This is a genomic window from Arthrobacter glacialis (assembly GCF_002909445.1).
Classification (GTDB): domain Bacteria; phylum Actinomycetota; class Actinomycetes; order Actinomycetales; family Micrococcaceae; genus Specibacter; species Specibacter glacialis.
Genome location: NZ_PPXC01000006.1, coordinates 173015 through 230288 on the forward strand (window position 1 = coordinate 173015; position 57274 = coordinate 230288).

53 protein-coding genes and 1 pseudogene (2 of these 54 cut by a window edge) are annotated in these 57274 nt (G+C 61.7%); 39 read left to right on the forward strand and 15 right to left on the reverse strand.

Features of this window, described 5'->3' with window-relative positions; all coding sequences use genetic code 11:
- The 5 genes from CVS27_RS09735 to metE form a co-directional block, all read left to right on the forward strand.
- A protein-coding gene (locus tag CVS27_RS09735; RefSeq protein ID WP_103465535.1) for a VWA domain-containing protein crosses the window boundary here: on the forward strand, positions 1–491 show its final stretch. 493 nt of this gene lie to the left of the window's left edge; the window shows 491 of its 984 coding nt (coding positions 494–984); its start codon lies off the left edge, out of view; its stop codon occupies positions 489–491.
- Positions 488–1486 (forward strand): vWA domain-containing protein, encoded by a 999-nt coding sequence (locus tag CVS27_RS09740; protein WP_103465536.1) that lies wholly within the window; start codon positions 488–490, stop codon positions 1484–1486. The genes CVS27_RS09735 and CVS27_RS09740 overlap by 4 nt, the downstream gene beginning before the upstream one ends.
- Positions 1483–2265: a hypothetical protein gene (locus CVS27_RS09745; RefSeq protein WP_103465537.1), complete on the forward strand. Its 783-nt coding sequence runs from the start codon at positions 1483–1485 to the stop codon at positions 2263–2265. The genes CVS27_RS09740 and CVS27_RS09745 overlap by 4 nt, the downstream gene beginning before the upstream one ends.
- Positions 2266–2652: 387 nt before the next feature.
- The gene (locus CVS27_RS09750) at positions 2653–3639 is read left to right on the forward strand and encodes a methylenetetrahydrofolate reductase (RefSeq protein WP_103465538.1); all 987 of its coding nucleotides are present in this window, start codon (positions 2653–2655) and stop codon (positions 3637–3639) included.
- A 61-nt stretch (positions 3640–3700) separates the two neighbouring features.
- A complete protein-coding gene (gene metE / locus CVS27_RS09755) occupies positions 3701–6016 on the forward strand; it encodes a 5-methyltetrahydropteroyltriglutamate--homocysteine S-methyltransferase (protein ID WP_103465539.1) in 2316 nt (771 codons plus the stop codon).
- A gap of 264 nt (positions 6017–6280) precedes the next feature.
- Here metE and CVS27_RS09760 read toward each other — a convergent pair whose 3' ends face one another.
- Positions 6281–6529: a hypothetical protein gene (locus CVS27_RS09760; protein ID WP_103465540.1), complete on the reverse strand. Its 249-nt coding sequence runs from the start codon at positions 6527–6529 to the stop codon at positions 6281–6283.
- 413 nt (positions 6530–6942) lie between these two features.
- Here CVS27_RS09760 and CVS27_RS09765 point away from each other — a divergent pair, with 413 nt between their 5' ends.
- Positions 6943–8403, forward strand: a complete 1461-nt coding sequence (locus tag CVS27_RS09765) for an aldehyde dehydrogenase family protein (protein ID WP_103465541.1) — start codon at positions 6943–6945, stop codon at positions 8401–8403.
- 168 nt (positions 8404–8571) lie between these two features.
- Here CVS27_RS09765 and CVS27_RS09770 read toward each other — a convergent pair whose 3' ends face one another.
- Complete coding sequence (locus CVS27_RS09770; RefSeq protein ID WP_103465542.1) at positions 8572–9519, reverse strand: LysR family transcriptional regulator; 948 nt, start codon at positions 9517–9519, stop codon at positions 8572–8574.
- Positions 9520–9659: 140 nt separating this feature from the next.
- Between CVS27_RS09770 and CVS27_RS09775 the strand changes: the two genes are divergently transcribed.
- The 10 genes from CVS27_RS09775 to CVS27_RS09820 all read left to right on the forward strand — a co-directional run bounded on the left by CVS27_RS09775 (position 9660) and on the right by CVS27_RS09820 (position 18660).
- Complete coding sequence (locus CVS27_RS09775) at positions 9660–10244, forward strand: sugar O-acetyltransferase (protein WP_103465629.1); 585 nt, start codon at positions 9660–9662, stop codon at positions 10242–10244.
- Complete coding sequence (locus tag CVS27_RS09780; protein WP_243399800.1) at positions 10241–10831, forward strand: TetR/AcrR family transcriptional regulator; 591 nt, start codon at positions 10241–10243, stop codon at positions 10829–10831. The genes CVS27_RS09775 and CVS27_RS09780 overlap by 4 nt, the downstream gene beginning before the upstream one ends.
- A gap of 2 nt (positions 10832–10833) precedes the next feature.
- A complete protein-coding gene (locus CVS27_RS09785; protein ID WP_103465543.1) occupies positions 10834–12069 on the forward strand; it encodes an MFS transporter in 1236 nt (411 codons plus the stop codon).
- Positions 12070–12366: 297 nt separating this feature from the next.
- Positions 12367–12612, forward strand: coding sequence for a glutaredoxin-like protein NrdH (nrdH, locus tag CVS27_RS09790; protein ID WP_103465544.1), 246 nt, complete (start codon positions 12367–12369; stop codon positions 12610–12612).
- Between the two features lie 112 nt (positions 12613–12724).
- Positions 12725–13201, forward strand: coding sequence for a class Ib ribonucleoside-diphosphate reductase assembly flavoprotein NrdI (gene nrdI / locus CVS27_RS09795; protein WP_103465545.1), 477 nt, complete (start codon positions 12725–12727; stop codon positions 13199–13201).
- A gap of 14 nt (positions 13202–13215) precedes the next feature.
- Complete coding sequence (nrdE, locus tag CVS27_RS09800; protein ID WP_103465631.1) at positions 13216–15336, forward strand: class 1b ribonucleoside-diphosphate reductase subunit alpha; 2121 nt, start codon at positions 13216–13218, stop codon at positions 15334–15336.
- 111 nt (positions 15337–15447) lie between these two features.
- The gene (nrdF, locus tag CVS27_RS09805; RefSeq protein WP_103465546.1) at positions 15448–16425 is read left to right on the forward strand and encodes a class 1b ribonucleoside-diphosphate reductase subunit beta; all 978 of its coding nucleotides are present in this window, start codon (positions 15448–15450) and stop codon (positions 16423–16425) included.
- A 232-nt stretch (positions 16426–16657) separates the two neighbouring features.
- Positions 16658–16858, forward strand: coding sequence for a helix-turn-helix transcriptional regulator (locus tag CVS27_RS09810; RefSeq protein ID WP_243400117.1), 201 nt, complete (start codon positions 16658–16660; stop codon positions 16856–16858).
- Entirely contained in the window at positions 16855–18051 is a 1197-nt protein-coding gene (locus CVS27_RS09815) for a type II toxin-antitoxin system HipA family toxin (RefSeq protein WP_103465547.1), read from the forward strand. Before CVS27_RS09810 ends, CVS27_RS09815 begins: the two co-directional genes overlap by 4 nt.
- A 51-nt stretch (positions 18052–18102) precedes the next feature.
- The gene (locus CVS27_RS09820; protein WP_103465548.1) at positions 18103–18660 is read left to right on the forward strand and encodes an NUDIX domain-containing protein; all 558 of its coding nucleotides are present in this window, start codon (positions 18103–18105) and stop codon (positions 18658–18660) included.
- A 117-nt stretch (positions 18661–18777) separates the two neighbouring features.
- On the opposite strand, the gene CVS27_RS09825 is transcribed toward CVS27_RS09820, so the two are convergent.
- Entirely contained in the window at positions 18778–20406 is a 1629-nt protein-coding gene (locus CVS27_RS09825) for an AMP-binding protein (RefSeq protein ID WP_103465549.1), read from the reverse strand.
- A gap of 65 nt (positions 20407–20471) precedes the next feature.
- Here CVS27_RS09825 and CVS27_RS09830 point away from each other — a divergent pair, with 65 nt between their 5' ends.
- The 4 genes from CVS27_RS09830 to CVS27_RS09845 all read left to right on the forward strand — a co-directional run bounded on the left by CVS27_RS09830 (position 20472) and on the right by CVS27_RS09845 (position 23360).
- The gene (locus CVS27_RS09830) at positions 20472–21143 is read left to right on the forward strand and encodes a DUF6226 family protein (protein WP_103465550.1); all 672 of its coding nucleotides are present in this window, start codon (positions 20472–20474) and stop codon (positions 21141–21143) included.
- 102 nt (positions 21144–21245) lie between these two features.
- The gene (locus CVS27_RS09835) at positions 21246–21788 is read left to right on the forward strand and encodes a DedA family protein (RefSeq protein WP_243400118.1); all 543 of its coding nucleotides are present in this window, start codon (positions 21246–21248) and stop codon (positions 21786–21788) included.
- Between the two features lie 46 nt (positions 21789–21834).
- Entirely contained in the window at positions 21835–22656 is an 822-nt protein-coding gene (locus CVS27_RS09840; protein ID WP_103465551.1) for a thioesterase family protein, read from the forward strand.
- On the forward strand, positions 22653–23360 hold the full coding sequence (locus tag CVS27_RS09845; protein ID WP_103465552.1) for a lipoate--protein ligase family protein: 708 nt from the start codon (positions 22653–22655) through the stop codon (positions 23358–23360). Before CVS27_RS09840 ends, CVS27_RS09845 begins: the two co-directional genes overlap by 4 nt.
- Positions 23361–23374: 14 nt before the next feature.
- Here CVS27_RS09845 and CVS27_RS09850 read toward each other — a convergent pair whose 3' ends face one another.
- The 4 genes from CVS27_RS09850 to CVS27_RS20530 form a co-directional block, all read right to left on the reverse strand.
- Entirely contained in the window at positions 23375–23995 is a 621-nt protein-coding gene (locus tag CVS27_RS09850; protein ID WP_103465553.1) for an MBL fold metallo-hydrolase, read from the reverse strand.
- Entirely contained in the window at positions 23992–25080 is a 1089-nt protein-coding gene (locus CVS27_RS09855; protein ID WP_103465554.1) for an S-(hydroxymethyl)mycothiol dehydrogenase, read from the reverse strand. The genes CVS27_RS09850 and CVS27_RS09855 overlap by 4 nt, the downstream gene beginning before the upstream one ends.
- A 92-nt stretch (positions 25081–25172) precedes the next feature.
- A complete protein-coding gene (locus CVS27_RS09860; protein WP_103465555.1) occupies positions 25173–25430 on the reverse strand; it encodes a mycoredoxin in 258 nt (85 codons plus the stop codon).
- 1 nt (position 25431) lies between these two features.
- A complete protein-coding gene (locus tag CVS27_RS20530; protein ID WP_133159084.1) occupies positions 25432–25623 on the reverse strand; it encodes a hypothetical protein in 192 nt (63 codons plus the stop codon).
- Positions 25624–25639: 16 nt separating this feature from the next.
- Here CVS27_RS20530 and CVS27_RS09865 point away from each other — a divergent pair, with 16 nt between their 5' ends.
- Entirely contained in the window at positions 25640–26374 is a 735-nt protein-coding gene (locus CVS27_RS09865; protein ID WP_243400119.1) for an SOS response-associated peptidase, read from the forward strand.
- On the opposite strand, the gene CVS27_RS09870 is transcribed toward CVS27_RS09865, so the two are convergent.
- Positions 26371–26793, reverse strand: coding sequence for a VOC family protein (locus tag CVS27_RS09870; protein ID WP_103465556.1), 423 nt, complete (start codon positions 26791–26793; stop codon positions 26371–26373). The genes CVS27_RS09865 and CVS27_RS09870 overlap by 4 nt on opposite strands.
- Before the next feature lie 9 nt (positions 26794–26802).
- Positions 26803–27309 (reverse strand): GNAT family N-acetyltransferase, encoded by a 507-nt coding sequence (locus CVS27_RS09875; protein ID WP_103465557.1) that lies wholly within the window; start codon positions 27307–27309, stop codon positions 26803–26805.
- A 274-nt stretch (positions 27310–27583) separates the two neighbouring features.
- On the opposite strand from CVS27_RS09875, the gene CVS27_RS09880 reads away from it, so the two are divergent.
- The 6 genes from CVS27_RS09880 (at position 27584) to pdxS (ending at position 35627) form a co-directional block, all read left to right on the forward strand.
- On the forward strand, positions 27584–27916 hold the full coding sequence (locus tag CVS27_RS09880; protein WP_103465558.1) for a DUF6504 family protein: 333 nt from the start codon (positions 27584–27586) through the stop codon (positions 27914–27916).
- Positions 27909–31352, forward strand: coding sequence for a DNA polymerase III subunit alpha (locus CVS27_RS09885; RefSeq protein WP_243400120.1), 3444 nt, complete (start codon positions 27909–27911; stop codon positions 31350–31352). The genes CVS27_RS09880 and CVS27_RS09885 overlap by 8 nt, the downstream gene beginning before the upstream one ends.
- A 42-nt stretch (positions 31353–31394) precedes the next feature.
- A complete protein-coding gene (thrS, locus tag CVS27_RS09890) occupies positions 31395–33401 on the forward strand; it encodes a threonine--tRNA ligase (protein ID WP_370739496.1) in 2007 nt (668 codons plus the stop codon).
- Positions 33398–34003, forward strand: a complete 606-nt coding sequence (locus CVS27_RS09895) for an HIT family protein (RefSeq protein ID WP_103465561.1) — start codon at positions 33398–33400, stop codon at positions 34001–34003. The genes thrS and CVS27_RS09895 overlap by 4 nt, the downstream gene beginning before the upstream one ends.
- Positions 33993–34619: a phosphatidylinositol phosphate synthase gene (gene pgsA / locus CVS27_RS09900; RefSeq protein ID WP_103465562.1), complete on the forward strand. Its 627-nt coding sequence runs from the start codon at positions 33993–33995 to the stop codon at positions 34617–34619. The genes CVS27_RS09895 and pgsA overlap by 11 nt, the downstream gene beginning before the upstream one ends.
- Before the next feature lie 105 nt (positions 34620–34724).
- The gene (pdxS, locus tag CVS27_RS09905) at positions 34725–35627 is read left to right on the forward strand and encodes a pyridoxal 5'-phosphate synthase lyase subunit PdxS (RefSeq protein ID WP_103465563.1); all 903 of its coding nucleotides are present in this window, start codon (positions 34725–34727) and stop codon (positions 35625–35627) included.
- A 133-nt stretch (positions 35628–35760) separates the two neighbouring features.
- On the opposite strand, the gene CVS27_RS09910 is transcribed toward pdxS, so the two are convergent.
- Both CVS27_RS09910 and asnB read right to left on the reverse strand, forming a co-directional pair.
- Positions 35761–36465, reverse strand: coding sequence for a GNAT family N-acetyltransferase (locus tag CVS27_RS09910; protein ID WP_103465564.1), 705 nt, complete (start codon positions 36463–36465; stop codon positions 35761–35763).
- 91 nt (positions 36466–36556) lie between these two features.
- Positions 36557–39241, reverse strand: a complete 2685-nt coding sequence (gene asnB / locus CVS27_RS09915; RefSeq protein ID WP_103465565.1) for an asparagine synthase (glutamine-hydrolyzing) — start codon at positions 39239–39241, stop codon at positions 36557–36559.
- A gap of 130 nt (positions 39242–39371) precedes the next feature.
- On the opposite strand from asnB, the gene pdxT reads away from it, so the two are divergent.
- The 9 genes from pdxT to CVS27_RS09960 all read left to right on the forward strand — a co-directional run bounded on the left by pdxT (position 39372) and on the right by CVS27_RS09960 (position 49342).
- Positions 39372–40070 carry a pyridoxal 5'-phosphate synthase glutaminase subunit PdxT gene (gene pdxT / locus CVS27_RS09920; protein WP_279325065.1) on the forward strand — a complete coding sequence of 233 codons (699 nt, stop codon included), beginning with the start codon at positions 39372–39374 and terminating at the stop codon, positions 40068–40070.
- Between the two features lie 2 nt (positions 40071–40072).
- Positions 40073–40828, forward strand: coding sequence for a YebC/PmpR family DNA-binding transcriptional regulator (locus tag CVS27_RS09925; RefSeq protein ID WP_103465566.1), 756 nt, complete (start codon positions 40073–40075; stop codon positions 40826–40828).
- A gap of 3 nt (positions 40829–40831) precedes the next feature.
- Positions 40832–41419, forward strand: a complete 588-nt coding sequence (ruvC, locus tag CVS27_RS09930) for a crossover junction endodeoxyribonuclease RuvC (RefSeq protein ID WP_103465567.1) — start codon at positions 40832–40834, stop codon at positions 41417–41419.
- 89 nt (positions 41420–41508) lie between these two features.
- Entirely contained in the window at positions 41509–42141 is a 633-nt protein-coding gene (gene ruvA / locus CVS27_RS09935; RefSeq protein ID WP_103465568.1) for a Holliday junction branch migration protein RuvA, read from the forward strand.
- A gap of 3 nt (positions 42142–42144) precedes the next feature.
- Positions 42145–43272, forward strand: a complete 1128-nt coding sequence (gene ruvB / locus CVS27_RS09940) for a Holliday junction branch migration DNA helicase RuvB (RefSeq protein ID WP_243400122.1) — start codon at positions 42145–42147, stop codon at positions 43270–43272.
- A gap of 261 nt (positions 43273–43533) precedes the next feature.
- On the forward strand, positions 43534–43971 hold the full coding sequence (gene yajC / locus CVS27_RS09945; protein ID WP_243399793.1) for a preprotein translocase subunit YajC: 438 nt from the start codon (positions 43534–43536) through the stop codon (positions 43969–43971).
- Positions 43972–44064: 93 nt separating this feature from the next.
- Positions 44065–45834 (forward strand): protein translocase subunit SecD, encoded by a 1770-nt coding sequence (gene secD, locus CVS27_RS09950; protein ID WP_103465569.1) that lies wholly within the window; start codon positions 44065–44067, stop codon positions 45832–45834.
- On the forward strand, positions 45834–46844 hold the full coding sequence (gene secF / locus CVS27_RS09955; RefSeq protein WP_103465570.1) for a protein translocase subunit SecF: 1011 nt from the start codon (positions 45834–45836) through the stop codon (positions 46842–46844). The genes secD and secF overlap by 1 nt, the downstream gene beginning before the upstream one ends.
- A 101-nt stretch (positions 46845–46945) precedes the next feature.
- The gene (locus CVS27_RS09960; protein ID WP_103465571.1) at positions 46946–49342 is read left to right on the forward strand and encodes a RelA/SpoT family protein; all 2397 of its coding nucleotides are present in this window, start codon (positions 46946–46948) and stop codon (positions 49340–49342) included.
- Here CVS27_RS09960 and CVS27_RS09965 read toward each other — a convergent pair.
- From CVS27_RS09965 to CVS27_RS09975, 3 genes are all read right to left on the reverse strand, one after another.
- The gene (locus CVS27_RS09965; protein WP_103465572.1) at positions 49339–49929 is read right to left on the reverse strand and encodes a hypothetical protein; all 591 of its coding nucleotides are present in this window, start codon (positions 49927–49929) and stop codon (positions 49339–49341) included. The genes CVS27_RS09960 and CVS27_RS09965 overlap by 4 nt on opposite strands.
- A gap of 98 nt (positions 49930–50027) precedes the next feature.
- Entirely contained in the window at positions 50028–51500 is a 1473-nt protein-coding gene (locus CVS27_RS09970) for a DUF349 domain-containing protein (protein ID WP_103465573.1), read from the reverse strand.
- A gap of 123 nt (positions 51501–51623) precedes the next feature.
- Entirely contained in the window at positions 51624–52424 is an 801-nt protein-coding gene (locus CVS27_RS09975) for a peptidylprolyl isomerase (RefSeq protein ID WP_103465574.1), read from the reverse strand.
- Positions 52425–52672: 248 nt separating this feature from the next.
- On the opposite strand from CVS27_RS09975, the gene hisS reads away from it, so the two are divergent.
- The 3 genes and pseudogenes from hisS (at position 52673) to CVS27_RS21730 (ending at position 56988) form a co-directional block, all read left to right on the forward strand.
- Positions 52673–54019: a histidine--tRNA ligase gene (gene hisS, locus CVS27_RS09980; RefSeq protein WP_103465575.1), complete on the forward strand. Its 1347-nt coding sequence runs from the start codon at positions 52673–52675 to the stop codon at positions 54017–54019.
- A gap of 212 nt (positions 54020–54231) precedes the next feature.
- Positions 54232–56007 carry an aspartate--tRNA ligase gene (gene aspS, locus CVS27_RS09985; RefSeq protein ID WP_103465576.1) on the forward strand — a complete coding sequence of 592 codons (1776 nt, stop codon included), beginning with the start codon at positions 54232–54234 and terminating at the stop codon, positions 56005–56007.
- A 180-nt stretch (positions 56008–56187) separates the two neighbouring features.
- A pseudogene (locus CVS27_RS21730) lies at positions 56188–56988 on the forward strand (GNAT family N-acetyltransferase).
- 49 nt (positions 56989–57037) lie between these two features.
- Here CVS27_RS21730 and CVS27_RS09995 read toward each other — a convergent pair.
- A protein-coding gene (locus CVS27_RS09995) for a GNAT family N-acetyltransferase (protein WP_103465577.1) crosses the window boundary here: on the reverse strand, positions 57038–57274 show its end. 252 nt of this gene lie beyond the right edge of the window; only the last 237 of its 489 coding nucleotides appear in the window; its start codon lies off the right edge, out of view; it ends in the stop codon at positions 57038–57040.

Here is a 57274-nt window from a genome sequence, read left to right on the forward strand (position 1 = left end):
CCACCACCTTCGAGTACCTTGCCGGCACTTATGAAGCGGCAGGTTCATCCCTGATCGGGGACGGCCTGGCCAGCTGCGTCAACGGCTTCCCTGCAACAACTGACACAAAAAGGTCCCGGTCCATTATTTTTGCCACCGACAACATGCTCTCCGGCAAGCCCCTCTTCACCCTGGCCCAATCAGCCACCCTGGCTAAAACCGCCAACACCCGCGTTTACGCATTGAACCCCAATGACTACGGCTCAATTCCGTCCTTTGTCTCCGCCGCACAAGGATTGCAGGACACGGCAAGAGCCACAGACGGCGCCTACTACCCGTTGGAATCCGAGGCAGCCGTTGCCTCCATTGTGAACAAGGTGCAAGCCACCGAGGCTGCACTGCTCAAGGGCGCCCCACGCCTGACAATCGTGGACCACCCAGAGTTTGCCCTGGGTGCTGCCCTGCTGGCCTTGCTGGTCTTCGGTGCTGCCAGCTGGAGGTTGCGCCGATGACCTTCTTGCCCATTGTCACGCCCTGGGTCTTTTGGCCCCTCGCGGTGCTGCTTCTGGCAGCCGCGGCTTACCTGCTGTTCAAGGGCCGCAGCGCCGCGCGGTGGCGCTACGCCCTGCTGGTGGTGTTGGTGCTCGTGGCCGGCGCCCGGCCGGGCCTGGTCGGCGCCTCAGCCCCTGTGGCCACCACCGATCTCAATGTGTTCTTCGTGGTGGACACGACCCCCAGCTCCTCCGCCGAGGATTACAACGGCAAGGATCCGCGACTGGAGGGCATCAAGGCCGACATCAACGCGCTGGCAACCGAACTGGCAGGAGCCCGATTTTCACTCATCACCTTTGACAGCAACGCCAAGGTGGTACTGCCGCTGACCACTGACGCGACCGCCTTGCAAACGCTGACCCAGGTGCTCACGCCGAAATCCTCCTACGCGTCCCAAGGCAGCAGCATCAGTGTGGCCGCGCCCTTGCTGGCTGACCGCCTGGCAGCGTCCCAAAAAGCGCACCCCACCCGGCCGCGGCTGGTGTTTTATTTGGGCGACGGCGAACAAACAGCCAGTAAGGCCCCCGAACCGTTTGCCAAGGGTACAGACTTGATCGACGGCGGAGCTGTGCTGGGTTATGGCACCACAGACGGCGGAAAAATGCGCGACTACACCTTCAGTGCGGACACACCCGGGTCCTACATACTGGACAAATCCGCCGATTACGCGCCGGCCACGTCACGGATTGATGAAAAAGCCCTCAACACCATCGCCCAGCAACTAAAGCTGCCCTACGTCCACCGGGGTGCCCCGGAAAACATTGGGGCGGCACTGAGTGATTCGGCACCCAAGACTGCGGCGCAGTCAGCGGAGCCCGGAGAGCAGGCCGGTGCTGGCCGTTGGGAAGTCTATTGGCTTTTTGCACTGGCGGCCTTCGGGATTGTGGTGTGGGAGGCGGTGCTCCTGAGTGTGGCCTACCGCCAGCTGCAGCGTCCCCGAAAGGAAAAGCCATGAGCATCGACAATGACCGGGCAGCGTCCCTGCCGGAGACTCTGCTGGAGACCTTGCCGGAAACCCTGAGCCCCCGGCTGCGCAGGCGGCGCAAACTGTTGCTGGCATCCGCCCCGGTAGCGTTGGCGGCTCTGGTGGTGGCCGTCAAGCTGCTGTCGCTGCCCATCTCCGCCGGCCAGGCAGAAAATGCCTACGCCGCAGGACAGGGCGAGGGCACGCTCAAAGCCGGCCAGGCCATGGGTGTGCTCAACATGGTGGAACGCTACAAGGCGCACTTTGCCCAAGGTGACGGCCATGTTTTGCGTGGAGACTTTGTTGCGGCCCAGGAACAGTTTGCCGCCGCGCTTGACCTGGCGCCGGTCAATGAGTCCTGCAAGGTGCGCGTCAATCTTGTGCTGACCCTGGAAAAGTTGGGTGAGGCGAAGGAAAAAGCCGGGGACCCGGCGTCGGCCCAGGCCTTGTTTGCGCAGGGCAGTGACGTGGTTGCCCAGGCACCGCGCGACTGTTTCACGCCCAATAGCGAGAACAACAAGGACGGCGAAGGAGACGCCCTCAAGGACGCCCAAAAACGGTTGGCAGAGAAGCAAGCGGCCGTCCAGGGTGATGGGCAGGAACCGCCGAAAAGCGGCGGTGAGGCCCCGGCTCAGGAGCCGGCGCCAGCGGGAAAGCTGGAGCAGCTACAAAAGAATGGCCAGCAAGCCCAGAAGGAACGCAGCAAGAGCGACAAGCTCAGCGACGAGCTTTCCAACAATGAACCGGAGCAGTTCGCCAAGCCCTGGTAGTGGGAGCTGGACGTCCGAAACGACCCGACTGCGCCATTAATTCGACCAAAGGGCCAGTTTGTGGGTGCTGACCGAACAAATTTAACGAAATATTCCGTAAAGTTGCGTCGTAATTCGATGCCAGCTTGGTATCGCAAAAAAATAGTGCCTAATATTGGAGAAACGTTAGTTCCTCAACGTGTGTCAGCGACCCTTGGTTGAATCGAGGGTGTGGGTGCCCCCATGTGGGCCTGACATTTGCTGGCGGATCGAAGCGCCTTGGCAACTGCAGTGGCTGCAGTATGCAAGGTTGCGTCCGCCCCCCTTTAATGAAAACGCGACTATTCCGGCCAGCAGTGTTCTAGACACCAAGGCAGGGATGCTCGACCATCCTCAAGGACCAAGCAAATGTCTCCTCCGAGCCTTATACAGGCATCGGCGCCGTCGACACACAGTGCGCCGATTGCCCTTTCCTATGAACTCTTTCCGCCCCGCAACGAATCCGCCTCGGCGTCACTGTGGGACACCATTCGCGAGCTGGAATGCACCAACCCGGACTACGTCTCCGTCACGTACGGTGCCAATGGCAGCAACCGGGACACGGCCGTGGAACTGCTCAACCGCCTCCTAACGGAAACCTCGCTGCGCCCGCTGGCGCACCTGACCTGTGTGGGCAATACGGCCGACGAGCTGGCCGAGATCATCTCAGAACTCCTGGACCATGGGGTACGCGGAATTTTGGCACTGCGCGGTGACCTGCCCCAGGATGCCCCGTCGCAGCCACGGGCCGGATCGTTGTCCTATGCGCAGGACTTGATTGAACTGATCCGCCGTGTGGAGCAGCGCCGTTCAGCTCTGCTGTGTGCTGGCAAGGTGGCCATTGGGGTGGCAGCCTACCCGGCACAGCATCCCGAATCGCCCTCCATTGAGCATGACGTTGAGGTGCTCTTGGCTAAGCAGCGCTCGGGCGCCGACTTTGCCATCACCCAGGTGTTCTTCCACGCAGACCAGTACAAGGACCTTGTCAGCCGGGCCCGCCGGGCCGGTGTCAGCATCCCCATCATTCCCGGTGTGATGCCCTTGACCAGTTTGCGCCGCGTCCAGCGACTGGGCGATCTGACAGGTGTTGCGCCGTCGACCAAGCTCCTGGACGCGCTGGGCAGGGCTGATGACGCCGCCGAAAGCCGCCGCATTGGTGTTGGTGCAACCGTCGACCTGGCCCGTGCAGCCCTGGACGCCGGCGCCCCCGGCATCCACCTCTACACGTTCAACGAACACGCAGCCGCCTTGGAAGTTTTGGACAAGCTGCAACTGCTCCGCCCCGCCCGCCCGCAACCGGGACTCCGCGGCGCCTCCAGCACCATTGGCACCACAGCACGCCTGGTCAGGGCCTGAACCCGCCCCTGGCTTCACCGTTTTGAATAATCTTCGCTTCAACATATCTAAGGAAATCTCCATGTCAAACACACCTGTTTTCCCCGCCGCGTCCCTGTTGGGCTACCCGCGCATTGGCCGCCGTCGTGAATTGAAGAAGGCCATCGAAGCATTCTGGGCCGGCAAGATCGACGCCGTTGAACTGGACGCCGCCGCCAAGGAAATCCAGCTGGGCACGGCCCGCCGCCTGGTTGAATTGGGCCTGACTGAGGCAGCTGCCGTCCCCGGCACGTTCTCCTACTATGACCAGGTGCTCGACGCCGCAACCCACATCGGTGCCGTACCGGCCCGTTTCGGCGATCTGCGCAACGCCGACGGCCAGCTCGACATCAACGCCTACTTCACCCTGGCCCGCGGCACGGTTGAGCAGCAGCCCCTGGAAATGACCAAGTGGTTCGACACCAACTACCACTACCTGGTGCCGGAAATTGGTCCGGAGACCACCTTCTCCCTGACCTCCAACCGCATTGTTGAGCAGTTCGAATACGCGTTGGCCAACGGTTTTGAAACCCGTCAGTACCTGGTGGGCCCGGTGACCTTCCTGCTCCTGAGCAAGGCCAGCGACGACGCACCGGCTGGCTTCTCACCCCTGTCACGCTTGGAAGATGTTCTGCCCATCTACGCTGAGCTGCTGACCCGCCTGGGCGCTGCAGGAGCCAGCTGGGTTCAGCTGGATGAGCCGGCACTGGTTGCCGACCAGGACGTATCGCTCGCCGAGATTCAGGCTGCCGTTGCCCGCAGCTACGAGGTTCTTGGTGCTGCTGCCGGGCGCCCCTCCATCCTGGTTTCCACCCCGTTCGGAGCCCTCGCCGAATTGCTGCCCACCCTGGCTGCTGCCCCGATCGAGGCACTGCACATTGACGCGTTCAAGGGTGCTGTTCCCTCCGCCGAGGAATTGGCACTGCTGGCCGGCAAGACCATAGTTGCCGGTGTGGTTGATGGCCACAACATCTGGCGCAACGACCTGGCCAAGTCCGCTGCCCGGCTCGATGTTCTCAAGGCTGCCGGCCTGAACATCACAGTCTCCACCTCCACCTCCACCCAGCACGTCCCGCACGACGTCACCGAAGAAACCCAGCTCTCCGCCGAACTGCGCAGCTGGTTGGCGTTTGCCGACCAGAAGGTCACCGAAGTGGTGACGCTGGCCGCCCACCTGGTGGACCCGGCGTCGTCCGCTGCCGCCATCGCAGAGGCTTCAGCAATCATCGCCTCCCGCGCAGCTGCCCCCGGTGTCAAGCGCCCGGAGGTTCGTGACCGCCTGGCCGCCTTGACCGCTGCCGACTTCAACCGCTCCGCATACTCGGTCCGCGAAGCCGCCCAGGAAGAATCATTGGCTCTGCCGCCGCTGCCCACCACCACCATTGGCTCCTTCCCGCAGACCAGCGAGATCCGCTCAGCGCGTGCCCGCGCCAACAAGGGCGCCATCACCGGGGACGAGTACACCACGCTGATGAAGGAAGAGATCAAGCGCGTTGTGGACCTGCAGGAGGAACTCGACTTTGACGTGCTGGTGCACGGCGAGCCCGAGCGCAACGACATGGTCCAGTACTTTGCCGAGAATCTGGAAGGCTTTGACGTCACCGTCCATGGCTGGGTCCAGTCCTACGGCAGCCGCTGCACCCGCCCGTCCATCCTCTGGGGCGATGTGACCCGCGAGAAAGCCATCACCGTTGAGTGGGCCGAATACGCACAGTCACTGACCGCCAAGCCCATGAAGGGCATGCTCACGGGCCCCGTCACCATCCTGGCGTGGAGCTTTGTGCGTGACGACCAGCCCCTGGGCGACACCGCCAACCAGGTGGGTCTGGCGCTGCGCGACGAGATCGCTGATCTCGAAGCTGCCGGCATCAAGATCATCCAGGTGGACGAGCCCGCCCTGCGCGAGCTGCTGCCGCTGCGCAAGGCTGACCAGGCAGCGTACCTGGACTGGTCCGTAAACTCCTTCCGCCTCTCCACCGCAGGTGCTGTTGACGGCACCCAGATCCACACCCACCTGTGCTACTCCGAATTTGGTGTCATCATCGACGCCATCGACGGCCTGGACGCCGATGTGACCTCCATCGAGGCTGCCCGCTCCCGCATGGATGTTGTCAACGACCTCGAAGCCCACGGCTTTGGCCGCGGCGTCGGCCCGGGCGTATATGACATCCACAGCCCCCGTGTCCCCGGCCAGGCCGAGGTTACCGAACTGTTGGGCACCGCCGTCAAGCACGTACCGGCCCGCCAGCTCTGGGTCAACCCGGACTGTGGACTGAAGACCCGCGGCTACGCCGAGACTGAGGAGTCCCTGCGCAACCTGGTCAACGCCACGAAGGAAGTACGCGCACAGCTGGTCTAGTCCCCGCGCCCTCCCTAACCTCGTTCCTCGGTCAGGGTCCCTCGCAGCTGTGGGCCCATCCACGCCCTCCCGAGAGCCAGCCGCTGGCGCGTCTGACTCTGGGGCCCCTCGGGCGCGTGGGCCCACCACGCCCTCCCGAGGGCCAGCCGCTTTACGCCAGAAGGCGTTCCTTGTCTCCCTCATGGGGAGGCAAGGAACGCCTGCTGCGTTTAATGCGGGACTGTGGACAACAAGGCAGCGTGTGCGGAGGTGAAGTGCTCGGCGCTAGGGTTTCGTGCGGAGGCGCTGGAACAGTGCTGTGATGCCCACTCCCAGCATCGCCAGTGCACCCAGAGCGAAGGTCAGCAGTCCCACGTTGGTGCCCTCCACAATCCAGGTGGGAGCATAGCCCGGCTGAAGTCCCTGATCTTCGGCAATTCGGTACTGGACCCCCGAAATTACCTGAAAGGCAAGGGCGGTAAAGAAACCCACGGCTGCCGTGATCCCGGACCCTAGGGTCATGTACTTGATCACTGTCGCTTGTCTTCCTCTTCGCTTGGTCGCCCTGCACCCATGGTCGCAGATGCTGCATGTGCGTCGTAGAGCAGCAGCAGTATGTTGCGTTCCGACCATCGGCGTGAGTAGCCTTCTCGCGACGTATGGTTGGACACTAGTGCCGTGCTTGAGTGGGCCGCATTCCGCCACGTTCCACCAACTTCGAATATGTGTTCGAATTTGCTTGAATTGGAATATTGGGCACAAAACGCAGTCTCGCCGCCAACGTGCGTGAGAGGGGGCGGCCCACGGCTACCCCGGAAGGCATACCCTCTACGCGTGTGTGGCGGAGTGAGAGAACCGGTGATACTCGCCGTCGGACGGACTAAGATGCGAGGGAACGCCTGATCGCGGGTGACAAGCGAACCGCGCCGGGGGAGTAGATTGGGGCCATGAGCGCACAGAACCTAGACACCCTGGTACAAACCAACGGGACACCGAACACCATCGAAGCAACCGTTGAGGCGGCCCGCCAACTCTTCAACACAGGCGTGACCAAACCGCTCGACTGGCGGCTGGCACGCCTCACGGCCATGAACCAGATGCTGGTCGACCACAAGGATGACTTCACGGCAGCGCTCGCAGCCGATCTTGGCAAACATCCCACCGAAGCGTGGCTGTCGGAGATAGGGTTTCTCACCGCAGAGATAGCCCACACAGTCAAACACCTTCAAGACTGGTTGAAACCCCGCAAGGCGTCAGTGCCGCTCAAGTTTCAACCAGCCGCGGCAACCATCGTGCTGGAACCATTGGGCGTTGTCTTGGTTATTGCACCCTGGAACTATCCCATTCAACTTCTTCTGGCACCGATCATCGGTGCGCTCGCAGCCGGGAACACCGTGGTGGCGAAACCCAGCGAGATGGCACCGGCCAGTTCGGCAGTGCTTGCCCGCTGGGTTCCGGAGTACCTTGCTGGCGCCGTGACCATCGTGGAGGGCGGGGTGCCCGAAACCACCAGCCTGCTTGACCAACGCTTCGACCACATCTTCTTCACGGGCAACGGCCGGGTGGGGCGGATTGTCATGAGTGCAGCCGCCAAGCACCTCACGCCAGTGACGCTGGAGCTGGGCGGGAAGTCACCCGTCTACATTGACGACACCGTAGAGATGATTACAGCGGCGCGCAGGATCGTGTGGGGCAAATTCATGAACGCAGGCCAAACCTGTGTGGCCCCCGACTATGTTTTGGGCACGGACTCCGCCCTGGCCAAGCTTGCCAAGGAATTGCCCGAGGCCATCGAGGAACTCTACGGTGCTGAGCCTGCCCACAGCCTGGCCTTTGGCCGCATGATCAACGACGCAGCCTTCTCCCGCGTTGCGGGCCTGCTCGCCATGGACCTGCAGGAGGAGAGCGGTTCGGCGCTTGTGACTGGAGGGTCAACGGATGCTGCAACACGATACATTGCGCCCACGGTAGTTCATGTGGACGCCGAATCCGCACTGATGGACGATGAAATCTTTGGCCCGGTTCTGGCGCTGGTGACCGTGGAGTCGGCGCAGGCCGCCATTGAGTTCATCAACCACCGCGAAAAGCCACTAGCGCTCTATGTCTTCAGCGAAGACGCAGGGGTGCGGGAGGCATTCACCGTACAAACGTCGTCGGGGGCGTTGAACTTTGGTGTGCCTGCGGCGCATCTGGGCATACCCGGGCTGCCGTTCGGAGGAGTGGGCGAGAGTGGCATGGGCCGCTACCATGGACAGCATTCCATTGACACGTTCTCGCACCACAAGGCAGTTTTGGACAAGCCCCTGTCGCCTGACACGATGAGCTTGATCTACCCGCCGTTTGGGGCCATCAAGAAGCAGGTCATCAAGCGCTTCGTGGCACCGGCCAAGAAGTTCCGCAAGGGCTAACGGGGCTTATGCGCGTCGCTGGAAGCTAGTGAGGCGCATACACCCAATTCTGGGCTCGGCGACTTTGGTTATGCGCAACACCACGTAGTCAGCCAGGCGCAGCTCTTTCACTGGCGCCACGCTGAGTATTTGCAGAGCGCATGGCCAAAGTGGCCGCGCCAACCCAAGCTACTTTCGTGTTTGCGCTGTGGGTTCGCCCAGGTGGCTGGTGCGGTTCAGCTCTGTCATGATGCCCGCCAGCTTGTCCACGAACACTTCGATGCGGGCTGTCCGCTTGTCATTGATGAGCAGGGCAAAAATGTTCCGGGCCAGCCGAATTTCCGGCACGTCCAGGACCACCACGTTGTCCGGCTTGTTTTGCAGGGCAAGCTCCGGGACCAGGGCTGCGCCCAGGCCTACGCTGGCCAGTTGCAGGCTGGCGTTGAAGTCATCGCTGTAGGCCGCCACGCGCGGGTGCAGATTGCAGCTGGCAAAGAGCCTTTCAATCACGGCAGCGTCACTGGTTCCGGGGTGGTGCATGATCCATGGCATGTCGGAGAGGTGCGACGCCTCCATCACCGAGCCAGCCCGAATACCCCAGGCCTTGGGTAGAACCACCCTGAAGTTGTCATCGCCAATCCATTGCCGATTGATGGTGTGCGGCCACGCCAGGCCGGACTGGCCCACCTGATACACCAGCGCAACATCCAATTCGCCGCCACTGCGCAAGCCGCCAATGGTCTGTTGCGGCTCACCGACCGACACGTGAAGGTTGATGCCCAGCCCCGGCCATTCGGGACTACGCAACAGCCGGGGGAGCACGTACGTGGCCAGTGAGGGAAAGATGCCCAATCGCAGCTCCTGACTGGTGCCTTCCTCCGTGCGGGAGCTGGCCGCCAGCAAGGCATCAATGTCGGTGAGCACCTTCGCCGCATGCCGGGACATGACCAAGGCGGCGTCAGTGGGCAGCACGCTGCGTGCGGATCGCTTGAACAAGGCGACTCCGCTGTCCCGCTCCAGTGTGGACATTTGCTGCGAAACGGCCGACGCCGTGTACCCCAGTTGGGTGGCCGCGGCCGCAAAAGACCCGCGCCGGACCACCTCCAACAGGGTTTGCAAATGCACGGGGTTGATCACGTGGGCCCTCTTTCTCATGGCTAGGCTCGTTCTTAGCAAGCATAGGTGTCAGCGTCATGTAACGCGGTGGTGACACAGCTGCGGGAGTCGTTATGTACATTTGTACATAACGACTTTTTGATTGAAGGATGGAACCCGCCATGACGCACCCATATTTTGCCAACGACCCCCGCAGCATGCGCCAGCGCATGGAGGCCGGGGACCTGTACCTGGCAGAGGATGCCGAACTGGCTGTGGCATCACAGCGCGCCATCACCGCGTCCCACCGTTACGGACAGGTGTGGCCCGAAGACCGCGAGGCGGCCGAAGTGATCCTGGCGGAGCTGATCGGCTCACTCGGGGAGGATGTGGAAATTCGTCCGCCGCTGTTCGTGGACTACGGCAGGTACATCACCATTGGCCCCGGAACGTTCATCAACTACAACTTCACAGCCCTGGACGTTGCCCCCATCACCATCGGCGCCGACGTCATGATTGGCCCCAACGTCCAGCTCCTGACACCCACGCACCCGCTCGAGTCCTGGTTGCGCCGCGACAAACTCGAGGCAGCCAAGCCCATCACCATTGGTGACAATGTTTGGCTCGGCGGCGGCGTCATTGTGCTGCCCGGCGTGACGATTGGCGAGAACACTGTGGTGGGTGCGGGTTCCGTTGTCACCCGCGACCTGCCGCCCAATGTGGTGGCCGTGGGCAACCCGGCACGCATCAGCAAGCAGCTCGCGTGAGCAAGCAGCCAGTGAGGGCCCGGCCCGAGCCAGCAGAAGGCAAGCCGCGCCGCCGCTATGACCCGGACCGCCGCGCGAACATCAGCGCCGCCGCCCTGGACGTGGTGGCCAAGCATGGGGTGGCCGGGGCAACGTATCGCAAGATTGCCGAACGTGCAGGTGTTTCCTTGGGCTCCTTGACGTACCACTTCGAGTCACTGGATGAGCTGCTCGGCGAGGCGTTCACCACGCTGGCCAATCGCACGGCAAACGGATTTGACGCAGCCATGGCCGAAGTGGGCGATGAGGCAGCAGCCCGTGACGCCGTCGTCAGTCTGATCACAGGCGAACTCCTGAACGACTCCCGCACCATGGTGCTCTCCTACGAGCTATACGCCTTGGCCACCCGCCGTCCGGACATGCGCCGTGTGACGGATGCGTGGATGGCGCGTAGCCGTGTGGCGCTCGGCAAATTCTTTGACCCGGAGACCACGCTCATGCTGGACGCCCTGATTGAGGGCCTGTCCATGCACCGGGCCCTGTCCCTGGCCCCCATGCCCAGAACCACAGTCGAAGCAGCTGTTGAACGAATCGTGGGAAAACCTTGAGCTTGAAAACAGCAGAATCGCCGGCGCTTCCCCTTCACATTCGCCGCGCCAGGTGGGCCGTGGCGGCCCTGTTCTTCACCAACGGGGCACTCTTTGCCAACCTGCTTCCACGATTCCCCGCCATCAAGGAGGCGCTGGGCCTGAGCAATGCCGAGTTCGGCTTTGCTGTGGCTGCCTACCCGCTGGGTGCGCTCTCGGCCGGGCTTGCCGCCGGGCTGCTCATCAGGCGGTTCCATTCCGCCAAGGTTGCCGTGGCCGGAACGCTCGGAACGGCGTTGGGGCTGGTCATTGCCGGCGTCACACCCAGTGGGAGCCTGTTTGCTGCGGCCTTGCTGCTGGCCGGGGCCTTCGACGCCATCACGGATGTGGCACAGAATTCCCATGGTCTGCGCGTGCAGCGCCTGTACGGCCGCTCCATCCTGAACTCCTTCCACGCCGTGTGGAGCATTGGTGCGGTAACCGGAGGCCTCATGGGTTCCGCAGCGGCTGGCCTGCAGTTCCCGCTCTGGCTCCACCTGCTGATCTCAGGTGTGCTCTTCGCCGCGGTTTCGCTGGCCAGCCTGAGATTCCTGCTGCCGGGGCCTGACGCTGCGGACGCTGTTGAGGAGAAGCACGACGTCGTTCCTCGCCGAAGCGCTGCCGGGCTGGGCAAGTACTTGGTCATCATGGCGCTGGTGCTCATTGCCGCCGGCGGCACGCTGGTGGAGGATGCGGGCAGCACCTGGGCTGCCGTGTACTTGAGTGGTGACTTTGGTGCCGCCGCTTCGGTGGCCGGGCTGGGCTTTGTGGCCTTGGTGGGTGCCCAGTTCATTGGCCGGCTGGTAGGGGATTCCTTGGTGGACCGCTTTGGCCAGCGGCTGGTGGCGCAGGCCGGGGGAGTCATTGTCACTCTGGGCATGGGGCAAGCCTTGCTGTTCCCCACGGTGCCCGGCACCATTGCCGGTTTTGCCCTGGCTGGCTTCGGGGTGTCCACGCTGGTCCCGGCGGCGATGCACGCGGCGGACAACCTGCCCGGGTTGCGGGAGGGCACCGGTCTGACGGTTGTCAGCTGGCTCATGCGGGTGAGTTTCCTGCTCTCACCGCCCATTGTGGGTGCTGTTGCCGATGCCACCTCACTGCGCACGGGGCTGCTGGTGGTGCCCGTGGCGGGCCTTTTAGTGGTGCTGCTCTCACCGGCGCTGACCACTAGGGTCGACACGCCCAAGGAACAGACACGCCGCCCAGATTTTTGTGACTAAGTACTCCACAGCCTGTGGATAGTTCAGTTTAAACCTTGAGTTTTAGCGCTTTTAAATCTCCCAGCCTGTGGACTACCGGTGCATAAAATGACATACTTGTAATACATCATGTAGGGGTCAACGACGGGACCCTGCACTACATGTAGTATCTAATACAGAATTCAAGCGGTCCTTCGGGAAACCGCTTTGAACAGCTCGAATAGCTGGCGAGACCGTGGCGCGAACCGTGGTTCCCACCGACAGCGAGTGTGCCGCTAGCGGCAGCCATTAGAAGTTATAGACAAGGGGAACTCGATCATGACCGTCACGGTTTACACCAAACCTGCTTGCGTTCAGTGCAACGCCACCTACCGCGCCTTGGACAAAAAGGGCATCACCTACAAGAGCGTTGATATCTCCACTGATCCGGAAGCGCTGGAGCACGTGCTCAGCCTCGGCTACCAGCAGGCTCCGGTTGTCATTACCGACGCTGACCACTGGTCAGGATTCCGCCCGGACAAGATCGCCGAGATCAACCAGAATGCCGCCGTCAGCGTAGCCTGACATTCGGCGGGATATCCCGCCACCGCATTGCTGTGCACAGGTGCACAACGATGGGGCCGGCCATTGCTGGCCGGCCCCACGCCCGCAAGTAAGTAGTTGGAAAGCGATTGTCATGTCAGCCGTAGCAGCACAACCCGCTGTTGGTCAGATAGCCTCTCGAACCACCAGCAGCCGGTTGATTTACTTCTCGTCAACGTCTGAGAACACCCACCGCTTCGTTGAAAAACTTCGGATGAACGCGGCGCGGCTGCCGGTCTACACCTATGAAGACACACTCTTAGCTCAAGAACCCTATGTTTTAGTCCTTCCCACCTATGGGGGCGACGAAGGGCACGGGGCAGTACCAAAACAGGTCATCAAGTTCCTCAACGTGGCGGAAAATCGCGATCTGATTCGCGGCGTCATTGGCGCCGGGAACACAAATTTTGGCGAAACATATTGCCTAGCCGGAGACATTGTTGCTGCGAAGTGCAATGTAAAGCATTTATACCGTTTTGAACTGATGGGCACGTCGGAAGACGTGGACCGCGTTCACGAAGGATTGGAAGAATTTTGGACACGATTGCCACAGAGCCAGGCACAGCAGTGAAGGCTTCTAAGAGCATGCCCGCAGCATGGGAAGGCATGGGCTATCACGAGCTCAATGCCATGCTGAACCTCTACAACGCCGACGGCGAGATCCAGTTCGACGCCGACCGCGCCGCTGCCCGCCAGTACTTCCTGCAACACGTGAACAACAACACCGTGTTCTTCCACGACCTGGAAGAAAAGCTGGACTACTTGGTGAAGAACGAGTACTACGAGCGCGAGACGCTTGACCAGTACACGATGAACTTCATCCGTGACCTGTACAACCACGCGTACAAGAAGAAGTTCCGCTTTGAAACCTTCCTGGGCGCGTTCAAGTTCTACACGTCCTACACGCTGAAGACCTTCGACGGCAACCGCTACCTGGAGCGCTACGAAGACCGTGTCTGCATGGTTGCCCTGCACCTGGCCCGCGGCGATGAGGCCCTGGCCATGAAGATGGTTGATGAAATCATCGGCGGCCGCTTCCAGCCCGCAACCCCCACGTTCCTGAACGCCGGCAAGCGCCAGCGCGGCGAGCTGGTCTCGTGCTTCCTGCTGCGCATCGAAGACAACATGGAGTCCATTGGCCGCTCCATCAACTCCGCCTTGCAGCTCTCCAAGCGCGGCGGCGGTGTGGCGTTCGCGCTGACCAACATCCGCGAAGTGGGCGCCCCCATCAAGCAGATCGAGAACCAGTCCTCCGGCGTCATCCCCGTGATGAAGCTTCTCGAGGACAGCTTCTCCTACGCCAACCAGCTTGGTGCCCGCCAGGGTGCAGGTGCTGTGTACCTGCACGCCCACCACCCGGACATCAACCGTTTCCTGGACACCAAGCGTGAAAACGCTGATGAGAAGGTTCGCATCAAGACCCTTTCCCTGGGTGTTGTGGTTCCGGACATCACCTTTGAGCTGGCCAAGCGCGACGAGGACATGTACCTGTTCTCCCCGTACGACGTCGAAAAGGTTTACGGCATGCCATTCTCCGACATCTCGGTCACCGAGAAGTACTACGAGATGGTTGACGACGCCCGCATCAAGAAGACCAAGATCAAGGCGCGCGAGTTCTTCCAGACGCTCGCCGAGATCCAGTTCGAGTCCGGCTACCCGTACATCATGTTTGAAGACACGGTGAACCGAGCCAACCCGATCGACGGCAAGATCATCATGTCCAACCTGTGCTCCGAGATCCTTCAGGTTTCTGCGCCCACCACGTACAACGATGACCTGTCCTACGCCGAGACCGGCAAGGACATCTCCTGCAACCTTGGCTCGCTGAACATTGCCAAGGCCATGGACTCACCGGACTTCGCCAGCACCATTGAGACCTCCATCCGCACGCTGACGGCTGTCTCTGACATGTCCAACATCACCAGCGTGCCGTCCATTGCCAAGGGCAATGACCAGTCCCACGCCATTGGCCTGGGCCAGATGAACCTGCACGGTTACCTGGCCCGCGAGCGGGTCCACTACGGCTCCGAAGAGGGCCTGGATTTCACCAACATCTACTTCTACTCGGTGGTGTACCACTGCATCCGGGCCTCCAACCTGATCGCCATGGAGACCGGCACAACGTTTGCCGGCTTCGAAAAGTCCAAGTACGCCAGCGGTGAGTTCTTTGACAAGTACACGGATCAGGAATGGGTTCCGCAGACAGCCAAGGTTGCCGAAATGTTTGACGGCATCCACATCCCCACCCAGGAAGACTGGCGTGCGCTGAAGGCCTCCGTCATGGAGCACGGCATCTACAACCAGAACCTGCAGGCTGTCCCGCCCACGGGCTCCATCAGCTACATCAACAACTCCACGTCCTCGATCCACCCGGTGGCTTCGCGCATTGAGATCCGCAAGGAAGGCAAGCTGGGCCGTGTGTACTACCCGGCCCCTTACCTGACCAATGACAACCTTGAGTACTACAAGGATGCCTATGAGCTCGGTTTCGAAGCGACCATCGACACCTACGCTGCCGCCACGCAGCACGTGGACCAGGGCCTGTCCCTGACGTTGTTCTTCAAGGACACCGCCACCACGCGTGACATCAACAAGGCGCAGATTTATGCCTGGAAGAAGGGCATCAAGACCATTTACTACATCCGTCTCCGCCAGCTCGCGCTGGAAGGGACCGAAGTGGAAAATTGTGTCTCGTGCATGCTGTAGCACCACATTACTGAAGAGTACGACGGCGGGTGCGTCCCGCCGTCGTCCCTTTGGCTTAAGATTGATCTGGCCCATGCGGCCACCAGGATTTTTACAAGGAGAGAAGCAGCCATGACACCGGACAAGCTGAAGTTGGCGAGCCATGTAACGGCCATCAACTGGAATCGGATTGAGGACGAGAAGGACGTAGACGTCTGGAACCGCCTGGTCAACAACTTCTGGCTGCCGGAAAAAGTGCCGCTGTCCAACGACATCCAGTCCTGGGCCACGCTGACGCCGGACGAGCAGTTGCTCACCATGCGCGTGTTCACCGGCCTGACCTTGCTGGACACCCTGCAGGGTACGGTTGGCGCCGTTTCGCTGATCCCGGACGCCATCACCCCGCACGAGGAAGCCGTCTACACGAACATTGCGTTCATGGAATCGGTGCACGCCAAGAGCTACTCCTCGATCTTCTCCACCTTGTGCTCCACGAAGGAAATCGACGAGGCTTTCCGCTGGTCGGTGGAGAACGTGAACCTGCAGAAGAAGGCCCAGATCATTGAGTCCTACTACTACGGTGATGATCCCCTCAAGCGCAAGATTGCCTCCACCTTGTTGGAATCATTCTTGTTCTACTCGGGCTTCTACCTGCCCATGTACTGGTCATCACGGGCCAAGCTGACGAACACCGCTGACTTGATCCGTTTGATCATTCGCGATGAGGCCGTACACGGTTACTACATCGGCTACAAGTACCAAAAGGGCTTGGAAGGTGTCTCCGCAGAGCGCAAGGAAGAACTGAAGGCGTGGACCTTCGAGCTCATGTTTGAGCTGTACGAGAACGAGGTTCAGTACACGCACGATCTTTACGACTCCGTTGGCCTGGCCGAGGACGTCAAGAAGTTCCTGCACTACAACGCCAACAAGGCGCTCATGAACCTGGGCTACGAGGCCATGTTCCCGGCCGCCGTCACCGACGTGAACCCGGCCATCCTGTCCGCGCTCTCACCGAACGCCGACGAGAACCACGACTTCTTCTCCGGCTCAGGTTCCTCCTACGTCATCGGTAAGGCAGTCAACACCGAAGACGACGACTGGGACTTCTAACTCCAGCAACTTGATGCGCGCAGCCTGACCGACTCGGTCGGGCTGTGCGCATTGTGCGTTAAGGCCAATGCGGTTCCGAAACCGGCAATATTTTACCGGTGTGGCTTGATCCCGGCCCTTGGGCGCTGTGGCCAGCTATTTTCGGCAAAATATTGCCGAAATGACAATTGTGGTGCACGATGGCAAGTACAGATGCCGAAATCGGCATTATCTTGCCGTTCGGAGGAGTGTCGTGGAGAGTATTACCGCCGTAGCTAACAGCATTCGCCGTGCACGCAAGGATGCAGGGCTGACCCAGGAAGACCTGGCCAACCTCGCCGAGACCTCGGAGCGCACCATCCGGGCCATCGAAACGGGGACCGGCAATCCCTCGCTGCGGGCTGTGGCGGCGGCGGCCAACGTCCTGGGGCTGCGCCTGACGGTGACCAGATGACTCAGGATCTACAGCACCTCAAGCTCATTCGGGACGCTGACGTCTACAAAGGTGGAGCCTTGGCTGGCAGTCTCTCGCGCACAGAACAAGGGGGCGTTCGATTCGCCTACCGGGATGGCTACTTGGCTGGCGGAGAAACGCCCGTGGCATTCTCCCTGCCCCTGTCAGCAGTGGCGGTCGACACCCAGAACGGGGCGCTGCCGCCGTTCTTCACGGGACTTTTGCCCGAGGGCCACCGCCTGACCGTCTTGAAGAACGCTGCCAAGACAAGTTTTGACGACGAGCTCTCCCTTCTGCTGGCCGTCGGAGCTGACATGCCCGGCGATGTCCAGGTGGTTCCGGCCGGAGTTACTCCCACCGAACCCGAATCGTTGGCCAACACCTCGCATCCGGAGGAAATAGACTTCGCGGCTCTGGCGAATTCCGTCGACCTTCACGGACTGCCTGGTGTCCAGGACAAGGCCAGTGCGTCCATGCTGACCACCCCGCTGGCACTGCGTGGAATGCGCTACCTGCTGAAGTTGGATCCGGCAGAGAATCCGCACCTTGTGGTCAATGAGGCGGCACACCTCGCCGCAGCCAAGGGGCTGAAGGTTCCCGTGGCGAAGAGCAGGGTCATCAGCGACAGGAACGGTCTGGCCGGCCTGCTCGTGGAACGTTTCGACCGCGTCAAGGGTGACGGCGGGAGCTGGCTGAGATTGCCCCTGGAAGACGGGACCCAGGTGCTCGGGCTGCCGCCGGCCTCCAAGTACAGTGTTGCCTCCGAGGACGTAGTCGTGGCATTGGCCCGGCATTGCCACGCCCCAATTCTGGCCAAACGCAATATGTATCTGCAGTTTGTCTTCGCGTGGCTGACCGGCAACGGAGACCTCCATGCCAAGAACCTATCGATTCTGGGCAATTCCGAGTGCGCTTTCGCCATGGCCCCCATCTACGACGTGCCCTGCACACTCGTCTATGGTGACAACACCATGGCATTGTCCATTGCGGGCAAGTACAAGAACCTCAAGGCAAGGCATTGGGCTGAATTTGCCGCTTCCCTGGGGCTGCCTCCGAAGGCTGCGGCAGCCGCCAACATGCTCGCCTTGGACGCCGCCAATTCCATCCCGCTGGAGAGTCTGCCGTTTAGCGGTTCTCCGCTGCGTGGTGCAGAACGGGAACTCCGGTTCAGGCGGATGGAATTCATGGACTAGGCGGCACGGTTCGGCGGCGTCCGCCACTGCGTTGTTGATACCGTGGAAGCCATGGATGAGGAAGATTCCCACACGCACTCGAGTTCTGCGGCCGCGGCCGCCCGATTCGTTCGGGATGCCGCGGCTGCTGTGCGTCCGGGCAGGCTTGGCAGCAACCGTGACCCCGGCGACGCCTGGGTCGAGGGGGAGCAGGGCAAGTTCTGGGGGAAGTTTGGCTCCGCCGGGTTGCTGGTGTTCGACGCCGGCCGCGGAGTCCTGCTGCAGCACCGGGCCATCTGGTCCCACCATGGCGGCACGTGGGGCCTGCCCGGCGGTGCACTGCACCATGGTGAAAGCGCCGTTGACGGCGCGTCGCGTGAGGCTTGGGAAGAAGCCGGGGTTCCGCGGGCGAACGTGGAACTGCTATTCACCTCCGTCTACGACGTGGGCTACTGGAGCTACACCACAGTGGCCGTCGAGGCCGTGGTGCCGTTTGAGCCCGTCATCAGCGACCCCGAGAGCCTGGCCCTGGAATGGGTGCCGCTTGGTGCAGTCTCCGCATTGCCGCTGCACCCGGGGTTCGGAACAGCATGGCCGGGGCTGCGAAATCGTCTTGAGGGTGGCGGTTAAAGGCAACCATGCGTGACGGCGTGCCAAACGGGCCGCGGCGCATGAAATTTCATGGGCCCTCGCCAGTTTGGCAGACTGTCGGCGCGGAACGGCTAAGTTGGCACGCCGTCGTGCCTCCTAGAGCCCCAGCAGCTCCGTCGTGGCGGCGCGCATGTCCATTTTGCGCACCTTGCCCGTCACGGTCATGGGGAACTCGTTGACCACCAGAACGTAGCGCGGCACCTTGTGGCGGGACAGCTGGCCCTCGCAATAGGCGGCCACGGCGGCCTGATCCAGCGGCACTGCATCCGGCTTCATCATGATCCAGGCGCACAGCTCCTCACCGTACTTTTCATCCGGCACCCCAATGACCTGCACATCGGCAACATCCGGGTGCTGGTAGAGGAACTCCTCAATTTCGCGCGGGTACAGGTTTTCCCCGCCCCGAATCACCATGTCCTTGATCCGGCCCACGATGTTGACGTATCCGTCGCTGAACATGACCGCAAGATCACCCGTGTGCATCCACCGTTCAGCATCAATGGCGCCGGCCGTCTTCTCCGGATCATTCCAGTACCCCAGCATGACCGAGTACCCGCGCGTGCAAAATTCGCCGGTGGTGCCCCGCGTAACCGTAAGCCCGGTGGCCGGATCCACAATCTTGACCTCCAGATGCGGGTGCACCCGGCCCACGGTTTCGGTCCGATGCGCCACATCGTCGTCAGTCTGCGTCTGCATGGATACCGGTGACGTCTCAGTCATGCCGTACGCTATGGACACCTGCGCCATATGCATCTCCGCCATGCACCGCTTCATGACCTCCACGGGGCAGGGCGAGCCGGCCATGATCCCCGTGCGCAGGCTGGAGAGATCGTAGCTGGCAAAGTCGGGCAGGTTCAGTTCCGCAATGAACATGGTGGGCACGCCGTACAGGGCTGTGCAGTGCTCCTTCTGCACGGCCGCCAGCGTGGCTGCAGGATCGAAGGCCGCCGCCGGAATGATGATGGCGGCCCCGTGCGTGGTGGCACCCAAATTGCCCATGACCATGCCGAAGCAGTGGTAAAACGGCACTGGCAGGCAGAGCCTGTCCTGCTCGGTGAACTTGATGGTCTCCGTCACGAAGTAGCCGTTGTTCAGGATGTTGTGGTGGCTCAGTGTGGCACCCTTGGGGTAGCCGGTGGTGCCCGAGGTGTACTGGATGTTGATGGGATCGTTCGGGTTCAATCCCTCCATGGCATGTTCGACGGCGTCAGCGGCCACCGCCGACCCGCCCGCCACGAGTGCGTCCCAGGACTCAGTGCCGATGTAAACAACGTCCATCAGGTCTGCACATTCGGGCAGGACGGTCTCAATCATGGCGGCGTAGTCTGAGCTGCGGAACGCCGGCATTGCCACCAGCAGGCGCATGCCCGATTGCTGGGCGGCGTACTTGAGCTCGTGGGTCCGGTAGGCCGGGTTGACGTTGACCAGGATGGCTCCGATCTTGGCCGTGGCGTACTGGATGAGCACCCATTCGGGCACATTGGGCGCCCAGATGCCCACCCGATCACCCTTGCCCACCCCGGCGGCGAGCAAACCGCGGGCCAGGGCATCGACGTCGTGATTCAACTGCGCATAGCTCCAGCGGCGCCCCGACGGCACGTCCACCAGCGCCTCCCTGTCCGGGAAGCGGCCGGCTGTGCGAACAAAGTTGGCGCCAATCGTCTCATCCAAGAGGGAGGTGGAGGAGGGGCCGGACGTCTGGGACGGCTGAGCATCGTTGGTCATGCACTGATGCTAGCCCCGAACCGCTCAACTGTGCGCCATCTCACGCAGCTGGCTAGGGTGGTGACATGAGCGAAAGTTACCAGCGGCCCAGCATTGCCGCTACCGACTTCACGGCAGACGACGGCGCTGTCATTGAGTATGGGAATCGGTGGGGCATGGCCACCAAGCCGGACGAGGCGTACGGCCGGGTGAGTCATCCGGAGAGGTTCGCGGGCCTGCATGCGGTGGCTGATGCGCTCCTTGGGCATCTTCGTGCCAACTACGGCTGCGTGATTGAGGAAGGGCTGGCGCTCGTACCGCAACAAGGTGGCATGGGGAACCAAGAGGTCACCTCAGTTCGCGCCGTCAGGATCACCCCGTCAACCCCGGACGCGGCCCCGCTCATCTTTGAATACCTGGATTTTCCGTCCGTGCAGGTCCACGCCGGATTGTTGCATGCTGCCCCGGCGCCAACCTGTGGCTGTGATGCCTGTGATGAAACGCTGGACACCGCAGCCGATGAACTGGAACGGGTGGTCCTTGCCGTTGCCGCCGGAGAGTACAAGGAGTGGTTTACGGGCGGGTTCAGCCCGGCCCTGCACATGAGCATCACATTTCCCGGGGGTAGCAGCAGCTCGGCCGGGCCGCTACGGTTCAGCAGCCTGCCCAGAGAGCGTATCAAGGCAGCGCGGGCTGTGTTCAAAACGCTTCCCGGCGGCTGGCGGCCGTGGCCCGCGCGAGCAGTGTCACCCCACTGAAATTAACCCAACCGCGCTGCCCTTCGATAAGCTAAGGTAAGACTAATAGCTCAGGATTCTGTAGCTATATTATTTTGATGGCCCAGGAGGTAGCACGCGCTCATGATGGACAGCATCGTCTCCCTGCCTTTCATCTGGGCCTTTCTGATCCTCTTTGCCATTGTCATGCTGCGCTCCAACGCCACGTATTGGGCAGGCCGTGGCCTGGCCGCCGGCGGACGCAAGACAAAGCTGCAAAAGCACCTGGACTCCCCGGCAGTCTTGCGGGCAGAAAAAATCATTGCCCGCTGGGGCGCTCCGGCCGTGAGCGTGAGTTTTTTGACCATCGGCGTGCAAACAGCCATCAACACTGCTGCCGGTCTGGGCCGCATGCCCCTGCGCCGCTACATCCCGGCCACAGTGATTGGTTCCATAGCCTGGGCCACCATCTACGCGACCATTGGCCTTGCCGCCTTTGACGCGGCCCTGGCCGCAGCCGCCGGATCACCCCTGGCCCTCATTGGCCTGGTGCTGCTGGCCGGCGTGGCTGTCTTGAGCATTCACCTGTTCCGCGTATCCCGAACCCGCAAGTTGGACAAGAGCGCCCTGGAAGATTGCCCCGCAATCACACCAGAAGCTGTCAACCCCGCAACACAGCAGGCCTAACCACCCATTTGGGTTACCCGGCAAGGCTGCCGGTAGAGTCATAGCCATGCCGGAGAACACAACGCAGTGCGCCGCTGAGGTGACATCGTACTACCGCCATCTGGGTGAAAACCGCTACGAGTCAACCATTCACGCCCAAGGTGCCTGGAACACGCACGAACAGCACATGGCCCCCGTGACGGGCATCATGGTTCATGCCCTGGAACAGTTTGAGCCCCGCGCGGACATGCGCCTGGCCCGCTTGAGCTTCGACATCCTGGGGCTGATTCCGGCCGGTGCATTCACCATTGACACAACACTTTTGCGTCCCGGAAAAACCATTGAACTCCTGCAGGCGGAACTGGTTGCCGAGGGGCGCGTAGCGGTCCGTGTCACGGCCTGGCGGTTGCAAACCAATGACACCTCAGCCGTTGAAGCCTACGAAGATGAGCCCATGGACAGCTTGGAAAGCTCAGTGCCCTGGGACGGGTTGAGCAGCTGGCCCGGCGGCTTCATCAAGTCCGTGCAGGGCCGCTCCCATCCCGACCACCGGCCCGGTCGCGGACGTGCCTGGCTGCACAGCCCCTACACCATGCTCGACGGCGGTGAACACTCCTCGGCGCTGGTGCGCCTCCTGGGACTGGCCGACAGCGCCAATGGCGTGTCGGCGCGTATGGCTCCGGTTCCCGGGGGCTTCATGTTTCCCAACGTTGACCTCTCCATCCACATTTACCGTGAACCTGTGGGTGAGTGGCTGGGACTGGACACCCATGTGACCATTGCCGGGGACGGCATCGGGCTGACGTCTTCAGTGCTCAATGACATCAATGGCCCCTTTGCGCGAACGGAACAGATCTTGACCATCCGACCCATCCCGCACCGCCCATGAGCGCCATGATGGCCCCGTTGCTGGAAGTCCACCGCCAGCTGCATAATCTGGGCGCCGAAGCCGATCTCAATTACGCCCTGGAGCTGTTGGCCAGAGTGAAAACCGGCGACCAAGCTGACATGCTCCGGCTCTACCGCCCGGAGCCCACAGTGGCCTTTGGGCAGCGCGACACCAGGCTTGAGGGGTTCAGTCACGCCGAACAGGTCTCCCGGGAACACGGCTTCGTGCCTGCAGTGCGCAAGGCAGGCGGCCGGGCAGCCGCCTACCACCAGGGCACACTGGTGGTGGATCACCTGCAACGCGAGGATGACGCCATTGCCGGGGCCAAGGCGAGGTTTGGCTTCTTTGGGGACCTGTTTGCCCAAGCTCTGCGAAGTCTGGGCGTGGATGCCGCCGTGGGCGAAATTCCAGGGGAGTACTGCCCGGGCGAATTCAGTGTGTACGGCAGCGGCCCGGCCGGGCGGATCAAGCTCGTGGGCACGGCCCAACGCGTGGTCTCGGGTGCGTGGCTGTTCAGCTCGGTGATTGTTGTGGAGAATTCGGCACCCATACGCAGCGTCCTCACCGGCACCTATGCTGCCCTCGGCTTGGAATGGGATCCTGCCACTGCCGGCGCTGCGCAGGATCTGATTCCAGAGATCACAGTGGACGATGTGGAAGACGCTGTGTTGGCCGCTTACGCAGCCCACACAGCGCTTTCGTGATTCCCGCCAATAAGTTACTGCCCGGCAGTCAAGATCCCTGGAGTTTCGGCGGCAATGGTGGTTGAATCGCCGTGACCGGTGTTCACCACCGTCTCCGGTGGCAGGGTCAGCAACCGCTCCTTGATGGAGGCAACGATGGTGGGGAAGTCGCTGTAGGAGCGCCCTGTTGCCCCGGGCCCGCCGTTGAACAAGGTGTCGCCGGTGAAAACAGTGCCCAGCGACTCGGCATAGAAACATGTCGACCCGGGGGAGTGCCCGGGAGTGTGCAGGGCCGTCAGCACGGTGCCCGCCACCTCAAAGGCGTCGCCGTCGGCGATGGTGGCATCCGGGGCGGTGCCTGGGAAAATGTGCTCCCACAGCATTTGGTCCGCCGGGTTCATGAACACGGGAGCCCCCACCAGGTCGGCAAAGTCGCGGGCGAAGCGGATGTGGTCGTCATGGCCGTGCGTCAGCAAAACCGCCTTGACGGTGCGTTCCCCCACAGCCTCCTTGATGGCGCCGGGGTTGTGGGCGGGGTCGATCACATAGACCTGCGCGTCGTCACCCACCAACCACACGTTGTTGTCCACGTCCCAGGTGCCGCCGTCGAGCGAGAAAGTTCCTGAGGTCACCAGGCGCTCAATGCGGGCGCTCATGCGAACTCCACCACCGATCGCAGCACTGAGCCCTGGCCCATTTTGCTGAACGCTGCCTCAATGTCGTTGATGGTGATGCGTTCGCTCACAAAGGCGTCCAAATCCAGTTTGCCCTGCTTGTACAACTCAACCAGCATGGGGAAATCACGCGAAGGCAGGGCGTCGCCGTACCAGGACGACTTCAGGGACCCGCCGCGGCCAAACACATCCAGCAGTGGCAGTTCCAGCGTCATCTCCGGGGTGGGCACACCCACCAGCACCACGGTGCCGGCAAGGTCGCGGGCGTAGAACGCCTGCTTGTACGTTTCGGGACGTCCGACGGCGTCAATCACCACATCTGCCCCGAACCCGCCGGTGTGGTTCTGAATGGCGAGCACGGCGTCCTCCTGGGAGGAATCCACCGTGTGCGTGGCCCCGAGTGCAAGGGCGGCTTCCAGCTTCTTGGGATCGCGGTCAACGGCAACGATGGTGGTGGCGCCGGCAAGTGCTGCCCCGGCAATGGCCGCCGAGCCCACGCCGCCGCAGCCGATCACGGCCACGGAGTCGCCGCGCTTCACGCCGCCGGTGTTGATGGCCGCGCCGATGCCTGCCATGACGCCGCAGCCCAGCAGACCCACAGCTCCCGGGTCAACGTCCGGATCAACCTTGGTGCATTGCCCGGCCGCCACGAGGGTCTTCTCAATGAAGGCGCCAATGCCCAGTGCGGGGGAGAGGACGGTGCCGTCCTCGAGCGTCATCTTCTGCGTGGCGTTGGCCGTATTGAAGCAGTACTGGGCCTGGCCCTTGGCGCACGCCCGGCAGGTGCCGCAAACAGCGCGCCAGTTCAGGATGACCCTGTCGCCTGGAACCACGTTGGTGACCCCGGCACCCACGGCGCTGACTACACCTGTAGCCTCATGGCCCAGCAGGAACGGGAAGTCATCGCTGATCCCGCCCTGCTTGTAGTGCAAGTCAGTATGGCAAACACCGCTGGTCAAGATGTCCACGAGCGCTTCACCCGGTCCCGGATCCGGGACCAGGATGGTTTCGATTGTGACGGCCGCGTCCTTGCTCAGGACTACTGCGCCTTTGACCTTGTGCACCATGGAAGAGCTCCTAGAATCCGTTGATGTTCCGCCTTGCGGAACATCAAAATGAGGTTCCTGACAGGCTACACGGCTTCATGAGCCGGCTGTGACTAGGCGGCAAGCCTGGCTACAACATCCTTCAAGGAGGGGTTGGTTGCTGCTGAGCCGTCCGGGAACAACACGGTGGGGACTGTCTGGTTGCCGTCATTGAGGCTTTCAACGAGCTCGGCCGTACCCGGAACATCTTCGATGTTGATCTCGGTGTAGCCGATTCCTTCGGCGTCCAGCTGCTTCTTCAGGCGCTTGCAATAGCCGCACCACGTGGTGGAAAACATGGTGATGCTGCCAGCGTCGGGGGTGAAATCCACGTCAAATACTCCTTGAAAGAAAAGTCTTGTTGAATGCTACTGGTGACAACGCTACCGGGTGGAGGGGATATTCCTCATCTTGTGTCACATGCATGGCCTGCGCCGCCGGAACAGTCTGTGCCACTGGTCTTGCCGCGCTGCTTGTGGGCAGGTTCTGCGCCGAAGCGGCAGTTTGTGCCACCATGGATTCCATGTGTGGACGATACGTAATGGCCAGGGCAGTGGGCGATTTGGTGGCGGAGCTGGAAGCGGAGGCAGAGGCGTCCCTTGAGCTGAGGGCCTCCTACAACGTTGCCCCCACCACGGATGTGCCCATTGTGCTGGAGCGGCTCATTGACGGCGAGGTCCACCGGCAGATCCATGTTGCCAAATGGGGGTTGGTGCCGGGCTGGGCCAAGGACCCAAGCGTGGGTGTGCGGGCCTTCAACGCGCGCAGTGAAACCGTGGCGGAGAAGCCAACGTTCCGCTCAGCCTTGAAATCGAAGCGGTGCGGCGTGCCCGTGCAGGGCTACTACGAATGGAAAAAGTCGGCCGACGGGAAGAGCAAGCAGCCGTATTTTGTGCACAGTGCGGACGGCTCACTCATTACCTTTGCCGGGCTTTATGAATGGTGGAAGGACCCCAGCAAGGAAAACGGGGCGCCCGATCAGTGGCTGCTGTCCGCCAGCATCATCACCATGGCATCGCCACCTGAGGGTGAACTGGCCACATTGCACGACAGGCTGCCGGTGCCTCTGACGGCAAAAGGTCTGGCCGAATGGCTCAACCCGCAGGCAGAAACGCCGGCACAACTGCTGGAGATGGTCTTGGCGGATGCCTACGGGCAGGCTGCCAGCTGGGTGCTGGATCCGGTCGGCGCCGCTGTGGGCAATGTGCGCAATGACAACCCCGGACTCATCGAGCCCATCGAGCCCATCGCGCTCCAGGGGCCGGGTCCCGGCTAGACGGTGACGTTTCCGGCGTCGTCCACGGCCCAGGTGGGATTGAAGGCAACTTCCCAGCGGAAGCCGTCAGGATCGGCAAAATAACCGCTGTAGCCGCCCCAAGGCTGCTGCGCGGCAGGATGGTCCACGACGGCGCCCGCCGCAACCGCCTGCGCCAAGACGGCGTCGACCTCGGCAACACTGCCAACGTTGTGGCTCAGTGTGATGGGAGGGACGCCGTCGGAAGGCTCAACACCCAATTCGGCGGCCATGGCTTCACGGCTCCACAGCGACAAAATGAGCCCATGGTTCAGCTGCAGGAAGATGACCTGGCCTGGCACCTCCTGATGCGCCGTCCAGCCCAAGCCTGTGAGATAGAACTCACGGGAGCGTTCCACTGTGTGGACTCCCAAGGAAATAAACGTCAGCCGCTGCTCCATGGTGAAGCTTTAGTCCTCGGTGTCTTCGGGAGACCAGCGGTGGAAGTCCAGAGACAGGTACAGGGCAAGGGCTGCGGAATTGGTGGCTTCCACCCGTAGGGCCACATCTGCCTTGCCCTCGTTGAACAAGGTGTCCATGGTGGTAAGTACCAAGTCCTCGGCCAAGCCCCGGCGGCGGTGCTCACGGTCAGTGATCAGTTCAATGATGAAAGGTGCATCGGGAGTGTCGTCACCGATGGCGTGTTCCACCACCAGCACCGCTGCAACGATTTTGCCGTTTTCATCCAGTGCCACGTGGGAGGCATTGGGGAGGAAATGGCCGTATTTGCCGGCCCAGGATGCCTGGATGTCCGCCAAGGCAACTTCGATCGAATCGCCGGCGGCACCGGCGTCGTAGGCGGTGAAGTACAGCTCACCGAGGCGTTGGAGATCTGATTCCTGCACAGTACGGGAAGCCATCTTGAGCTCCCGTTCCAACGGATTGGTCTTAGCGATGAGGGTGACCATGTCAGTCATGGAACGCTCCTTCAAAAATCGTGGTGACGCCGTCAGGGAGACTAGGCCAATGGCCATAAGGCCATGCTAGACGCCAGTTGCGTTGTCAGCTATCTACATAACGCTTTAAGCGCAGAACAAATGTCCGCGCAGGCGTTTCTTCCCAATGGGCGGGTTACGTTCCGCGTGAAACTGAGCGTACACTTAAATCTATTCGGATATATGTACTAATAAGCCATTCGGATCAAGAATATGATGCTGAGTTGGTATTGCCGGGTGGAGGTGGAGTGCACGCATGGGCACGTTTAGCGAGTCAGTCAATGTGGTGCGCTCAGCCGAGGGGGCGCTGGTGCAGCTGTGGTGGCGCGGACGGCTCTATGACCTGGCCGCCGAACCATTGTGTTGGTATGAACGGCGGCCCTGGTGGGAAAGTGAGACCCGCATGCGGCCTGGCGAGGGAGTGGGGTACGTGGACACCCAAATGTGGCGGGTGCAAGTGCGTCAGGATGGCGCAACGGAGTTGTTGACCTTGGATCTGGTGAGGTACCGGCCCAGTGACCGTTGGCGCGTCATAAAAATCCATGACGCGCTGGATGAGAAATTTAAGGAGCTGCAGGAGGGTGCGTAACTTTGTCCATTTGCACTGCGCCTCAGCCTTCAGCGCCCACTATGGGGTTTCCTGGCCTGATGACTTGGCCCAGGCTGCGGCGGCAGACGGCGCCAACGCGCTTGCTATCACCGACAGGGATGGGCTCTATGGCGCCGTTAAACATGTCAAGGCCTGCAGGGCTGCCGGGATTGACCCCCTTGTAGGGGTTGACCTTGCCGTGTTGGAAGAGGGGCAAAACGGTCTGGAAGTGGCGGGGCGTGTGGTGATCCTGGCCCACGGCGGGGGATTCGTGGCTCCGGGCGCAGGTTACGGCGCCCTGTGCCGCCTCATTTCGGCCGCGCATGACCAGCCCCGGGGGCTGGTGGGCATCACCCTGGCCCAACTGGCTGCAGCCGTGCTGGATCCGGCTTCCGGCAGGGCAGTCTTAACAGTCTTGCTGGGTCCTGGTTCTCCCGTGGGCAGGGCGCTGAACGGGCGCAAGTATCTGCTGCCGCGCACCAAATTCCTTTCGTGGCGCAATGCCATGCCAGTGGGATCCCTTGTGGTGGAAATCCTGAGCCGCCTGAGCGCTCCCGGTGCGCCCATGAGCACATCCCATGCTGTGCGGATGCTGAAATTGGCGCAGGAGTTTGATGTGCCGGCCGTTTTGAGCAACGCCGTGCGCTACAGCTGTGAAGACGATGCGCCAACGGCGGATGTCTTGGATGCTGCCAGGAACATCTCGCCCCTGGAGAAGCTCAATGACTTGCAACCCACGGGGCAGGCCTGGCTTAAAAATGCTGCCCAGATGCAGTCCGTGGCGCAGGAGATTGTTCACCAGGGCGGCTATGGCAGTGCCGAGCTGAGGCAGTTGTGGTCCAACACGGAACAATTGGCGGACAAGTGCAGGCTTGACCCTGCAGCGGATCTTGGCTGGAAGCAGCCCAAAACCCCCGAGTCTCAAGTGTTGGGTTTGACGCAGCCAGCCGGCATGGAGCTGCGCCAACGCACGGAAGCGGGGCTGAACCAGCGCTTTGGGGGACTCCCGGGCAAAAAGCTGCTGGAGGTGCGCGGCAGGCTCGAGACGGAGCTGGCCACCATTAGTGGTCTGGGTTTCGATTCCTACTTTCTTACTGTGGCCGAGGTCTCGGAGATGATCAAGGACATGGGGGTGCGCCGGGCGGCGCGAGGGTCCGGGGCGTCGTCCCTGGTCAACTATCTGCTGGGCATCAGCGCGGTGGACCCCATAGCCAATGACCTGCTCTTTGAACGGTTCCTCTCCCTGGACAGGTCAACGCTGCCGGACATTGACCTTGATGTGGAAAGCGCGGAACGCCACAACGTATACAGACGCATCTTTGAGCGTTTCGGCTCAAAACGGGTCACCCTGATGAGCATGCAAAACAGCTACCGTGCCCGCGGCGCTGTCAGGGATGCCGGGCTGGCGCTGGGCATGGACAAGGCTGATATTGACCAAATCGCCAAACAGCTGTGGCGGTTTTCGGCAGGATCCTTCAGGGAGGCGCTGGAGGAGAAGCCTGAGCTGCGCGATTTTGCCGCACAGGTGGAAAACTCCCGCCATGCGCAAGGAGGCGCCCAGCTGGATCTGCTGGTTGACCTCACCGAACGCCTGGACAGTTTGCCCAGGCACATTTCCATGCACCCCTGCGGGGTGATCCTGGGGGATTCGTCCTTATTGAACAGGACACCTGTGCAGCCGAGCGGGCTGGGCCTGCCCATGAGTCAATTTGATAAGCACGACATGGATGCCATGGGCATGCTCAAACTCGATGTGCTGGGTGTGCGCATGCAAAGCGCCATGGCCTATGCCGTGCGGGAAATCATCCGGCTGCACCCTTCCAAGGAGGCCGTTGCCGCTGAGGGCGGGCACCACCCGGCGGCGCCGTTCATCAACGAGGGGGGTGGCATTGATCTTGATGCCGTCCCGTTCGACGACGAACCCACCTTTGAGTTGATCCGCAGCACCCACACGCTGGGGTGTTTCCAGATTGAGTCCCCGGGCCAGCGTGAACTGGTGGGCAAGATGGCGCCCACCGAGTTCAGCGATCTGGTCATTGACATTTCCTTGTTCAGGCCCGGCCCCATGAAATCAAATATGGTGAAACCGTTCTTGGAAAACAGGGCGGGCTTCACCCCCGCCCACTACGCGCACCCGGATCTGATACCGGCCCTTGCGGAGACACACGGGGTGACGGTTTTTCATGAACAGGTGCTGCGAACCTTCAGTGTCATGACCAAATGCACCCTGTCCCGCGCGGACGAGTTTCGGCGTGGGCTGGGAAAGCCCGGCGTGGAACCAGCCATCGAAAAGTACTTCAGGGAACACTCCACTGCGCACGGTTACAGCACGGCTGTCATTGATGAGGTGTGGGAGACGCTGAAGGCTTTTGGCAGTTTTGGCTTCTGCAAGGCCCATGGGGCTGCCTTTGCTGTTCCCACCTACCAGTCGGCCTGGCTGAAGGCGCACCATCCAGCCGAGTTTCTGACGGGGTTGTGGGAGCACGATCCCGGCATGTATCCGCGGCGCCTGCTGGTGGCTGAGGCCAGGCGCCTGGGCATCCCCATCCTGCCGCTGGACATCAACGCCAGTGGCGGCCAGTACAGTGCCGAGCGGACAGCCAGCAACGTGACAGGTATTCGCATGAGCCTGGCCGGGGTGTATGGGCTCTCCGGGACGGAACTGAAAAGGATCCTCCACGGCCAGCCTTATGACTCGCTGGCTGATCTGCGTGATCGGGCCAAGCTGAGCCGGCCCGCGTTGAAGCGGCTTGCCCAGCTCGGCGCCCTGGATTCCCTGCACCACCAGGCACAACGCCTTACCGGCAATACGGCAAACCGTGCCGACCTCATAGCCCACGTCAACAGCCTCCCTGCCGGCAAGGGCAGCAAGCGCAACCATCCCATTGCGGGCCAGTTGCACCTGCCCCTGGAGGATGTGGAGTTAGGGGCGCTGCCGGCTGTGCATCCGGCGGCCAGCATGGCGGAGACGGTACGCACCGAACTTGACCTGTTGTCCATGGACGTGAGCGATCACCTGATGGGAAGTTACGCACCTCTTCTGGAACACTTGGGGGTCAGCCGGGCTGACCAGCTGCTGGGCATGCGCAACAACAGTGAGGTTTTGGTGGCAGGGGTGCGGGTGGCCACGCAAACGCCACCCATGCGGGGCGGGAAACGGGTGGTGTTTATCAGCATTGACGACGGCACCGGGTGTGTGGACGCCACCTTCTTTTCCGAGGCGCAGGAAAAGTCGGGGCCCCTGCTTTTTGGCACCAGGATGCTCCTGATCCGGGGGTTGACGCGGCGAACAGGACCACGGGGAATCACTGTTCAGGCGTTGGAGGCCTGGGATTTGCAAAACACACCCCTGCTCCCGGCGCCGCCCGTGTTGGAAGGGGTCCCACCAACCCGATACCATCAAAGAGGCTCACAGCAACCCCCGTATGTTGCTTAGACATGGAGCCACACAGGACAAAACAAGGAGTTAAACGTGCCAGTGGATACACAAATCACCATCAAGGTCGAGGGCGTCGCGACTTCGGTGGCCACCGGCACCACCGGCGCGGAGCTGTTCTTTGAACGCCGCGAAGTAATTGTCATGCGCGTGGACGGGGTCTTGAAGGACCTCTCGGCAGTGCTGGAAGCAGACGCTTCCGTGGAGCCCGTTGCCATTGATTCCCCCGACGGCCTGGACGTTTTGCGTCACTCAACAGCCCACGTCATGGCCCAGGCCGTGCAGGCGTTGCGCCCCGACGCCAAATTGGGCATCGGGCCGTACATCACCGACGGTTTCTACTTTGATTTTGACGTAGCCGAGCCCTTCACACCCGAGGATCTGAAGACCCTTGAGAAGATGATGCTCAAGATCGTCAACCAAAACCAAAAGTTTGCCCGCCGCGTGGTCACCGAGGACGAAGCCCGCGTTGCCATGGCCAACGAGCCGTACAAGCTGGAGCTTTTGGGCAAGAAAAACGATGACGCTGCCGACTCCGCCGAAGGTGTGAACATTGAAGTGGGTGCTGGCGAGATCACCATCTACGAAAACGTTGACCGCAAGAGCGGCGAGGCAGTGTGGTGCGATCTGTGCCGCGGCCCGCACCTGCAAAACACGAAACTCATCTCCAACGCCTTTGCGTTGACCCGCACCTCCGCGGCCTACTGGCTGGGCAACCAGAACAACCAGCAGCTGCAGCGCATCTACGGCACGGCCTGGCCCACCAAGGAAGCCCTGAAGGCTTACCAGGAGCGCATCGCCGAGGCCGAGCGCCGCGACCACCGCAAGCTGGGCGTCGAGCTGGACCTGTTCTCCTTCCCCGACGAGCTGGGCTCCGGCCTGCCGGTGTTCCACCCCAAGGGCGGAATCATCCGCAAGGAGATGGAAGACTACTCGCGCAAGCGCCACGTCGAGGCCGGCTACGACTTCGTCTACACACCGCACATCACCAAGGGCCACCTCTACGAGGTCTCCGGCCACCTTGACTGGTACCGCGACGGCATGTTCCCGCCCATGCACGTTGATGCTGAGCTGAATGAGGACGGCACGGTGCGCAAGCCCGGCCAGGACTACTTCCTCAAGCCCATGAACTGCCCCATGCACAACCTGATCTTCCGCTCACGCGGCCGCTCCTACCGCGAACTGCCGCTACGCCTGTTCGAATTCGGCTCGGTGTACCGCTACGAGAAGTCAGGCGTGGTGCACGGCCTGACGCGCGTGCGCGGCATGACACAGGATGACGCCCACATCTACTGCACCAAGGAGCAGATGAAGGATGAGCTCACCGAGACGCTGAATTTTGTCCTCTCACTGCTCAAGGATTACGGCCTGGAGGACTTCTACCTGGAGCTCTCCACGAAGAACCCGGAGAAGTTCGTCGGCGACGACGACGTCTGGGACGAGGCCACGCGCACGCTGGCAGAGGTTGCCGAGGCCTCCGGCCTGGAACTCGTCGCCGATCCCGGTGGAGCCGCGTTCTACGGCCCCAAGATCTCCGTGCAGGCCAAGGACGCCCTGGGCCGCACCTGGCAGATGTCCACCATCCAGCTGGACTTCAACCTGCCCGAGCGTTTTGAACTGGAATACCAGGCAGCCGACGGCACCCGCCAGCGCCCCGTCATGATCCACCGTGCGCTGTTCGGCTCGGTGGAGCGTTTCATGGGTGTTCTGACCGAGCACTACGCCGGCGCCTTCCCGGCCTGGCTCTCACCCGTCCAGGTGGTGGCCATCCCGGTTGCCGAGGCGTTCAACGACTACATGTACGACGTCGTCGCTCAGCTGAAGAAGGCCGGCATCCGTGCCGAGGTGGACATCTCCAGCGACCGTTTCCCGAAGAAGATCCGCACCGCCAGCAAGGACAAAGTTCCCTTTGTACTGATTGCCGGTGGCGACGACGCCGATGCCAACGCTGTGTCCTTCCGTTTCCGTGACGGCAGCCAGGACAACGGGGTGCCCGTGTCCGAGGCCGTGTCCCGCATTGTTGAAGCCGTTAGGAACCGCACGGCGTGAGTGAAATCGGTGGGGCGCCCGAGCCCGTTGTGGACAATTTTGAACTCCCCGGGGTTCCGGATGCCTTTCAACGTCTGTGGACGCCCCACCGCCTTGCCTACGTCAAAGGCGGGCAGGACCATGTCACGGGCAGCCACAACTGCCCGTTCTGTGAGGCCCCATCGCGCAGCGATGAGGATTCCCTCATCGTCCACCGCGGCGAACTAGCCTTTGTGGTGCTCAATCTCTACCCGTACAACCCGGGCCACCTGCTGGTGTGCCCCTACCGCCATGTGCCTGACTACACGGACCTGACCTTGGCGGAGACGGCCGAGTTTGCCGCACTGACGCAGCAGGGCATGCAGGTAATGCGTGCCGTGTCCAACCCCTCCGGCTTCAACCTGGGCATGAACCAGGGTGTCACCGGCGGCGCCGGCATAGCCGCCCACCTGCACCAGCACATTGTGCCGCGGTGGGGCGGGGATGGGAATTTCATGCCCATCATCGCCGGCACCAAGGCCATCACACAAACTCTTGATGACGTGCGCCAGCAAGTGTCTGCGGCGTGGGCAGCGGCTGGAAAATACACGCACACGCCCGAAAAGGACAGCGATGCTAAATAAGTACGCTCGCGCGCTTTTTGCCGCGATCTTTACCCCCGTCGCCGCCTTTTTGGTGCGCTTGAAAGTTTCCCCTGACGCGGTCACCATCATCGGCACCCTGGGTGTGGCGGCCGGCGCCTTGATCGGCTACCCACTGGGCGAATTGTTCTGGGGCACGGTGGTCATCACTGTGTTTGTCTTCTCGGACATCGTTGACGGGCTCATGGCTCGCATGCTGGGCCGCTCCGGCCCGTGGGGGGCCTTCCTGGACTCCACCCTGGACAGGGTGGGGGATGGGGCCGTCTTTGCCGGCATCGTCATCTGGTTCTACACCGGTGGCAACAACCATTTCATCGCCGCCATGGCGCTGACGTGCCTGGTGCTTGGCTCCATCGTCTCTTACGCCAAGGCGCGGGCCGAAGGTCTGGGCATGACCGCCAACGTTGGCATCGCGGAGCGCTCGGACAGGCTGGTGGTGGTGCTGGTGGCGACCGGGTTGGTAGGCCTGGGCATCCCCGAAACCGTGCTCGCCGTCGTACTTGTTTTGCTGGCTGTGGCCAGCCTGGTCACGGTGGTCCAAAGGGTGGGAACGGTGCGCAGGCAGGCCCTGGCGCAGGACCTGCACAGCGGACAGTAACACTCGTTTAAAAGGCGGGAAACCCCCGGAATAGAATGATCCTGGCTGTGCGACGCATCACGTGCACAGTGACTCTTTTTTCATTCCTTTCCAGAGGGGTTTTTTGTGTCTACACCCGAAGCAACACCCGTGACCGGCAGCAGCCGTGTCAAGCGCGGCATGGCCGAAATGCTCAAGGGCGGCGTCATCATGGACGTGGTCAACGTTGAACAAGCCAAGATCGCTGAAGATGCCGGCGCCGTGGCCGTCATGGCTTTGGAGCGCGTCCCTGCGGACATCCGCGCCCAGGGCGGCGTTTCCCGCGCCAGCGACCCGGACATGATTGACGCCATCATTGCCGCCGTGTCCATCCCCGTCATGGCCAAGGCCCGCATTGGCCACTTCGTTGAGGCCCAGGTCTTGGAGTCCTTGGGCGTTGACTACATTGATGAGTCCGAGGTTCTGACCCCGGCCGACTACGAGCACCACATCGACAAGTGGAACTTCAAGGTTCCCTTTGTTTGCGGTGCAACGAACCTGGGCGAGGCCCTGCGCCGCATCAATGAAGGTGCTGCCATGATCCGCTCCAAGGGCGAGGCCGGCACCGGCGATGTTTCCAACGCCACGGGCCACATGCGCAAGATCCGCACCCAGATCGCCCAGTTGGCTGCCCTGCCCGAGGACGAGCTGTACGTTGCCGCCAAGGAACTGCAGGCCCCGTACGAGCTCGTCAAGGAAGTTGCCGCCACCGGCAAGCTCCCCGTGGTCATGTTCACCGCCGGCGGCATCGCCACCCCGGCCGACGCTGCCATGATGATGCAGCTCGGCGCCGACGGCGTCTTCGTGGGCTCCGGCATCTTCAAGTCAGGCAACCCGGCGCAGCGTGCTGCAGCGGTAGTCAAGGCAACCACGTTCTTCGACGACGCCAAGATCATCGCCGACGTCTCCCGCGGCCTCGGTGAGGCAATGGTGGGCATCAACGTTGCCGACATCCCCGAGCCGCACCGTTTGGCTGAGCGAGGCTGGTAACACCCGCTGTTTGATTCACCGCACCGGTGACCGGGCCTGCTTTTCCGGTGATCGAGCCTGTCGAGATCTTGTGATCTTGGCAGGCTCGACGCCGTTAAGGGCTCAACTTACGCGGCAGGGGAGGATGCCGTGGCTACTGCGTTGTCCCGCTTTGGACACCCAGTTGCGGGACCTGGAACCACCACGTCTGGCCCTTGCCGATGAGCTCAAAGCCATATTTTCTGTAGAGTCGCTGGCCGTCAGGGGTGGCGTTGAGCAGAAGATGCTCGGCGCCGGCGTTGAAGGCCGCCTCGGAGAGCTTGTTGAGCAGGGACGTGCCAAGCCCCGTGCGGCGGAATTCTGCCTCCACCGACATGTCGAAAATCCCGGCCAGATGTTTGGCGCCCTGCTCCGGCGGGAAGTACGCATAGGACTGCCCCGCCACATCCAACCCGACGTGGGCAGTGGCGAGCCACACCTGGTTCTCCACGGCGGTGTTGAGGCTGACTCGGTCATCAACTGACTCGCTGGCCGCAGCTACGGCCTCCACATCAAGGCTCCGCGTCATCCACCACGGCTGCCAGCCAGGTTCAAAACGGTAGTTGGCCAAGTGCCCCGCCCGGACGGCAGCGTTGAGCCAGATGCCCACAGTTGCCGCACCTCGGCGCTCAGCCTCGGCCAAGGCAGGAAACAAGCCGGCCTCGGTGACGTTGGTGGGGAACATGCACAGCATTTCCCGTGTCTGCGGAAGCCACACCCAGTCCATCTGATGCGTGGTAAACGACCGTCCGCCCGTGGCCTCGGCAAGTGCCCTAAACCAGGCGTGTTGGGTGCGCTGACAATCTGCGATCGTCACCATGAGGTATCTTCCGTTTGTGAATGAGCTTTGATTAAACAAGACGAGACGCGATACAGGCGAAGGGGCCTGTATCGCGCCTCGGCGCCAGGTACTATTTCTGCGTGAACACCAGAGACATGGGTGTTGTCTCGGTGGTCTGACCCTGCGGGTTGTCGCGGAAGATGTTCTCCAGGACAGCCTTGGGCAGTGCGGTGTCGTGGCCCAGGGCAACCACACCAAGATCGTTGGCGTCCATGATGGCTGTGCCGGCAAACGTCGCCGCAAACTCGGCCGGAACAGTGGCCCGGACCAGGGCGCTGAGGCGCGCCGCCACGCCGTCGGGGTCGATGGGCGCGTACTTCACCGAGTGTGTTGAGGTACCCACCTGGTAGCCGGCTGCGCCGTCGATCGCGTTGATGTTGTGGCCAACAACCTCATAAAACACACCGGACTTGCCCTGCAGCTTGCCAATGACGCTGCGCGCGGAGGCGTACATGATCTTGGGCAGGCCCACCTCATCGATGGCCAGCTGCATGGACCAGGGACTGGCCAGGCCAATGCCGCCGGGGTTGCGGGTGACGAACTTGCTGAAGATGCGTGCCGCGTTGGAGACCTTGATGTCCCAGACCGGGATGGAGCGGCCCTGGGTCATGGCAACGATCTTCTCCGAGACGAACAGGTACCACGGGGTGTCGGCGGTGGCTTCGCCGTGGTCCCCGCCTGCTGTGGGCAGGCCGTCAAAGTAGCGCTTGACGTAGGTCATGACTGCCGGGTCAAAGTCGGTTTCCTTGTAGAAAACCTCGGTGCGCAGCGGGTAGCGGCGGAAGGTGCCGGCGTTGTCCGGAACCGTGATGTCCAGGTTCTTGTCGGCGTTGGGGATGTAGTCGCTCTTGCCCTCGATGCCAGCCTTGACCTCGGGCTGGTCAAAGAACTCGCGCAGCCACAGCTCGGTGTTGATCAGGCGCCAGAAGACCATGGTGGAGCCGGCGGACTTGCCGCTCAGGTATTCCTCGAACGCGTAGATGACGGCGTCCTGGTTCCAATAGGGCCGTGAACCGAAGGAGGAGGAAAGGAAGATCTCGTAGATCTTTTCCTGCATCAGGCCAAACCACTCGGCTTCAGGTGTGGTGAAGCCGATCTTGTTGCGGCGGTTGCTGATCATCTCCGGCAGCAACTCGCGGGTGGCGTCGCGCAGGATGCGCTTGTTCCAGCCGCCCTTGATGATGGACTCATCGTCCAGGCTGAACAGGAACTTCACCACTTCCTTGTCCAGGAACGGCACGCGGCCCTCCAAGGAGAAGCGCATGGTGTTCTTGTCCTCATAGCGCAGCACAGCCGGCAGGGACTTGTGGAAGAGGTCGTCAATGAGACGCAGCTTCAAGTTGTCCGGGATGTTGGAGAACGTCTCGCCCTTGTGCGCGGCGGTGAACTTCTTGTTCAGCAGCGGGGTGATCCCGGCGGCCTTCTTGAAGGTCAGCGCGCCCTGGATGCGGAACCGGGCGAGCCGGAACAAGATATCGGAGCTGGAGACCAATTCCTTGGCCAGCTTGGCGTTCTGCCCGTTCTTCTTCAACTGGCGCAAGTAAGCGAAGTAGTACGGGATGTAGCCGGCCATCATCTCATCGGCACCCTGGCCGTCCAGGAGCACTGTGACGTGCTTGGACGCCTCACGCATGACCTGGTACTGGGCGTACGGGCCGGAGGAGATGATGGGCTCCTCCATGGTGCGCACAAAGTCCTCCAGGTCCTCCACGAATTCGGTGGCCTGCGGGCGGATCTTGTGGCTGATGACGTTGCCTTCGCAGCGGGCCAGCACGGCGTCGGCGTACTTTTCCTCGTCATTGAGCGAATTGGGGAACACTGCGGAGAAGGTCTGCTGCTGGGCACCGAGGGAATCGGTGGCTGCTGCCTTCTCCTGCATGAGCTTGTTGATGGTGACCACGACGGCGGAGGAGTCCAGTCCGCCGGAAAGGGCCGTGCCCACGGGGACCTCTGACTGCAGACGCAGGCGGACACCCTCGGTGAAACGCTCCCGGTATTCGTCAATGACGGCCTTGGAGTACGGGGTTTCAATCTTGGCCAGCTCGGCCAGCTCTTCCTTGAAACGCGTGTAGGAGCTAATGGTGACGGTGCCGGCCGGGCCAGCCTCGCTGTCAACCGTGTTCACCACCAGTTTCTCGCCGGGCATCAACTTCTGCACGCCGTCGAAGAAGGTGGCGGATTCGTCGTCGTGAATCCGGAACTGCAGGTAGCGGTACAGGATCCGCTCGTTGACGCCGGTCTCAATCTTGTTGGCAGCCAGCAGGGGCTTGATTTCCGAGCCGAACAGCAGCGTGGGGGCCTGCGCGGTGCCGGCGGTGGCGTAGTACAGCGGCTTGATGCCGAAGTGGTCGCGGGCCAGAACCAGGCGGTTGTTCTTCCTGTCATGGATGGCAAAGCCAAACATGCCGTTGAACTTGTCAAAGGCGGCGTCGCCCCACTCCTCGTAGGACTGCAGCACAACTTCGGTGTCCGACTTGGTGGAGAACGTCCGGCCCAGGGCTTCCAGCTCAGCACGCAGGTCCAAGTAGTTGTAGACCTCACCGTTGTAGATGAGGACGGTTTCACCGTCGGCGCTGTACATCGGCTCCTGGCCGTGGGCCACATCGATGATGGAGAGACGGCGGTGGGCCAGGCCCACGTTGCCGTGGGTATAGATACCCTCACCGTCGGGGCCGCGGTGCACAATGCACGCGTTCATCTCTTGCAGGAGCGTTTCGTCTGCTCCATAACCGTAATAACCAGCGATTCCGCACATACTACTTACCTCATCTTTAGCACGTCAGTCCTCGCACAATGCTACTTGGTGTAGCTCTTCAGTGCTGCCAACCGTCACGGCGCGTAGGTGAAGTAATCGATGTGACTTTGCGCCCAACTAAGATGTAAATGTGACTAAGACTTTCCATGAAACCCTTGATTCCGCAGCGCCCAAACAGCCCCTGGTGGGTGTATTGGCACTGCAGGGCGATGTGCGCGAACACGCCCGTGCCGCCGAGGCCGCCGGCGCGCGTGTCATCAGTGTTCGACGCCGGTCCGAGCTGGACGCCGTCGACGGACTGATCCTGCCGGGAGGGGAATCGACAACCATTGACAAACTGACCCGCATCTTTGAGCTGCGCGAGCCCCTGCGTGAGCGCATAGCCGCCGGAATGCCCGTGTACGGCAGCTGCGCCGGCATGATCCTGCTGGCCAACGACATCGCAGACCCCGCCAAGGATATGAAAGGCGAGGCACAACAGACCCTGGGCGGGCTGGACATCACAGTGCGGCGCAACGCCTTCGGGCGCCAGGTTGACTCCTTCGAGACTGAATTGAACTTCGCGCAGCTGGCCCTGCCCGGCGAGCCGGAAACCCCCGTGCATGCGGTGTTTATCCGGGCGCCGTGGGTGGAGCGCGTGGGGGAGTCCGTGCAGGTCCTTGCTAGTGTTGAACTCCCTGCGGATGAGCAAACCGGTAGAATCGTCCCAGAAGTCCGTGCAGTAGCCGTTCGATCGCAGCATTTGCTGGCCACCTCCTTCCATCCGGAAGTGACGGGTGAGCGCCGCATCCACGAACTGTTTATACGAATGATTAGAGGGGAAGCGTAACCATGTCAGGCCACTCCAAATGGGCAACAACCAAGCACAAAAAGGCGATTCTTGACAGCCGCCGCGCAAAGTCGTTTGCCAAGCTCATCAAAACCATTGAAGTTGCCGCCCGCGGCGGCGGAGCTGACCTCCAGGGCAACCCGGCGCTGGAATTGGCCGTCTCCAAGGCCAAAAAGACCTCGGTTCCGGCAGACAATATTGACCGCGCCATCAAGCGTGGTGCCGGCCTGCTGGGCGATGCCGTTGACTACCAGACCATCATGTATGAGGGCTACGGCCCCCAGGGCACCGCGATCCTGATCGAGTGCCTGACTGATAACAAGAACCGCGCCGCCTCTGAGGTCCGTCTGGCCGTGGGCCGCAATGGCGGCAACATGGGGGATCCCGGCTCGGTGGCCTACATGTTCACCCGCAAGGGCATTGTGGGCCTGCCCAAGAACGGTCTCAGCGAAGACGACCTGCTCATGGCGGTACTGGACGCCGGTGCTGAGGAAGTCAAGGACGACGGCGAAAACTTCGAGATCATTTGCGACACCGCAGATTTGCCTGCCGTTCGTGCGGCTCTGGCGGAAGCCGGTATCGAGTACGAAACCGACGATGCAGGCTTCGTCCCGTCCATGCAGGTTGAACTCGACGTCGAGAATGCTCGCAAGTTCATGAAGCTCTACGATGCTTTGGAAGACCTGGATGACGTCCAGAACATCTACTCCAACGCTGACATGAGTGCCGAGGTTCTCGCGGCGCTCGAAGAGGACTAACACCTGCGTGTAATAGGAGTTGACCCGGGCTTGACCCGGTGCGGGCTCGGCGTCGTTGACGTTGCCCCCAACCGCACGGCCACCTTGGTGGGTGTTGGTGTGGTGGGAAGCTCACATGTTTTAACGTTGGACGCCCGGCTGCTGGTCATCGCGGAAGCGATCGATCAGTGGCTGGACGCGTTTAAGCCCGATGTTTTGGCCATTGAACGCGTGTTCGCCCAAACCAACCTCAGCACCGTCATGGGCGTGGCACAGGTGTCAGGTGTTGTCATGGTAGCTGCCGCCCGGCGCGGCATACCCGTTGCCATGCACACGCCGTCGGAAGTCAAGGCTGCCGTGACAGGCAACGGCCGCGCGGACAAGGCCTCGGTCACCGCCATGGTGACCCGGTTGTTGCGTTTGTCCGAGCCGCCAAAACCCGCCGACGCCGCCGACGCCCTAGCCCTGGCCATAGCCCACGCTTGGCGCAGCGGAAGTGCTTTTTCGCCGGCTTCCGCCGGTACGACGGCGGCCCAACAGTTGTGGCGCGACGCGGAGACCAAGTCAAAGGTCCAAAAGAACAAGGAAAAGCCCGGAGCCACCTGGCACTAGTTGTTAGTACGTATGTTCTATATACTGGCTGTAATTCTATTGCCAGTCAGTTACGGTTTAGTTCCAGTGTGTTGTCAGGAGCAGTTGCAATGATCAGTTTTGTTCGGGGACCAGTGGCCCATCTCTCGCTGGCCCAGGCGGTTATCGACGTCAACGGGGTGGGCATGCTGGTTCATGCCACACCCAAGACGCTCGGCAATCTCCGTCTGGGGGAGGAGTCCACGCTGACCACCACCATGATTGTGCGCGAAGACTCCATGACCCTGTACGGTTTCGCCGATGCGGACGAGCGCGAAGTCTTCGACGTGCTGCTCAGCGTCAGCGGCATCGGCCCCCGCCTTGCCCTGGCCGTTTTGGCGGTGCTGGAACCGGAAGCCATCCGGCGCGCGGTGGCTGACGGCGACGGGAAGGCTTTCACGAAGGTTCCCGGCGTTGGGCCCAAGGTGGCCGGGCGCATAGTTCTTGAACTCAAGGGCAAGCTGATCCCCACCGGTGCCCCTGTCACTGCGTCAAAGCCGGCAGCGGCCATGGCCTGGAAGGATCAGGTTGTTGCCGCCATGACCAGCCTTGGGTGGAATGAACGCGACGCCCTCAAGAGCATCGATGCAGCAATTGCTGACGATCCGGAACTTGGTGAGAGTGCCAATGTGCCCGCCATTTTGCGGGCCACGCTGCGCTGGCTGGGCCAGGACAACTCCCGGCAAAGCAACAGGGTGCGCTAGGCCATGGCAACTACCGACGGCGCCGGCGGGCTGCCCGGACAAATCAGCATCGGTGGCGGCCCGGCCGGCCCGGGCCGGGTGAAGGCAGCCGATTTGGCTGTGCCCGCACCGGAGCCTGGGGATCGCGAACTGGACGCTGCCCTGCGCCCCAAAAACCTTGATGACTTTGTGGGGCAGGAGCGGGTTCGCAAGCAGCTCTCCCTGGTGCTGGCGGCGTCCAAGATTCGCGGGCGCAGTGCCGACCACGTCTTGATGTCCGGTCCGCCCGGCTTGGGCAAGACCACCCTGGCCATGATCGTTGCCGCTGAGATGAACGCGCCGCTGCGCATCAGCTCCGGCCCCGCCATTCAACACGCGGGGGACTTGGCCGCCATTCTCTCCTCACTGTCTGAAGGTGAGGTTTTGTTCCTCGATGAGATCCACCGCATGTCCAGGCCGGCAGAAGAAATGCTGTACATGGCCATGGAGGATTTCCGTGTGGACATCATTGTGGGCAAGGGTGCTGGTGCCACCGCCATTCCACTGGAACTGCCGCCGTTTACCTTGGTGGGCGCCACCACACGCGCAGGCTTGCTCCCCGGTCCCTTGCGTGACAGGTTCGGCTTTACCGGCCACCTGGAATTCTATTCCGTGGGGGAACTGGAGCTCGTGTTGCGCCGTTCAGCCGGCATGCTGGACTTGAAATTGACCAGTGCAGGATTCGCCGAGATTGCCGGGCGGTCCCGCGGCACACCCCGTATTGCCAACCGCCTGTTGCGGCGGGTGCGGGACTGGGCGCTGGTTCACGGCATCGAAACCATTGATGCGCGCACCGCATCGGCGGCTTTGGACATGTATGAGGTGGATGTCAGGGGCCTTGACCGCCTGGACCGGTCGGTGCTGGAAGCCCTCGTCAACAAGTTCAACGGCGGGCCCGTCGGGTTGTCCACCCTCGCCATTGCTGTTGGGGAGGAGTCTGAGACGGTGGAAACCGTTGCAGAACCTTTCCTGGTCCGCGAGGGCCTGTTGGGGAGAACACCCCGTGGGCGCATAGCCCTGCCCGCGGCCTGGGAACATCTTGGTTTGAAGATGCCGCGAAATGCTGTGGCGGCGGCCATGCTGCCCTTTGATGAGGACGATGACGAGCAATAGCAGCCGAACAAGCAGTGATCTTGGACAAGCGGATCCGGCACTGCTTGTGCTACGGCAACCCTGACTTCTAGCGGCTGGGCGCCAATGCCGCCCGGCGTGCCAGGCAAACAAAGACACAATGCGCTACGTTGTGTGTATTTGTGAGCAATTGTGGGCGGTTTATCATCCAACGTTCAGTTTTACCCTCTAGACTGGTATGACGTCCGGCACGTTTGCTCCGTGTCTGGATCCACATGTACTTAAAAGAATGGAACCCTAGCTGTGTCCTTCAGCAGTATTTTAGCCGCCGATGCGCCCGCCGCACCAAGCCTGTTCAGCGGCACCAACCTCCTTTTGTTCGCCATGTTCGGCTTGCTCATCTTCATGATGATGCGCAAACAAAAGAAGACCAAGGCAGCTGCAGCCGAACAGCGCTCCAAACTTGCCCCGGGTGTTGAAATGATGACCAACTTTGGTCTGTTCGGCAAAGTCCTCTCCATTGATGAGGACGAGAACAAGATCCTTTTGGAAATCTCCCCCGGCGTCACCGCCACTGTTCACCGTCAGACAGTTGCCAAAATCATTGAGCCTGAGACGGTTGAGGCGATTGTTCCCGATGACGCTTCGGCCTTGACCCTGGATCTGGAAAAGAAAGCGCCCGCCGGGGAAACCGTTGAGGAATCCCTTGAGCGCCTAAAGAACGAAAACAAAGACAACTAGCCTTATGCGGGTTGGCAGCTGCTGTGCCGGTGAAATCCTGCACAGCAGCATTGCCATGTTCACTACACCCGTGACCAATAGAAGGATCCCTTGATGGCACGAACAGGTCCGACGTCCACAGCTCGCAGAACTCTTCTGTGGCTTGCGGCGATCATCATTGCATGCACCCTGGCAGTAGGTGGCGGCGTCCTCGCCGGAGCCGCCTCATGGTCGCCAAAACTGGGTCTTGACCTTGAGGGCGGTACCCAGATGATTCTGGCGCCCAAGGTTGAAGGCGCTGGCAGTATCACCAGCGAGCAGTTGGACCAGGCCGTGTCCATCATCCGTCAGCGCGTTGACGGTTCGGGTGTTTCGGAAGCACAGATTTCCACCGAAGGCGGTAACAACGTTGTTGTGAACATGCCTGGCAAGCCCACGGACGCAGAGCGCGAGCTCATCAAGGCCTCGGCCAACATGAACTTCCGCCCCGTGATTGTTGCCACGCAGGTTCCCAGCGGCGCAGTGCCTGAAGCCGAGCAGACGCCCGCGGACAAGTTGCCGGTCCCCACAGCCGCCCCCGTGAACGCGAGCGATCCCAACTGGGTTGATGCGGCGTTGATGAAGCAGTTCGAGGCAACCAGTTGCATTGCCCCGCTCACCGACCGTCCCACAAGCTCTGATCCGGCGAAGCCCCTGGTGAGCTGCGAACCTGACTCGGGCATCAAGTACATCCTTGGCCCGGTGGAGATTCCCGGCAAGTGGATCAAGACTGCCAGCTACGGCCTGCAGGCCGGTGCCCAGGGTGCAACGACCAACGAATGGTCGGTTCAGCTCACGCTGACCAAGCCCGAAGGCGCCCAAGCGTTCAAGGAAGTCACCCAGCGTCTGAACTCAAAGTACCTGGCCAACCCGGAGGACCCGCAGTCGAGATTCGCCATTGTCCTCGATGACAGTGTCATCTCGGCCCCGGCGTCCATGGCGGTCATTACAGACGGTCAGTCCTCCATCACGGGCCAGTTCACCGAGGAAAGCGCCAAGTCACTCTCTGACAAGCTCAAGTTCGGTTCACTGCCCATCAGCTTCGAGATCCAGAGCGAACTCCAGATCTCGGCAACGCTTGGTTTGCAGCAGCTGGAAATGGGTATGCTGGCCGGGTTGATCGGTCTTGGTTTGGTGGTTATCTACTCCCTCTTCCAGTACCGGGCTCTTGGCCTTGTCACCATCTCTTCCTTGGTGATCGCTGGTGTCATCACCTACCTGGCTATCATCTTGCTGGGTTGGGCCGAAAACTACCGGCTCTCCTTGGCTGGTGTGGCGGGTATCATCGTGGCCATCGGTCAAACCGCTGACTCGTTCATTGTTTACTTTGAGCGTGTCAGGGATGAACTCCGTGATGGCCGCGGACTGGTCGCCGCCGTTGAAAATGGTTGGGCCCGGGCCAAGCGCACCATCTTGGCTTCCAAGGCCGTGAACCTCTTGGCCGCCTTGGTGCTGTACTTTGTCTCGGTTGGAAACGTCAAGGGCTTCGCGTTCACCCTTGGTCTGACAGCCGTGGCTGACCTTATTGTTGTCTTCATGTTCACTCACCCCACCTTGCAGTTGCTGGCCCGCACCAAGTTCTTCGGTGAAGGCCACCGCTTCTCCGGCCTTGATCCGGTTCAGCTTGGCGCCATTCCCTTGTACCGCGGTGCAGGCCGTTTGCGGACGCCTGAAGAGACCATGGAAGTAGTCAAGGGCAAGAATGCCCGCGCGGCCGGTGAAGCCGAACGTCGCCAGACCATTGCCGAACGCCGCCTGGCCGCCAAGGAAGCTGAATTGGTTGGCAGCAGGGGTGCCGGGGCTGCAAAGTCCGAGTCCAACGAAGACTCGAAGGAGAACAAGTAATGAAGAGTTTCGCCACTTTTGGTAATGAGCTTTACACCGGTGAACGGTCCTACGAGTTTGTTGGAAAACGCAAGATCTGGTTTGGCATCACGGGCCTTGCGGTTCTGGTGTCGCTACTGATTCCCATGCTGGGCGGTGGCTTCAACTTCGGTATTGAGTTCCGCGGCGGATCGCAGTTCACCATCTCCGAAGTTGCCCACACCGACGCCGTCATTGGTGAAGAGGCGGTTGACCAGGCTGTTCCCGGCACGGCAGCCGTGGTCACCAACATCGCCGGCAAGACGATGCAGGTCCAGACAGACAGGCTCACCGATGACGAGACCTTGAAAGTCAGTGACGCGTTGAAGAGTGCCTATGGTGTAACGGATGACCACATCACCTCAACGTTTGTTGGTCCCACCTGGGGGCAGGACGTTTCTCGTCAGGCGATCATCGGTTTCATTGTCTTTGTGCTTCTGGCAACGGTCTTGATGGCCGTGTACTTTAGAACTTGGCGCATGTCCATTGCCGCAGTGGTGGGCATGCTGGTGGTCATGGTGGTTACGGCCGGCGTCTATGCGGCATCCAGATTTGAAGTCACTCCGTCAGCCATCATTGGGTTCTTGACCATTTTGAGCTACTCGCTCTATGACACGGTTGTGGTCTTTGACAAGATTCGTGAAAACACGGCCGACATCACCAAATCGGTGCGCAGGACCTTCGGTGAGGAAGTCAACCTGGCCGTCAATCAGACCCTGGTGCGCTCCATCAACACCATGATGGTTGCAGTACTGCCGGTTGCTTCCATTTTGTTCATCGGCGCCTTCCTGCTCGGCGCCGGTACCTTGCGTGACCTTTCCTTGGCGTTGTTCATCGGCATTATTGTGAGTACTTTCTCCACCATTTTTGTCGCCGCACCGTTGTACGCCTGGTTGCGTGAGCGTGAACCGGAATTGGCCAGGCAGGCCAAGAAGGTCCATTCGCGTCGCGCCAGCGAGGCAAACGAGACTGCCAAGACTGTTAACGTCTAGCAGCACTCGAGTTTGACCCGTAGCCGGGGGAGGGTGCATAGCATCCGCCCCCGGCTATCCTTTTGGTCAAAGTTCCCCCATCTGCGCCTTACACTGGATAAATGCTCCGCAGTGGGAGCGTGTGGCCGCAAAACGAGGGAGGAAATGCGTTGAACGATGAATCGCCCTCGCATAAGATATTGACCGAATCCGGGGCCCCAGTCCCGGGCGATGCCAGTGTTTCCAAGCCACGCCCGCCGGAGCTGCGCCCCACCTTTCCTGGCCGTCGCGAACGCACCCGATCCCGCCTGGCCCGTCTGACCGGCTGGTCCAATGAGAGCTACTCGCCCATCCTGGAGCCCTTGCTGCGGATTGTGCGGGCCAAGAACCCCAAGGAAGACTTTGAGCTGATCCAACGCGCCTTCTCCGTCGCTGAGAAGTACCACGAAGGTCAGAAGCGTAAGAGTGGTGACCCCTACATCACCCACCCGGTTGCCGTGACGACGATCCTTGCCGAGCTGGGCATGAGCGGCAGCACACTGGCAGCTGCCCTGTTGCACGACACGGTTGAGGACACCCCGTACACCCTGGCCGAACTGGAACGGGACTTTGGGCCCGAAATCACCATGCTGGTGGACGGTGTCACCAAACTGGACAAAGTTGAGTTTGGTGACGCGGCACAGGCGGAGACAGTCCGCAAAATGGTCATCGCCATGGCAAAAGATATCCGGGTGCTGGTCATTAAACTTGCGGACAGGCTGCATAATGCCCGCACCTGGCGGTTCGTCTCGGCAGCGTCTTCGGAGAAAAAAGCCCGGGAAACCCTGGACATCTTCGCGCCACTCGCGCACAGGCTTGGCATGAATGCCATGAAATGGGAGCTGGAAGAACTTTCCTTCGCCGCCTTGTACCCCAAGGTGTATGAAGAGATTGTCCGGATGGTTCAAGACCGCTCTCCCGAGCGTGAAAAGCAACTGAGCATTATCCGGCGTGAAATTGCCGAGTCGATGCGGTTGTCCAAGATCAAGGCTGAAATCACCGGCAGGCCCAAGCACTACTATTCCATCTACCAAAAGATGGTGGTGCGCAACAAGGACTTCGATGACATCAACGATCTCATCGGTGTCCGTGTCCTCGTGGATACCGTCGGTGACTGTTATGCCGCCCTGGGTCAAATTCACTCACTCTGGAACCCCCTGGTGGGGCGTTTCAAAGACTATATTGCCCTGCCAAAGTTCAATATGTACCAGTCGCTGCACACCACAGTGGTGGGCCCGGGCGGCAAATTGGTTGAAATTCAGATCCGCACCATGGAAATGCACCAACGGGCGGAATACGGTGTTGCGGCCCACTGGAAGTACAAGACCGGCAACAAAACACCCGTCACCAGCCAGGACGACTTGAACTGGTTGCGCACTTTGGTTGATTGGCAGCAGGAGACCAAGGACCCCAACGAGTTCCTGGAATCACTGCGCTATGAGATGAACGCCAAGGAAGTGTTCGTCTACACGCCCAAGGGTGCCGTCGTGGCCCTGCCGGAGGGTTCCACCCCCGTGGACTTTGCCTACAGTGTGCACACCGAGGTGGGTCACAGGACCATTGGGGCGCGCGTCAACGGCAAGCTGGTGCCGCTCAACAGTGAACTGGCTCATGGTGACACCGTGGAGATCTTCACCAACAAGGCAGAGGGTGCCGGCCCCAGCCAGGACTGGCAAAACTTTGTTAAGAGTGCCCGCGCCCGGAACAAGATTCGCCAGTGGTTCAGCAAGGAACGCCGGGAAGAATCCATTGAAAAGGGCAAGGAACTTCTCACCAAGGGCATGCGCAAGGCAAACCTGCCTTTGCAAAAGATGATGACCCATGACGCCCTCATGGCCGTCGCGGAGCATTTTCACTACACGGACATTGCTGGACTCTATGCCGCTGTGGGGGATGGGCACACGTCCACCCAGTCAGTGGTTGAGCGGCTTCGTGAAGTTCTCGGCGTCCACCACGACATCGACGACACGCCAGCGCCGCTGGATACCCACGTCTCTACCAGCCGCCCGCGCATCTCCGATTCCGGCGTGGTTGTCCACGGCATTGGCGACGTACTGGTGAAACTCGCCAGGTGCTGCACCCCCGTGCCGCCGGATCCCATCTCCGGATTCGTCACCAAGGGCTCAGGGGTGTCCGTTCACCGCCAGGATTGCCCCAATCTGCTGAATCTTCAAAACGAACCGGACAGGCTGGTTGAAGTTGAATGGGCCCAAGCGCAGAAGGGCGTATTCCTGGTGGAGATCCAGGTGGAAGCCCTGGACCGCAAGAGTTTGCTCTCCGATGTGACGCGCGTGCTGGCTGAATGCCATGTGAATATTTTGGCAGCCAGTGTCAGCACCACCCGCAACCGGGTGGCCATGTCTAAATTTGCCTTCGAGATGGGCGATCCGAAGTACCTCGACAACGTGCTCAACGCTGTGCGCCGCATTGACGGAGTTTACGACGTTTACCGGGCCACCGGATCACAACGGCGCGCTTAGGGCTGCTGACCGGCGTCGAGCATGGTTTGCACGAGCCGCTGGGCCCGCAGCTTGCCGGGCACATGCGTGGCAGTGGCCAGGGCCTCCTGCAGGCCCGCCAAGGTGCATGCCAACGCAGCTTGGCCGGCCATGGCTGCCAAGATCGCCCGCGCGGTGCCCTCCGGGGCGGAACGGGCCACATCCATGGCAGTACGCAGGGGGCTCGTCACCAAGGTGCCGCCCACGCTCTGCACATCAACCGTGTCAAGATGAACTTGACGCAAAGTGCAGCCGCTGTGGGCCGGCAGAAATGCCGTGTTGCCATCATTGTCAACCAGCAGTGAAATGACAAGCGGCGGGGGAGCGCAACCGTAAATCCATGCCGCCGCGAGCTGTCCCAGCACGGCCCGTCGTTCCAATGCCGCAGGAATGCTGAGCCGCAGCGCCCCGGCCCGCAATGCGGCCGTCTCGGCAACCTTCCGGGGGCGGAACGCATTGCCCACGACGGGGACCAGCACGCCGTCGAGCTTCATGGCGTGAAGTTCGGCCAGGATGAACATGTCACCGGGAACCAGAGGTGCGCCGAAGCTGTTGCTTGATTCGATCATGAACCAAGACTGCACCTGCCCACGGCAAAGCAGAAGGCCCCAGCGCCGGATTGTGGACAACCCGGCCCTGGGGCCTTGTGACTTGCTGAAAATACTTGCTAGGAGAAGTCCGCAGCAGCCTTCTGGATTTGCTCCAACCACAGTTCACGGGCTTCCAAGGCTTCAGTTGCCTTGGCCACCTTGCGGGCATCCCCGGCCTTCTGGGCCTTGGCAAGATCTTCCTTCAGGCCAGCAATGGTGGCTTCAAGCTGGCTCAAGGCGCTGCTGGTGCGGGCTTTGGCTTCGGGGTCGCTGCGGCGCCAGTTGTCCTCATCGGCGGCACGAACGGCGTCCTCAACCTTGCGCAAGCCGGTATCAATGCGCGCCATGTCATTGCGCGGAACCTTGCCGGCTTCCTCCCACCTGTCACGAATGGACTGCAAAGCCTTCTTCGTGGCGTTGAGGTCCTTGATGGGCAGCAGTGCCTCGGCTTCGGCAAGCAGGGCTTCCTTGACCAGCAAGTTGGCACCGAATTCCTCATCGAGGGCGTTGTTGGCGTCCTGGCGGGCAGCGAAGAACTTGTCCTGCGCGCCGCGGAAGCGGGCCCACAGGGCGTCGTCGTCCTTGCGGCTCGCGCGCGGTGAGCTCTTCCACTGATCCATCAAGCGGCGGTACTCGCCAGCGGCGAAACCCCAGTCGGTTGACGTGGCCAATTCCTCGGCGGCCTCAATCAAGGACTCCTTGGTGTTCTTGGCTGCGGCGTTGTTGTTGTCCAGCTGCGAGAAGTAGGCGCGGCGGTGACGGTCAAACACGGTGCGGGCGCTGCGGAATCGCTTCCACAGGCCTTCCTCCGTGGCGCGGCCAAGGCGCATGCCGGACTTCTGTGCCTGCTTCCAGAACTCGAAGAGTTCGTTCATGCGGGCGCTGCTAACCTTCCACTGAATGGCTGCGGGGTCTTCGGCTGCAATGGCCTCGGCCTCGGCCACAATGGCCTCGCGGGCCGCCAACTCAACGGTGCGGGCAGCCTCGTGGGTTGCGCGCTCCGCGGCGGTCAGGGCCTTGATGCTCTCATCCAGTGCCACCAGACGGGCCAACGCCGTGTTGACGTCACCCACGGAAGTGCGTTCGCCAAGCTGTTCGCGCAGGTGCGTGACAGTCTTGTGCATGTCAGCGGTGGGGGCCTTGGCCTCAACACGCTGCTCAAGCAACGTTACCTGGGCCAGGATGTCCTCGAACTTGCGGGCAAAGTAGGCCAGGGCCTCATCCTTGCTGGCGCCGGGGTACTGGCCCACAGGGAACTCTTCGCCGTCCAGCAGCAGGAAAACGTGTCCGTCTTCTTCAGCGCGGCCAAACTTGGCAGCTTCCACCAGATTCACCGCCGGGACAGCCGCCACAGGGGCAGCAACGGGGGCAGCAGGCGCTGCGGGAGCCTTGGGCCGGGCAGCAAAGGCCGCCGGTGAAGGCGAAGGCGAGGGAGCTGGAACGGGGGCCTGCGCCGCGTCGGCAACAACTGGTGCAGAGCTTTCCTGGGCAGGAATAGCCGGCTCGGTTGTTGAGGCAAGTGTTTCGTCGGATTCTTGACTGTGTGTCACCGCTAAAAGTCTTTCGCTGGAGGGAACTGATGGGTGGAGCAAAGCGATCTGGCCGTGATCGCGCTGGAGCGTGGTTTCCGTGGTGGGCGCTAATGCGTTCCGCCAAGAATGGCCTTATGAAATCTAATCAAGCTTGAACGAGTCTATCGTCACCTTGGTCTTGGGTGCGCCGTCGGTGGCGTCTGCCTCGATGCCGCCGCCAGCAATTGCGTCCACAACATCCAGGCCGCTGGTGACCTTGCCAACAATTGTGTAGCCGCCGGTGTCCTGCGGAAGGACCGTGTCCTTGAAGGTGATGAAGAACTGCGTGCCATTGGAGAACGTGGTGTTTGCGCGGGCTACGGCAATGGTGCCGGCAGGGTATTTTCCGTCAGCCGGGGTGTTTTCCACCGGGCCCCACAGGTAGCTGGGATCGCCCTGGCCGTCGCCGTTGAGCGATCCGCACTGCAACACACCGAAGTCGGGCGCGTCGGCCAGGCGGTGGCAGCTCTTGCCCGTCATGAAGCCGGAGTCTGCCAGGGACTTGAATACGGCCGCGGCTTGGGGTGCGGCGGTGCCGTCCAGGCTCACGCCAACGGGCTGGCCGTTGAGGCTCAGTGATCCAGTGAAGGTCTTGCCCGCGGCGGTGTCAGCCTTGGGAACCGTGGGACTGTTGGTCTCTGCAGGCGCAGCCGTTGTGGGGGCCGGCGATGGTGCCACCGTAGCTGTGGGCGTTGGTTCGGTCTCAGCCGATGCGCTGTCCTTGGGTGTGAACACAGTCAGCGCCAGCACAATGGCAACCACCAAGGCAACAGCGATGGCGATGGCCGCGATCAAGTTGTCGCGCTTGCGGCGTTGCTGTTGCTCCTGGTGCAGGGCCTGGTTGGCCTGCATGCGTGCAACGCGTGCCTTTGCTTCGCGGTTGGACTTATTGGTGTTGACCAACTGTGCCTCGCCTTCATGTGTGAGCTTCAACGTGAGCGGTACGTTTACCCGCGCCGTGTGAGCGTGGCGGGGGTAGGTTAGGGGTGGAGTGCCAAACCTTATAAAATGGCATTCGGTGTCAGTTTACTCATGTATGTGCCGCAAAGCTGCGAGCATGACAGGGCCACGCTCACACCATTACGTTTACCCGCGACGCCACTTCTCGTGATCGAACACCTCACGTGGCGCATGTTAGGAGAGCATTACCCATGGCACGCAACGCCTCCTTGTCCGGTTTTCCCGAGTGGCTTCCCGAGGAACGGCTGGTGGAACAGCATGTGTTGGACACCCTGCGCCGCACCTTTGAACTTCACGGGTTCAGCTCTGTAGAGACTCGGGCGGTGGAGACTGTGGGCCAACTCCTGCGCAAGGGTGAGATTGATAAAGAGGTGTATGCGCTCTCCCGCCTGCAGGACGACGACGGGAATGCGGCCGCAGCTGCCAAGGCCGACCCCAACCAGCTGGCCCTGCACTTTGACTTGACAGTGCCCTTTGCCCGCTACGTGGTGGAGAACGCCGGATACCTGTCCTTCCCGTTCCGCCGCTACCAGATCCAGAAGGTGTGGCGCGGCGAGCGTCCCCAGGAGGGCCGTGCCCGCGAGTTCACCCAGGCGGACATTGACGTAGTGGCCGACGGTGAGCTTCCCTTCCGCTATGACGTGGAACTTGCGCTGGTGATTGCCGAGGCACTCTCCGCCCTGCCCATTCCCGCCTTCAAGTTGCGCATCAACAACCGCAAATTGGCTGAGGGTTTCTACCGGGGGATTGGCCTGAGCGACACCGCAGGGGTGCTGCGCAGCATCGACAAGCTGGAAAAGATTGGCGCGGAAGCCGTTGCCAACCTGCTGAAGAACGAGCTCGGCGCCACTGACGAGCAAGCCGCCAAGGCCCTTGCCTTGGCATCCATCCGCACGGAAGACACCTCCTTTGTGGCCGCTGTGCGCGCACTGGGTGTCACCGACGAGCTCATGGAAGAAGGCTTGAGTGAGCTGGAGCAAGTTATTGCTGCAGCCGTGAAGAGCGCCCCGGGTTCGGTGGTGGCGGACCTTTCCATTGCCCGCGGCCTGGACTACTACACAGGAACCGTCTACGAGACTGTACTGGTGGGCCACGAGGCGCTGGGTTCCATCTGCTCCGGTGGCCGCTATGACGCCCTGGCATCCAAGGGCAACCGCAAGTTCCCCGGCGTCGGGCTCTCCATTGGTGTCACCCGCCTGGTGGCCCGCATCCTCAGCCAGGAATTCGCCAAGGCCTCGCGCAGCGTCCCCACAGCCGTTCTGGTCACCCTGGTGGATGAGGACAGCTGGTCGGACGCCCAGGACGTGGCAGCAGCCTTGCGGGCCCGCGGCATCTCCACCGAGGTTGCCGCCAAGGCGGACAAGTTCGGCAAACAGATCAAGTACGCCGACAAGCGCGGGATTCCCTACGTCTGGTTCACCGACGAGTCCGGGACCCACCAGGTCAAGGACATTCGTAGCGGCGAGCAGGTAGTGGCGGATCCCGCCGTCTGGATGCCACCGGCTACGGACCTGGTGCCGCAAATCGTTCAGGCGTAGTACCAGCCGCACGAGCACTCTCACGAGGTAGGGGCTGGTGCCCGCACCGCGCCACACACGACTCCGTCGGTGTGTCCGCGGTGGCACCCACCACACCGCCAGCCCCTACGCTCGCTGCGCGCTCGGGTGCCTGCCTGATCACGGTAAACTTCTAGACAAATCATCTTTGCGGCTCGGATCCCGGGCTGTTCACCACCATTGAAAGGAATGCTGTGCTGCGCACACATGACCTGGGCTCCTTGCGGGCCGAACATATTGGCCAGACCGTCACACTCTCGGGGTGGGTTGCCCGCCGTCGAGATCACGGTGGTGTGGCTTTCCTTGATCTGCGCGACGCCTCGGGCGTGTCGCAGATTGTGGTGCGTGAAGAGGATGTGTTCCATTCACTGCGCAACGAATACGTTTTGCAGATCACCGGAATGGTTTCCCGCCGCCCCGAGGGCAACGAGAACCCGGCCCTGGCAACAGGTGAGATTGAAGTCATGGCGGATACCGTCGTCGTCCTCAACGAAGCCGCACCGCTGCCGTTCCAGGTAGACGAGCACGTTGAGGTTGGTGAGGAAGCGCGCCTGAAGCACCGCTACCTGGACCTGCGCCGTCCGGGCATGCAGCGCAACCTGCGCCTGCGCTCGGAGGCCAACCGCGTGGCCCGCAACCTGCTGCACGAGCAGGGCTACACCGAGATTGAAACCCCAACGCTGACCCGTTCCACCCCTGAAGGCGCCCGCGACTTCGTGGTGCCGGCACGGTTGGCACCGGGTTCCTGGTACGCACTGCCGCAGTCCCCGCAGCTGTTCAAGCAGTTGTTGCAGGTGGGCGGCTTTGAGAAGTACTACCAGATCGCCCGCTGCTACCGAGATGAGGACTTCCGTGCGGACCGCCAGCCGGAATTCACCCAGCTGGACATCGAGGCAAGCTTCGTGGACCAAGATGACATCATCGCCCTGGGCGAGAAGATTGTCTCCGCATTGTGGAAGCTGATCGACGTCGAAATCCCGATGCCCATCCAGCGCATGACGTACCGCGACGCCATGGCCCGCTTCGGCTCGGACAAGCCGGACCTGCGCTTCGGGCTGGAATTGACCGAGATGACGGAGTTCTTCAAGGACACCGAGTTTGGCGTGTTCAAGGCTCCTTACGTTGGCGCAGTTGTCATGCCCGGTGGCGCTTCACAGCCCCGCCGCCAGCTCGATGCTTGGCAGGAATGGGCCAAGCAGCGCGGCGCCAAGGGCCTTGCCTACGTGCTGGTCAAGGACGAGGGTGAGCTGACTGGTCCGGTTGCCAAGAACCTCACGGACACCGAGCGTGCCGGCCTGGCCGACGCCGTTGGCGCCAAGATCGGTGACTGCATCTTCTTCGCCGCCGGCGATGTTTCCCCCTCACGCGCACTCCTGGGTGCAGCCCGCGTTGAGATCGGCCACCGCACCGGGTTGATCAACCCGGCCGACTGGGCCTTCGTGTGGATCGTCGACGCGCCCATGTTTGAGCCAGCATCCGACGCCGTCGCCTCCGGTGACGTTGCTGTTGGTGCCGGCAAGTGGACAGCTGTGCACCATGCGTTCACCTCGCCCAAGCCCGAGTTCATGGACACCTTTGACACCGACCCGGAAAACGCGCTGTCCTACGCCTACGACATCGTGTGCAACGGCAACGAGATCGGTGGCGGTTCCATCCGTATCCACCGCAGCGATGTGCAGGAACGCGTGTTTGAGCTCATGGGCCTGGACAAGGAGTCCGCGCAGACCAAGTTCGGCTTCCTGCTCGAGGGCTTCAAGTTCGGAGCCCCGCCGCACGGCGGCATTGCCATCGGCTGGGACCGTGCCGTGTCCCTGCTGGCCGGGGTGGATTCCATCCGCGACGTCATTGCGTTCCCGAAGTCCGGCGGCGGCTACGACCCGTTGACCCAGGCCCCGGCGCCCATCACGGCGCAGCAGCGCAAGGAAGCCGGCGTTGACTTCAAGCCGGAAGCCAAGCCCGAGGCCAAGTAGCACCTGCTCCACACGTAAATGCCGGTCTCCCGCCCAGGGAGGCCGGCATTTTTGTGGTGAGTGCGCAGCTAATGCGAGTTTCGGCGTCGGAACTCGCATCAGCTGCGCACTCACCAGAGCCGGTGACCTTGCCTCCCACGGTGATCGAGTCGAGCGCACCGTCAGCGCCGCCCGGCTACGATGAAGCGTGTGAATGACTCTGTCGGGCGAGACTGTACCGTGGACGCCCTTGAAGTGTTGATGAATGAGTCCTGGCCTGCTCCGGAGGCGATGGATCGCGATGGGTGGGTGCTGCGATCAGCCAGCTCAGTGACCCAGCGGGCCAACTCGGTGTGGCCTCGACAGGCGCCCGCTGATCTTGCGGTGGCACTTCGAGATACCGTGAGCTGGTACGCCACACGCCGCCAGCCCGTCATCTTCCAAGTGACCCATCGCCCGGAAAACCGCGCTTTGGAACAGCTGCTGGACCTTCAGCGATATTCTCGGCAGTCGGAGACGCTGATCATGACAGCTGTTGGCAGCGTCAATGGGGCCCCTGCCACGCCGGCCGGCATCACCCTGACGTTGAGCGGTGCGCCGTCGAAGGAGTGGATTGATTTGTGATGGCGGATAGACGGTAGGGGAGCGGCCGCCGAACGCGAGGTGGCCCGGGGGATCCTCACGGGAATCCCTTCGCTCTACGCCTCGGCCGTGAATGGCGACGGCATGGTGGTGGGAACCGGGCGGGTGACGCTGCTCAACGGGTGGGCCGGGATCTATTGCATGAGTGTCCATCCGGGCTTTCGCCGGCAGGGCATTGCAGCGTCCATTCTTCGCCAGCTCCTTGACGCGGCTCACGAGCGAGGCACTGCCCAAGCGTGGTTGCTGGTGACGGCCGCGAACGCAGGCGCGCATGCACTCTATAAACAAGGTGGATTTAGAGAAGTTGGCAGGTATCACTACCGCCAAGCGCCTCTGCGCCGGGCACCCATGGCCTGCTGACCGGCCACTGCCGCCGCTACGCCTGCTCGCCAATGCCCTCGGATGTGACCTAAAGAATCAGCTTGAACCCCACGTGAGACGCTGTGAAGCCCAGCCGCTCATAGAATCGATGAGCGGCGTCTCGAGATTTGTCACTGGTCAACTGGACCAAGGCGGCGCCCCGGTGCCTCCCCTCTGCGATGGCCCACTCCATCATCGAGGATCCCAAGCCGTTGCCACGAAGCCGCTCGTCTACCCGGACCGCCTCCACCAGCAATCGCGTCGCGCCCAACCGGGCCAGGCCGGG

Excerpts from the sequence above, each read along its gene's own strand:
- CVS27_RS09740 (WP_103465536.1), top strand. The coding sequence starts at position 488 with ATGACCTTCTTGCCCATTGTCACGCCCTGGGTCTTTTGGCCCCTCGCG.
- CVS27_RS09745 (WP_103465537.1), top strand. The coding sequence starts at position 1,483 with ATGAGCATCGACAATGACCGGGCAGCGTCCCTGCCGGAGACTCTGCTG.
- CVS27_RS09750 (WP_103465538.1), top strand. The coding sequence starts at position 2,653 with ATGTCTCCTCCGAGCCTTATACAGGCATCGGCGCCGTCGACACACAGT.
- metE (WP_103465539.1), top strand. The coding sequence starts at position 3,701 with ATGTCAAACACACCTGTTTTCCCCGCCGCGTCCCTGTTGGGCTACCCG.
- CVS27_RS09765 (WP_103465541.1), top strand. The coding sequence starts at position 6,943 with ATGAGCGCACAGAACCTAGACACCCTGGTACAAACCAACGGGACACCG.
- CVS27_RS09775 (WP_103465629.1), top strand. The coding sequence starts at position 9,660 with ATGACGCACCCATATTTTGCCAACGACCCCCGCAGCATGCGCCAGCGC.
- nrdH (WP_103465544.1), top strand. The coding sequence starts at position 12,367 with ATGACCGTCACGGTTTACACCAAACCTGCTTGCGTTCAGTGCAACGCC.
- nrdI (WP_103465545.1), top strand. The coding sequence starts at position 12,725 with ATGTCAGCCGTAGCAGCACAACCCGCTGTTGGTCAGATAGCCTCTCGA.
- nrdE (WP_103465631.1), top strand. The coding sequence starts at position 13,216 with ATGCCCGCAGCATGGGAAGGCATGGGCTATCACGAGCTCAATGCCATG.
- nrdF (WP_103465546.1), top strand. The coding sequence starts at position 15,448 with ATGACACCGGACAAGCTGAAGTTGGCGAGCCATGTAACGGCCATCAAC.
- CVS27_RS09815 (WP_103465547.1), top strand. The coding sequence starts at position 16,855 with ATGACTCAGGATCTACAGCACCTCAAGCTCATTCGGGACGCTGACGTC.
- CVS27_RS09820 (WP_103465548.1), top strand. The coding sequence starts at position 18,103 with ATGGATGAGGAAGATTCCCACACGCACTCGAGTTCTGCGGCCGCGGCC.
- CVS27_RS09825 (WP_103465549.1), bottom strand. The coding sequence starts at position 20,406 with ATGACCAACGATGCTCAGCCGTCCCAGACGTCCGGCCCCTCCTCCACC.
- CVS27_RS09830 (WP_103465550.1), top strand. The coding sequence starts at position 20,472 with ATGAGCGAAAGTTACCAGCGGCCCAGCATTGCCGCTACCGACTTCACG.
- CVS27_RS09835 (WP_243400118.1), top strand. The coding sequence starts at position 21,246 with ATGATGGACAGCATCGTCTCCCTGCCTTTCATCTGGGCCTTTCTGATC.
- CVS27_RS09840 (WP_103465551.1), top strand. The coding sequence starts at position 21,835 with ATGCCGGAGAACACAACGCAGTGCGCCGCTGAGGTGACATCGTACTAC.
- CVS27_RS09845 (WP_103465552.1), top strand. The coding sequence starts at position 22,653 with ATGAGCGCCATGATGGCCCCGTTGCTGGAAGTCCACCGCCAGCTGCAT.
- CVS27_RS09850 (WP_103465553.1), bottom strand. The coding sequence starts at position 23,995 with ATGAGCGCCCGCATTGAGCGCCTGGTGACCTCAGGAACTTTCTCGCTC.
- CVS27_RS09855 (WP_103465554.1), bottom strand. The coding sequence starts at position 25,080 with ATGGTGCACAAGGTCAAAGGCGCAGTAGTCCTGAGCAAGGACGCGGCC.
- CVS27_RS20530 (WP_133159084.1), bottom strand. The coding sequence starts at position 25,623 with ATGGAATCCATGGTGGCACAAACTGCCGCTTCGGCGCAGAACCTGCCC.
- CVS27_RS09865 (WP_243400119.1), top strand. The coding sequence starts at position 25,640 with ATGGCCAGGGCAGTGGGCGATTTGGTGGCGGAGCTGGAAGCGGAGGCA.
- CVS27_RS09870 (WP_103465556.1), bottom strand. The coding sequence starts at position 26,793 with ATGGAGCAGCGGCTGACGTTTATTTCCTTGGGAGTCCACACAGTGGAA.
- CVS27_RS09875 (WP_103465557.1), bottom strand. The coding sequence starts at position 27,309 with ATGACTGACATGGTCACCCTCATCGCTAAGACCAATCCGTTGGAACGG.
- CVS27_RS09880 (WP_103465558.1), top strand. The coding sequence starts at position 27,584 with ATGGGCACGTTTAGCGAGTCAGTCAATGTGGTGCGCTCAGCCGAGGGG.
- pgsA (WP_103465562.1), top strand. The coding sequence starts at position 33,993 with ATGCTAAATAAGTACGCTCGCGCGCTTTTTGCCGCGATCTTTACCCCC.
- CVS27_RS09910 (WP_103465564.1), bottom strand. The coding sequence starts at position 36,465 with ATGGTGACGATCGCAGATTGTCAGCGCACCCAACACGCCTGGTTTAGG.
- asnB (WP_103465565.1), bottom strand. The coding sequence starts at position 39,241 with ATGTGCGGAATCGCTGGTTATTACGGTTATGGAGCAGACGAAACGCTC.
- CVS27_RS09925 (WP_103465566.1), top strand. The coding sequence starts at position 40,073 with ATGTCAGGCCACTCCAAATGGGCAACAACCAAGCACAAAAAGGCGATT.
- ruvA (WP_103465568.1), top strand. The coding sequence starts at position 41,509 with ATGATCAGTTTTGTTCGGGGACCAGTGGCCCATCTCTCGCTGGCCCAG.
- ruvB (WP_243400122.1), top strand. The coding sequence starts at position 42,145 with ATGGCAACTACCGACGGCGCCGGCGGGCTGCCCGGACAAATCAGCATC.
- secD (WP_103465569.1), top strand. The coding sequence starts at position 44,065 with ATGGCACGAACAGGTCCGACGTCCACAGCTCGCAGAACTCTTCTGTGG.
- secF (WP_103465570.1), top strand. The coding sequence starts at position 45,834 with ATGAAGAGTTTCGCCACTTTTGGTAATGAGCTTTACACCGGTGAACGG.
- CVS27_RS09960 (WP_103465571.1), top strand. The coding sequence starts at position 46,946 with ATGCTCCGCAGTGGGAGCGTGTGGCCGCAAAACGAGGGAGGAAATGCG.
- CVS27_RS09965 (WP_103465572.1), bottom strand. The coding sequence starts at position 49,929 with ATGATCGAATCAAGCAACAGCTTCGGCGCACCTCTGGTTCCCGGTGAC.
- hisS (WP_103465575.1), top strand. The coding sequence starts at position 52,673 with ATGGCACGCAACGCCTCCTTGTCCGGTTTTCCCGAGTGGCTTCCCGAG.